Here is a 57,671-nt window from a genome sequence, read left to right on the forward strand (position 1 = left end):
TCGTCCTGGATGGCCAGGGAGGCCGACAACACATGCAGTCCATATCTGTGGACACATCCCGGCTGGGCGCACTGATGTGCGTGGTCAAGCCGGAACCGAAGATCGCGGACTTTGAGAAGCAGGAGGTGAAGAAGGACCGGGACGGCAACACGATCTACACCGTGGCCGTGACCGTGCGGCAGGACGGACGGCGGGTCTCCGTCATCGAGATCTCGGTGACCGGCGAGCCGAAGGGCGTCGAAGAGGGCATGCCCGTCCGGGTGACTGGCCTGGAGGCGTTCGCCTGGTCGATGGGTGACCGGCACGGAATCAGCTTCCGCGCCGCCGCTATCACCCCCGTCCCGGCCGCCCCGCCTTCCGGTGGGGGTAAGGCGGGTGGTGCCTGATGGGGCCCATCGCTCTCGCCTTCGCCCTGGCGGCGCTGGCCTGGCTCCTGGTGGCGGGAACCGCGCTGCGGCAGAAGCACCCGGCGTGGTTCTGGATCCTCACCGGCTACCCGGTCACCGCCCTGCGGGTGCTGGCCACCTGGCGCAAGGTCGCGCGGCTCAACGATCTGTCGGTGGCGCCGCAGCCCACCGGGGCCGTGCTCGGCGGCCTGGCAGTGAAGGGTGAGGCACTGCGGCTTCACGCGCCGCGCATCTCCTTCCCTCGAGTCACCCGTAACGGGCTGTCGCTGGTGGTGCGGTTGCATCCGGGGCAGACTCCGGCGCCGTTCATCGCGGCGGCTGATGCCCTTGCGCATGCCTGGCGGGTGCACGCGGTGCGCGTGACCTCGCCGGAACGCGGAGTGGTGCTGCTGGTCGCCACCGCCTGTGATCCGCTTCAGCGTCCGGGCCTGGCCTCGGCGCCGGCCGCGCTCCTGTCCGCGCTGGTGGGGGTGCAGGAGTCCGGCGGGGCTTGGGTGATGAACCTGCGTCAGGTTCCGCACTGGCTCATCGTCGGCGCGACCCAGTCGGGCAAGTCCACGCTGCTCGCCCGCTTGGTGGCCGAGTTGGCGCCGCAGCCGGTGGCGCTGGTGGGGATCGACTGCAAGGGCGGCATGGAACTCGGCCTGTTCGGGACACGCCTGTCGGCGCTGACCACCTCCCGTCGTGAGGCGGTGGCGGTGCTGGGCGCCCTGGTGGTCGAAGTGCAGCAACGCATGCACGCCTGCCGCGCCGCCGGGGCCCGCTCGATCTGGGAACTTCCCGAGAAGGCCCGGCCAGTTCCGGTCGTGGTCCTGGTCGACGAGCTGGCCGAGCTGTACCTCTCGGATGGCACCCGGGAGGGCCGGGTGGAGGCGGAGCGGTGCTCAACCTCCCTGCTGCGCCTGGCCCAGCTCGGGGCCGCGCTGGGGGTGCATCTGGTGGTCGCCGGGCAGCGGGTCGGCTCCGACTTGGGACCCGGGGTCACCGCGCTGCGCGCCCAGCTGTCGGGCCGGATCTGTCACCGCGTCAACGACCCCGGCACCGCAGAAATGGCCCTCGGAGACCTGTACAAGGACGCGGTGGTAGTGGCTCAGTCGATCAGCCCGGAGGAGCAGGGCGTGGCGGTGTGCACGGCTGCTGACGGCGGCTGGGGCCGTGCCCGCTCCCACCTGACCACCACCGAAGAGGCTCGGCAGGTCGCCGAGGAGTACCGGGAGATCACTCCCGAACTCCTCGGCGTGACCCGCGCCCTGGAGGCGCCGACGGGAGGTGAGGGGCCGTGAGTGCATCGGCCGCGATGCCGCTGGTCGTGGTCTTCGGGATCATCACCGTCCTCCTGGTCCGCTCCCGCGATGTGAAGGCGTGGGAAGCCGTGCTGATCGGCCTGTTCGGCTTCTACACCGCGCTCACGCCGATCGGCTGGGCCGTGGTCGGCGTCGTGAACTGGGTCCTCTCCGGCTTCACCCACACCTAAGCCACCGAAGGGAGGACCTGCACCTTCATGCCCATGCGCCGTGTGCGCTGCCCCATCTGCAAGGGCGAGCGCTACCGCATCACCCGCAACGGACACAAGCGACGCTGCCGCTGCTGCCGCGGCAAGGGAACCATCCGCTGACCAACCGCACGACCGACCCCGCAAGGAGTGATCCCCATGGACGCACACCACCCAACCCCATCCACCCGTGCCGCTACGGCGGCCCACCCTGGGAGGTCCCCACCATCACCCCCGACGCAACATCGGCGGACAGGCGCGCCGTGCTCGACCGCGCGGCGCGCCTGCGCCACCTCTCCGAAGTCGATCAGGACCTGATACGCCGGGCCAACGATCCGCAATTCGGCCGCTGGCTGGAGCAGATCACCGCCACCGGCGGCTGCGCCCACCCCATCCACCTCACCGGCTCCACGACCGTCTACGACGCGGCCACCGGCGCCGTGCTGCACCACTACGACACTGCGGCAGAACCCGGAGAACGGCTCCTGGTCCGCTGCCGCAACCGCCGCGCCACCGTGTGCCCGGCCTGCTCACGCCTCCACGCAGGCGACACCTACCACCTGGTGCGAGCCGGACTCGTCGGCGGCAAGAACGTCCCCGACCACGTCCGGGACCGACCCCGGCTGTTCGTCACCCTGACGGCACCCTCGTTCGGGCCCGTGCACCACGCTGCAGACGGCGAGCGCTGCCGCCCCCGCCGGGCGGCTGGCGTCTGCGAGCACGGGCGTCCCGTCGGCTGCCCGGCCGTCCACACCGAGGCTGATCCGCTCGTCGGTGAGCCGCTGTGCCCCGACTGCTACGACTACACCGGACACGTGCTCTGGCACGCGCACGCCGGGCGCCTGTGGAAAGCCTTCACCGACAACCTCTACAACCACCTCGCCGCACGCACCGGACGCACCCGAACCGGCCTGCGCCGCTCCGTGCGCATCTCCTACGCCAAGGTCGCCGAATACCAGAGCCGCGCAGCCGTCCACGTACATGCCGTGGTGCGCCTCGACGGTGCGCGCGGCACAGTCGACGAACCTCCGGCCTGGCTCGGTACCGAGCTGCTGGCCGAAACCGTGCGGACTGCTGCGGTGGCCGTGCGCCTGCGCACCCCCTACAGCCCGGCCCTGGGCGAACACGAACTGACCTGGGGCACCCAGCTCGACGTCCGACCGCTGCGGGCCTTCGGAGGTCCTGACGGAATGGCCGACGAGGCGGTAGCCACGTACGTCGCCAAGTACGTGACCAAGGGCGCGGGTGCTGCCGGATCCGCCGGCGGCACCGACCACCGCGTCACCGGCGCCGACGACATCGACCACGCACTCGTATCCCCGCACGTCCGAACCCTCATGCACACCTGTTGGTGCCTCGGCGCACTCCCCGACCTGGAGCCGTTCCGCCTGCGCGCCTGGGCCCACAGCCTCGGATACCGCGGCCACATCCTGACGAAGTCACGTCGCTACTCGACCACGTATGCCGCGCTGCGAGCCGAACGCGCGGCCCACGAACGTCCCGAGGCGGTTCCCGCTGATGACATCGACACCGTCACGGAAGCACAGTGGCGCTACGTCGGCTCCGGCCACACCCCCGGCGCCGCACTCATCGCCGCAGGCATCGCCGAAGACCTGGCGCTGAACCACGAGATCGCGCGAGCGGAAGGGGAGGATAAGGGGGCGTGCTCGTGAGGCACCGATCCCTCGCTGAAGTTGGCCGCTTCCGCTCTGGCCGTACGGTGGGATCTCTGCCTGAGGCTCTGTCCAGCTGGCGCGTAACCACAGTTTCCTTGGACATCGCGGTAGCCGTCGCCCAACTGCTTGGCGGTCAGCCGGAGGAATGGTCGGCTTCTGGGGAAGAATGCTATGAGGTTCTGACCGATTCTCCGACCGTTCCGATAGTCGTTGATGGTTCAGACGCCATTACCGCTAACTTGACGATACGAGACCAAGGTCCCCAACCGAACACGAGCATCGTGTTCCGACTGGCCGATAAGTATGGACTCGGCGTCTTTCGCTTTCAGTCTGCGTCATGGAAGTTTGCGGCAGATGCCCATTACATCGGTGAAAAGCTTGCCAACATCCGCGATGAATCGCTCTGTGAACTATCTCTAGAACATGTCAGGTTCACGGGTGGGAACCAGGTTAGGGCGTCATATCGTAAGCCGACGATCAAGGTTCTGAAACCCTGGAACGACGCCCATCGCTTGATTCCTCAGTGATGGACGTCGCGCTCCAAGGGCTACTCGAGTTCATCCTGCGCGATTGCATTGAGCTCGGCAGCCGCAGGGTCACCGAAGTGCCCTGCTTCGAAAGCCACTCGCTCGCTCACCGGCTGATGCCATGCCGTTGCTCTGCATGCGGTTACACGCACTCCGGCAGAGAGCAACATCTCTCGTCGTGCCTGTGCGTCCCCCTTGCGCCAATCCTCGCCCCATGTGTCGGGGAGCTCTATCACTTCCCGCCGCGGTGGTTGGTAGGGAGTTTCCTCAAGTGCGGCCAGGCGCTCGGACATGCCATTCAGCTGGCCGGTGACAATCTCTGCGGCTGCACCCCTCAAATTGGCAAGGCTGCTACCGAGGTTGGCAATGCCGCTCCTCAGTTCAGCGATGGCAGCTCGGTTGTCGACTCCGCCGACTGTCACCGTCATCGTCCTGCGCAAGTTTCCGAACCGCTTCAGAAACTCAGCCTCTACGTACTTCATGACCGGCTCGGCTAGCAGGGAGATACCCGGAACGCGCTTGCCGGTCGCCTCGTCCAACGCGTGGCCTTCGCCGGTGCAGCGGAACTGCTCGATGCGCTCGCCTTTCCTCTTGATGTTGCGGCGTTCCTTGTAGAAGTGCCGAGCCATGTTGTTGCCACAAAGGTCGCACACCAGTACACCCAGCAGGGGGTGTGCGTCCTTTCGTTTACTGACGCCCGACGCGCCGTTCCCGCGCTTCTTCATCTCCTCTTGCAGGTCGTACCACTGCTGATCGCTGATCAGCGATTCCCCCTGCCGTACAGGCTCACCCGTGGCAGTAAGTACCGGTGTTCCATCGGCTTTGACGAGGTGTCCGCGCATCATCGGGGAGCGCAGCATTTTTCGGACGGTCTCAACATGCCACCGGTCGTCCGGATCGAACTCACGCGCAGGACTGGCGAGCGCTGCTCGATAGTTCTTCGGAGTGATCGCATTCGTGTTGTTCAAGTGGTCCCGGATCTTGCTGTACGTTGCTCCCTTGATGGCCATGGTGACCATTTCCCGTCGGATCTGCGCAGTCCCAGATTCCCCAGGTTTCCCCTCGTCAGTTGCGAGCCACCATCCCTCATTTCCATCGGGGAACATCTTTCGAACGGGGCGGAAGCCATACGGCACGGAGCCTCCTCCCCATCGTCCGATCTGCTGGAGATAAGCCGCAGCGCCTTGATTGCGCTCCATGATGGTCTGGCCTTCGAGCTGAGCAGCGAAGGCAAGGAACATCATCATGAATTCGCTCATGATCGACGTGAAGTCGAGTTCCAGCACGTCTCCGCCTGGGCCGCTGGCGAAGATCAGCCGCTTCCGATGCTTCTTGGCATACCGGCCGAGGTCGGCCATGTCGGCCATGCTGCGGACAGCGCGGTCCATGCGCTGCCAGATCATCACGTCCCACTCGTCGGGGCGGTCCAGCCAGTAGCTCAGCTCCTCCCGTTCCCACGGGGTGGTCTTGATGGCCGACACGTCTGTGTCTCGCGCCCATCCGACGAAGCGCGCGCCGATGGATTGACCAGCTTGGGTGACTGTGTCTGTCTGGACTTCCGGTGAGGTGCTGGCGTCTGTGTACCGGCTCAGACGAACTGCGCCTACAGCGCGGGGCTGTCCCCCCTGTTGAACAAGCATGCATGCCATGCTAGTTGGCGGAATTGGCGTGCGCCCTTTCGCTGTGGTGCACGGGGTTCTTGCTGAGCCGCTGTTCCGCGAGCGCCTGCCGCGCGTCGGCGTACCGCGTGACCAGCCACGCCTCGACCCCGCTGGGCAGCGTGGTCCTGTGCACCGGGGAGTGCTCGCGCAGCCAGGCGTACGCGGGGTACGGGTCGGCAGCGAACTCCCACGTGAAGAGCGTGGGCGGGGCGGGGGCAGTGGAGTCGTCGTGCACCCCTCGACCGTAACCGGCCTGCTCCAGGGCAAGGGACCGTGCTTCATCTTTCCTGTTCTCCCATGGGAACCACAGCCGGGGCCGGGGTTGCCGTTGAAAGCGCTCGGCACGGCCATGACAAGTGGCAGGCCTATGGGAAGAGGGATGGTGCGGCGGCCTCGCAGCCATCGGCCACCAGCCAGTCCACGGCCGAGGGGGCGGTCGCCGAGTGGATCACCGCGATTATCGAAGGCGACAAGAAGCAGGCGTGCTTGGTGATGGGGAGCCCAGCCACCGGTTCTTCGCCCGCGAAACCCGACACGGCGTCGATATGTGAGAGCAACGCACCCGAGGTGCGGCAGATGCAAGACATGGTCGAGAGGCTCCGCACGTCGTCACGCCCAAGCAGCCCAAGAGTCACCCGGCGGTGGAAGTCGCCCAAGTCCCTGTGACGGGCGACAAGGCGGTCGTTCCCGCCGGCAAGGTCACCGTCGACGGACAGACCCTTGACAAGATCATCCTGTCCCACTCCACCGGAGTGGAGCCGGGGGAGCTGGACGTCAAGATCGACGCCACCGAGATCGACGACTCCTGGTACGTGACCAATCTCGAATTCAACATCGGCTCGACTTCCGGCTCTGGCGCCTAAGGCACCCGCACCGTGCCGTCGGCACCCTGGTACCCCTTGTCGGCCCAGCAGCGCAGACCAGCCTCGGCCGGGGCGTCCTCCAGGATGACGAACGCCTTTCCGTGCTGCTGCTCGGGCGGCGGCGCCAATTCACTCATGATCGGCGTCAAGTCGAGCGCCGGCATGCCTGCTCGCGCAGCCAGGGCGGTACGCGGCGCCGTGCTGATCCGATCGGCGTAAGAGTGCGTGACCTGTCGTGGCCCGCGGCGTTGTGGCGTATGCCATCGCGCCATTTGCGCGAAAGGTTCCTTTCTGCAGAGGAGACAGACATGTCACGCATGGCCAAGGCCATTGCCGTCACGGCCGCGGCGGGTGCCGTGGTCGCCGGTGTCGCCGGCACCGCGGTAGCCAGCTCGGATTCGAAGGGCGCGGCCGTTAACTCCGGGGGCGTCATCTCTGGCAATGTGATCCAGATTCCGCTCCACATCCCGATCAACATCTGCGGCAATAACTTCAATGAGGGTCCGCTCAGTATCGGCAATGCGACGATCGGCAATGTCTGCATCAACGCTGAGAGCGACCACCACGACAAGAAGTACGAGAAGAAGCACGACAAGAAGAGCTACAAGAAGGACCACGGCAAGAAGGACCACGGCAAGAAGAAGCACAGCTGGTAGCGATTCCGCGCGCCGGCGGTGCGCCGCGGCCCGGCCGGCCTCAGCCCACCCTGCACCGGAACGCACTCGGAATGCCGGAACGCGACGGTGGCCTCCCGCACCAGCGGGAGGCCACCGTCGCGTTTCACGGAGCGGGTTCCGGCTTCCCCGCGCCTCGGCGAACGGGGGCGGCGGGAGAGCCGCCCGATGGTGAGCGGCTCGCGGCCGTCGTCGTTCATGGTCCGGAGTCCCGGCCTTCCAGCGGCTGGAGATTCACTGGAGATTCAAACGGCGGCGGCCACCCTTGCGTCGGTGTGCTCGAGCCAGCCGGAGGCGATGAGGTACTGGCCGAGGAGGTAGCCCGCCATGATCAGGACCTCGTGGGCCTCGCGGGAGGGGAGCTCACGGCCCGCCGCCTGGAGCCCGATCAGGAGGTCCGAGCCAAGGAAGGCGGCGGCACCCGCGGCCACCTTGCCGCCGACGCCGAGGGCGGCGGCGCCCATCACGGTCAGCGCGAGGCTGTATCCGGCGACGGGCAGCCGGAGCCGCTCGTCGAGCGTCGGCCCGAGCAGCGCGTTGACGGCCGCCCAGCCCGCCAGGCAGCCGACCGCGGGCCACGGCTTCCTCGCGATGCCGCGGAGCGCGCCGAGCTTGCGGGTGTAGCCCGCGGTGTAGCTGACCTGGGTGCCGAGGAAGGCGGCCATGCCGAGGAGGAAGGCGGGCTCGTGCTCGTCGAAGAGGAGCGCGGTGTCGCCTGCGGCGGCGAAGGCGAGCCCGGCGACCAGTGCCTTGGGGAGGGGCTCGGAGGTGTCCTTGCGACGGCGCAGTACGTGTGCCGCGAGCGCGGGCATGAGCAGCGGCTTCGCCGCCCTGCGGAGGCCACGGGGGCTGCGGGCGACGGCGACCAGGTCGGCGGCGGCCAGCGCCCCGAACGCGGCGAGCGCACCCCGCCCGTGCCCGTCTGGCCGCCCCATCCGAGCCACGGCCTCGAGGACCCCGTTGCCGTACCGTCGACCGCGCTGTCGGGTGATCGCCATGCGCGGCAGTCTCCCGACGCCGGTGACGCGCCGTCAACGCCCCGGCCCTGTGACCTCGCCCGTTCCCGGCCAACAGGGCGCGCCCTTCGGGCACCATGGCGCGAATTCCCCGCCCGCCCGCCGCTGGAAGCCCCCTGCGCGCAGCGCCAAGTGGAGTCATGGACAGCCGCGGCGAGCCCGCCCCGGCCCAACGCCGGTCCCCGACCGGCATGGGCGCACGATTCGATCGGCAGGGACGCACGATTCGGGCACGGCCGCCCGCCAACCTTTCCTCCCCCCGAGGGCGTGGGTAGCCGAGGCCCCTGTCACCCAGCGCCGGACTGGGACCGGCAAGCACCCGCGCGGCCCGTCCGCTGAGGCCCCCGCGGCGGCCGGAGCGCCGCCTGTCCGGGCAGGGCCGGGGCCGCATGCCCCGGCCCCGCGACCATCGGGTCGGCTCGGGTGGGCCGTGTCTCCCCCAGTTGCGGGCGCGCGCGGAGCGCGCGGTCAGCCTGTGCCGTGGCCGCTGCCGCCGCGGTCCCACTTCCTCGACTCCGGCTCCCCCTCGTCCGCCGCAGATTCCGACCGCTGGTTGTCGAACTCGTACGGCATGTGCCGGATGCCGTTGTGCGGTACGTCGTGTGGCCTGCGGCGCTCGTGGAAGTCCGTGCGCGGGCGGGCGACGTCCTGGTGACCCGGCCCGTGATTGGGCGGTGCCTCGCCCGTCTCGTGCTCGTCGTGCGTCTCCCACGCGCCACCCCGCCGCTGCGGCTCCTTCGGCGGCTCCGGCTCGCGCGCCCGGACCCGGAGGCCGAGAACGACTGCTCCGAACAGCACGAGCACGACGAAGATCCCGATGACGAGGGGACCGATCCCGACCAGGTAGTCACGCCGCACGGCAATTTCCATGGTCAGCTGCAACATGCGCCACGAGTACCCCCGCCGGGGAGAGTCAGTCGGCGCCGGGAGTCAGTAAGCGCGGGGAGTGGCGGAGAGCCGGCGGAGAGTCATTCCGTCCCCTCGGCCGTACGGATCGCGTCCCGGTAGGCGCGGGCCGCAGCGCGCAGGGCCGACTCCGGGTCCGTGCCCTCCTTCTCCGCCCGTACGGCGAGGGCCAGCAGCCGCTCACCGACGCCTCCCCCGTCCCCCGCCGCAGGCAGCGGCACGTCAAGCCCTGCCGTCCGCACCCGCGCCGCGAGCTTGGCGGCGAGTGCCAGCGCAGGCTGGCCCAGCGGGATGCCGTCCGTGACCGACTCGCGCTGCTTCTCGGCGGCCTTCGTGCGCAGCCAGTGCGCCTTCACCTCTTCCGAGGTCTCGGCGGTCTCCGTACCGAAGACGTGCGGGTGCCGGTGGATGAGCTTCTCGACGATCGTGCCCGCGACGTCGTCGATGGAGAAGGGCTCGTCCGGGTCCTCCTCGGCGATCCGGGAGTGGAAGACGACCTGCAGCAGCACGTCCCCCAGCTCCTCCCGCAGCTCGTGCCGGTCGCCCGCCTCGATGGCCTCGACGAGTTCGTACGCCTCCTCGATCCCGTACTTCGCCAGGCCCTCGTGAGTCTGGGTGCTGCTCCACGGGCACTCGGTGCGGATGGTGTCCATGACCTGCACGAGGTCGAGGAGGCGCGCGCCCGGCAGGTCGTACGAGGCGGGCAGCAGCTCGAGGTCCGGCATCTGCACCCGGCCGGAACCGGCCATCCGGGCCAGCCCATCGGTCAGCTCCGGGTCGCCCTCGCCGGACGGGATGACGACGACGGTACGGCCTCCCGCGCAGTACTCCACCAGCTCGCGGGCGGACGGGGCGGCGTGCTCGACCTCGATGCCCGCCTCGTGCAGGTACGGCAGTTGAGGGTGGTCCGGGTCGGGGCACAGGACGCGGTCGGCGCCCCGCAGCGCCTGCCAGGCGGGCCAGGAGAGCAGGCCCGGGGCGACCCGGTGGCTGGTGGTGAGCAGGATGATGCGGCCGGGGGCCTCTGCTGATCCTGCTGCGTCGGCTTCTGCTGCGTCGTTCGCACGTGCTGCTGCGTTCACGGGTCGAACGTAACCCACCGCTCACTCCCCCTGGGCGGACCGGATGTCGTCGAGGTGGTCCTCCACCCAGGTGCGCAGCCCTCCCAGGGGCACGGCGAGCGCACGCGTGGGCTGCGCGCGAGTGCGTTTCTGGTGGAGCCGGACGGCGCGGCGCCGGCGCGGATCTCGGAGCTGATCGACGCGAGGGGCTGTCGCCGTCGAGGTCGAGGACGTCCTGCCGCTGGACCGGGCGGCCGCGCGGCGTTACGCCTGGGCGGGCTCCGTGGGCGTTGGGCGGAGCCAAGGGGTCTTGGCGTTGCCCAGCTGGACCTTCTTGGAGTCCCACGTCCCGTAGCGCGGGTTGACGTCGACACCCAGCTTGGTGGAGGCCTCGCTCAAGGCGTCCACCAGCTTCTGCACGCCCTGAGGGCTGCTGCGGTCCGCGCCGAGCGACTGCGCGAGCTTGTCCATGGCGACCTGGTTGCGGATCGCGGCCTCCACCTGGCCGGGCGCGATGGCGTACTGCTGGAGCCACTGCTCGCGCAGCCGGTCCGCGCCGCCCGCCTGCCGCTCGGCCGTGGCCTGCGCCTTCTGTACGTCGCTGCGGCTGACGCTCACACCGGCGTCCGCGGCGGCGCGGTCGAGAATCCGGTCGAAGATCATGCTGCTGAGGGTGGCCCGGCTGAGCTGGCCGCTGTCCTGGATCAGCTGCGCGGGCTGCGCGGAGCCGCGCTGCGCCTCCCGTACGGCCTCCACCTGCGACTGGAGCTCGGAGACGGTGATCCGGTCGCCGTCGACCACGGCCGCCGCACCGGGGTGCGAGGCGCTGCCACAGGCAGCCAGCAGCGGCGACGCGGCGAGCAGCGCGGCGGCGGAGACGGAGAGCGCGGTCCTGCGGCGGATCAGGCGGATCAAGTGGGCCTCCCGGCGGCAACGGTTGTGCGACGGTGCACCGACCTTGCGGTGATCGATGTTAGGCAGTCGGCGTGGTCTGGGCCACTGATTCGGGCAACGATTCGGGGCATGCTTCGGATACGCGGCCACCCGGCACGAGCCCGGCAAGCCGCCGCCCTACCGGGCCGTGAAGCGCGCCGGCGCCTCTGTGGGGTTGCCGCCGGTCGGCAGCTTCTCCCCCGGGCAGCGCGCCAGCACCCGCCGCATCGCGTCCCGCTCCGCCTGAGTCACCCACAGCCCGTACTTCTTCTTCACTCCCACCTGCCGGGCGACGTACGGGCAGCGGTACGTCCGGTTCGGCGGAAGCCAGGTCGCTGTATCGCCGTCGCTCTTGCCGCGGTTGGTGCTTGCGTCGACCGCGAGAAGGTTGAGCGGGTCGTTGGCGAACGCGATGCGCTTGCGCGGCGCCCACTGCCGGGCGCCCTTCTGCCAGGCGTCGGACAGCGCGACGAGATGGTCGATGTCCACCTCGCTGCGCCCGCCGCGCCGGAACTCCACGCGCCTGCCGGTGTACGGGTCCGCGGCCAGCGCCCCGGACTCCACCGCGCACTCCCCGTCCTTCCCGGCCTCCCCGTCCCCCTCTGCCCGGAAGGTCACCGCGTCCAGGTCCCGCTTGAGTATGTCGTCGCGCGTCGGGCAGCCGTTGCTGTCGGTGTCGGCCCACGGCGAGCCGAACCGCTCCCGCTCGTAACCGGTCCTGGGCGCCCGCCCCTTGACGGTCAGGCCGTCGACGGCCTTCAGCGCCGAGCCAGAGCCCGGGCCCGCATCCTCTGTGGCGGACGGCTCCGGCCGACCCCCGTCGCTCCCGTCGCCGTCGGGCACGCACCCGCCGGCGGCCAGGAGGGCGGTGAGAGCAGCGGCGGCGTACGCGGTGCGGGCGGGGAGCGAGGACCGTATCAAGGCGGTGTCCCGTCGGGAAGCGGAGGCGGAGGCCTAGGCGGAGGCGGAGGCCTAGGCGGAGGCGGAGGCCTGGGCGGAGGCGGCTGGGCGCGCGGCATTGCGCGCCCAGCGCGAAATCCTAGGGACGCGCCCCGCCTCTGTCTCCGTCCGCCCCCGCCCTCAGCCGCCGAGAATCGTCGTCAGGAACTCGCCCGTCCACGCCAGCAGTTCGCGCCCGACCAGCGGCTTCCCGCCGATACGGGCCGTCGCCGGGCGGGGCACCAGGACCTGCTTCGTGGCCGGCTTGATGACCGAACGCGGGTGGAGGCGCTTGAGGCGCAACTCCTGCGACTCCCGCAACTCGACCGGCGAGAAACGGACGTTGGAGCCCTGGAGGGTGATGTCCGAGACCCCGCACGCCCGCGCGAGCAGCCGCAGCCCGGCCACCAGCAGCAGGTTCTCGACGGGCTCCGGCAGCTTGCCGTACCGGTCGGTGAGCTCCTCCCGTACGGCCGCGATGTCGTCCTCGGAGTTCGCGGAGGCGATGGCCCGGTACGCCTGGAGGCGCAGCCGCTCGCCCGGCGCGTAGTCGTGCGGGACGTGCGCGTCGACCGGGAGCTCGATCTTGACCTCGAGCGGCGGCTCCTCCTCCACGCCGCCCTCGAGCGAGGCGCGGTAGTCGGCGACGGCCTCGCCCACCATCCGTACGTACAGGTCGAAGCCGACGCCTGCGATGTGCCCCGACTGCTCGCCGCCGAGCAGGTTTCCTGCGCCGCGGATCTCCAGGTCCTTCATCGCCACGTACATGCCCGCGCCCATCTCCGTGTGCTGCGCGATGGTGGCGAGCCGCTCGTGGGCGGTCTCGGTCAGCGGCTTCTCCGGCGGATAGAGGAAGTACGCGTAGCCGCGCTCGCGCCCCCGCCCCACGCGGCCGCGCAGCTGGTGGAGCTGCGAGAGGCCGAAGTTGTCGCCGCGCTCGACGATCAGGGTGTTGGCGTTGGAGATGTCGATGCCGGACTCGACGATCGTCGTCGAGACCAGCACGTCGTACTTCTTCTCCCAGAAGTCCACGACGACCTGTTCGAGGGAGGACTCCGACATCTGGCCGTGGGCGCTGGCGATACGGGCCTCCGGGACGATCTCACGGAGCCTCGCCGCCGCCCGGTCGATGGACTCGACGCGGTTGTGGATGTAGAAGACCTGGCCCTCGCGCAGCAGTTCGCGGCGGATGGCCGCGCCGATCTGCCTCTGCTCGTACGGGCCGACGAAGGTCAGCACCGGGTGCCGCTCCTCCGGCGGGGTGGTGATCGTCGACATCTCGCGGATGCCGGTGACCGCCATCTCGAGCGTGCGCGGAATCGGGGTCGCGGACATGGTCAGCACGTCGACGTTGGCGCGGAGCTTCTTCAGCTGCTCCTTGTGCTCGACGCCGAACCGCTGCTCCTCGTCGACGATGACCAGGCCCAGGTCCTTGAACTTCGTCTCGGAGGAGAAGAGGCGGTGGGTGCCGATGACGACGTCGACCGAGCCCTCCCGCAGGCCCTCGGTGACCGCCTTCGCCGCGCCGTCGGACTGGAACCGGGACAGCGCCTTGACCACGACAGGGAACTGCGAGTAGCGCTCCGAGAAGGTCGCGAAGTGCTGCTGCACGAGGAGCGTGGTCGGGACGAGGACGGCGACCTGCTTGCCGTCCTGGACCGCCTTGAAGGCCGCCCTGACCGCGATCTCCGTCTTGCCGTAGCCGACGTCGCCGCAGATCAGCCGGTCCATCGGGACCGACTTCTCCATGTCCTCCTTGACCTCGGCGATCGTGGTGAGCTGGTCCGGGGTCTCGGCGTACTGGAACGCGTCCTCCAGCTCCCGCTGCCAGGGCGTGTCGGCGCCGAAGGTGTGGCCGGGGGCCGCCATGCGGGCCGAGTAGAGCTTGATCAGGTCGGCGGCGATCTCCTTGACCGCCTTCTTCGCGCGCGCCTTGGTCTTCGTCCAGTCGGCGCCGCCGAGCCGGTGCAGGGTCGGGGCCTCGCCGCCGACGTACTTGGTGATCTGCTCCAGCTGGTCGGTCGGGATGTAGAGCCGGTCGCCGGGCTGGCCGCGCTTGGCAGGGGCGTACTCGACGACCAGGTACTCGCGGGTGGCGCCCTGCACGGTGCGCTGCACCATCTCGATGTAGCGGCCCACGCCGTGCTGCTCGTGCACGATGTAGTCGCCCGCGACCAGGGTCAGCGGGTCGATGGTCTTGCGGCGGCGGGCCGGCATCCGGGCCGCGTCCCGGCCCGCGGCCTTCTGGCCCGACAGGTCGGTCTCGGTGAGGACGGCGAGCTTCAGGCCCGGGTCGACGAAGCCGTACTCGATGGAGCCGCAGGCGACGTGGACGACGGACGGGGCGATCCCGGCGAGGTCGCCCCTCTTTTCACCGGACACAGCGAGGCGGGCGGCGATGCCCTCGCCGCCGAGCACCTCGACCGTACGGGCCGCCGGGCCGTGCCCCTCGGTGACGTACACCGTGCGCCAGCCGTCGGCCAGCCAGCCCTTGGTGTCGGCGAGGGCGCGGGCGGTGTCGCCGCGGTAGCTCTCGGGGGCGCGCATACCGAGCCGGAGGGTGTCGCCTTCGGTCCCGCCGGGCTCTTCGAGCTCCGTGTCGGTGACGAAGGGGCTGACCGTCCACCACATCATGCCGAGCTCGCGGGCCCGGTCCCGTACGTCCGCGATGCCCCACAGGGACGCGGCGCCCACGTCGATCGGCGCCTTGCCTCCCCCGGCCGAGGCGGCCCAGGAGGCCTGCAGGAACTCCCGGGAGGTCGCGACGAGGTCGGCGGCCCTGGTACGGACCCGCTCCGGGTCGCAGAGCACCGCCATGCTCCCGGCAGGGAGGACGTCCAGCAGCAGCTCCATGTCGTCGACGAGCACGGGGGCGAGGGACTCCATACCCTCGACGGCGATGCCCTCGGCGATCTTGCCGAGCAGCTCGCCGAGTTCGGGGTGGCGCTCGGCGAGGTCCGCGGCCCGCTGCCGTACGCCCGCGGTGAGCAGCAGCTCGCGGCACGGCGGGGCCCACAGACCGTGCTCGGCGACCTCGAGGGAGCGCTGGTCGGCGACCTTGAAGTAACGGATCTCCTCGATGTCGTCACCCCAGAACTCGATCCGCAGCGGGTGCTCCTCGGTGGGCGGGAAGACGTCGAGGATGCCGCCGCGCACCGCGAACTCGCCGCGCTTCTCGACCAGCTCGACGCGGGAGTACGCGGCGGCCGCGAGCGCGTCCACGACCTCCTCGAGGTCGGCGGTCCCGCCGGTGCGCAGCGCGACCGGCTCCAGGTCGCCCAGCCCCTTGACCTGCGGCTGCAGCACGGAGCGGATGGGAGCGACGACGACACTGACCGGCCCGGCGGCGGGATCGTCGGCAGCCGGATGCGCGAGGCGGCGCAGCACGGCGAGGCGGCGGCCGACGGTGTCGGAGCGGGGGGAGAGCCGCTCGTGGGGCAGAGTCTCCCAGGACGGGTACTCGACGACGCCTTCCGGGGGGAGGAGCGAGCGGAGGGCGGCGGCGAGGTCCTCGGCCTCGCGGCCGGTGGCGGTGACGGCCAGCACGGGGCGGCTCGCAATGGGGGCACCTCCCGTGCCCTTAAGGCTACGGGGGATGGCGAGGGCGGCGATGGCGAAGGGGCGCGCGGCGGGCGGGCCGACGAGGTCCACATACGGCCGGTTGCCGTCGGCGGCGGCCTTCACCGCTTCGGCGAGCGCGGGATCATTGACGACGACGTCGAGCAGACCGTGCAGGCTCATGAAGGCTTTCCCGTCCCGGGTGATCACTTGGCTACGCAGACTTACGAATCGCGGGCCTCAGGCGGACAACGCGAATCGCCCGACACGTCATACGGGCCGGGGTGCTCCAGCGTACGTCGCCCCGCCGACAAGCGGAGCCGAGTCCTGGGGAGGGGCGGGCTGGGGGTGGGTGTCCAGGCCACCGATCGGCCTTTCCCCCGCTTTCCCCCGCGGTGCCACCACAGTGCCCCTGCAGCGGGTTCCGCCCGCGGACGCCCGGCCCTAGAGCGGTTAGAGCGGGTTCCGCCCGCAGGCGCCCGGCGCCCCTTCCCGCGGCTTCGATCTGCGGCTCGGTCGCGTAGCAGGGAAGCAGCACGCCGCAAGTGCCATGAGCCGCCGGACACGTCCTAGCGTGGAAGTATGCGGGGCGACCTGGTGACGCTGTTTCTCTGCGGCGACGTGATGCTCGGCCGGGGCGTGGACGCGATCCTTCCGCACCCTGGCGACCCGGCGCTGAGGGAGACCTACATCCGGGACGCCGACGGCTACATCGAGCTGGCGGAGGCGGTGAACGGTCCGATCCCGCGCCCCGTCGAGTCCTCCTGGCCCTGGGGAGACGCCCTCGACGCGCTCGACGAGGCCGCGCCCGACGTCCGGGTGGTGAATCTGGAGACGAGCGTCACGCGGAGTGACGACTTCGAGCCGGGGAAGCCGGTGCACTACCGGATGACCCCGGACAATCTCCCCTGCCTGGCCGCGGCCCGGCCCGACGTCTGCGCCCTGGCCAACAACCACGTGCTGGACTTCGGCCGGAGCGGGCTCGAGGAGACGCTGGACTCCCTGGCCGCGGCGAAGCTGCGGGCGGTGGGAGCGGGGCGGTACGCGTACGAGGCGCGGCGCCCGGCCATCGTCCCGGTCGACGGTGGGGCACGCGTTCTGGTCTTCTCCTTCGGCATGGCGTCCAGCGGCATCCCGGCGAGCTGGGCCGCCACCGCAGACCGCTCCGGGGTCGACTTCGTCCCCGAGCCGTCGTACGCCGCGGCGGCCGAAGTCGCCGACCGCGTACGGCAGGTGAAGCGGTCGGGCGATGTCGCGGTCGCCTCGATCCACTGGGGGTCCAACTGGGGCTACGGGGTCCCCCGGGACCAGATCCGCTTCGCGCACGCGCTGATCGACGGCGGGGTCGACGTCGTGCACGGGCACTCGTCGCACCACCCGCGCCCGATCGAGGTGTACCGGGAGAAGCTCATCCTGTACGGCTGCGGGGACTTCATCGACGACTACGAGGGGATCTCCGGCTACGAGGAGTACCGGGACGACCTGCGGCTGCTGTACTTCGTGTCGGTGGACGCGGACACGGGTGAGCTGGCCGGCGCGCGGATCGTGCCCATGCAGGCCCGGCGGATGCGGCTCCGGCACGCTTCGCGCGGGGACGCCGAGTGGCTGCGCAGGGTTCTCGACCGGGTCAGCCAGGGGTTCGGCTCACACCCGGGACTCGGCCTCGAGCCGGATGGCACGCTCATGCTTGGGCGGGAGCGGCCGGTGGGCCCGGTCGGGCCGGTCGGGCCGGTCGGGCCGGTCGGGCCAGTCGGGCCAGTCGGGCCAGTCGGGCCAGTCGGGCCAGTCGGGCCAGTCGGGCCAGTCGGGCCAGTCGGGCGAGCGTGAGGACGGCGAGCCATGACGGAAGCGGATTCGCCCGAGGGTCCCGAGGGTCTCGAAGGTCTCGAAGGTCTCGAAGGTCTCGAAGGTTCCGAGGGTCCCGAAGGTCCCGAAGACCTGGTCCGGGCCATCCGGGCGGCCGGCATCCGCGACGAGCGCGTACTCGAGGCCGTACGGAGGACGCCGCGCGCCGGCTTCGTCCCCGCGGGCTACGAGGCGGACGCCTACGACGACTCGCCCCTCCCGATCGGACGCGGGCAGGTCACCACACAGCCCTCGCTGTCGGCGAGGATGATCGAGGGCCTCCAACTCGCCGGTGACGAACACGTACTCGAGGTCGGCACCGGCTTCGGCTTCCAGACCGCGCTGCTGGCCCGTCTGGCCGCCGACGTCGTGAGCATCGACAGATGGACGGAACTGGTCCGCCAGGCGCGGCAGAACCTCGCCGGTCAGGGCATTCGGAATGTGGAGCTGTGCGTGGGGGACGGCAGCCGCGGCGTACCGCAGCGCGCTCCGTACGACGCCGTCGTCGTCTCGGCGGCGTTCCCGGAGGTCCCCCCGCCCCTGATCGAGCAACTCCGCGCCGGCGGCCGCCTCGTGCAGCCCATCGGCTCGGGCGGGGACGAGGAGGTCGTGTCGTTCCGCCGCACCGCAGCGGGGCTGGCACGCGAACAGGTCCTCACCTGGGCCAGGTTCGTCCGCCTCCACGGGGAGCACGGCTTTCCGCCCTGAGAACACGCATCCACGTATGGCCGGGGGGCCGTAGGCTGCTCGAATGTGACGACCGAGCCGGACTTCCCCAGCACCGGGTTCGATCACGGCCCTGGACCTGCCGGACGGCGCCCTCGGCAGCATCGTGGCCTGGTACTCGATCATCCATGCCCGCAGGGACGATTGCCGGAGGTCTTCGACGAGTTCCACCGGGTGCTGGCGCCGGGCGGCCACCTGCTGCTCGCCTTTCAGGCCGGCGACGAGCCCCTGCACCTGACGCAGCCCTTCGGCCATCCGGTGTCGCTCGACTTCCATCGGCGGCAGCCGGACCACATCGCCGAACTGCTGCGGCAGGCGGGACTGGGGCCCTACGCGCTCAGCTGCTGCGCGAGCCCGACGACGGCGGCATGGAGAAGACGCAACAGGCCTTCCTACTGGCCCACAACCGTCATGACACACCTCAGGCGCGGCCCGGGCGAGCGGAGCATCTGGGCGGCGACAGGCTACGGCTCCTGCTGACGGCCGCGGAACAGCACCCAGCAGACAACAAGGCCCTTGCGGGCTCCAGTCCGCGGGAAACAGCGTCGGCTGACCCCTGTCAGCCCGTTAGCCGATAGGCCCCCAGTCGCGCCGCGGCCGCGGCGGCTCGGTCGCCTGCACAGAGGCAGCGGAGTCTTCCCCGCGCCCAGGAAGACGCGTCGACAGCACGAGCGCCAGCCCCATGACGGCGGGCAGCCCGAACAGCGCCGCGAATCCGATGGAGAACCACCCGCCGCTGTCGCCCCGGTTCAGGGCGCGCACACCCGTGACGGCAGCGGCCACAGCCACCACCATCGGAGGCAGCAACCAAGGCCAGGCGTCGGGTTGGGGTACCGGTTCGGGACGCCGCCCTTCGCAGAAGGCCGCGTACCAGTAACGGGCAGACCACCAGGCGAGCAGGTACCCCGATACCGCGCCCGCCCCGAGCCCGGCGGACGCCAGCAGATCACCGCCGGTACCGCGGACCCCGACGGCGGTCAGGACCGCCCCGACGCCGAGCGTGAAGAGGAAGAGCATGGTGCCAACAGCCAGGCGGTGGCGCCGACTGCCGTCGAGCGCGCGGGGAGAGATGTACACGGCCTCACCCTATGAGGGCCGTGGCTGTCGGCCCCTGCGGGTCACCGATCCGTGACGAAGGACCCCCATGCCAGGGTCGCGGCGGCTGCGCTGGGCGGAGTGACCGTCCGGCGCATGTAGGGCAGGCCGAGCCATCAGGCAGCGTCGGCACGATCGAACGCCGCCGCAGTGGGCCTGACGAGCCACACCAGATGTGAGGTGATGCCCGCCCCTCGCTCGAACCACTCCGCTGCCCGCTCGTCCGTCTGCTCACCGATCTGCTCGGCGCCGTACTTCCAGTCGTTCTGGAAGTCCTCGCACGCGGAGTCGAGGTTGTCGGTGCCGAGGCCGGTGACGGTCGCGTCGCTCAGAGCCTTGCGCAGACCTTTCAGCGAATCGGTCGATTTCTTCAGCAGTTTGATGAAGTGCCCGAGTTCATCGCCGTCGACGGCCAGCCGCTCCGCCACCCCCACCTCCAGAATCGTCTCTTGCCGCGTACGTAAACTGGGCGACGGTATCGGTATCGCCTGCCGTCCGGCCGCCCGCCCCTGCGCTGGACAGAGGCGCGTGTTCACTCAAGGGTCCACTGGTCAGCGGTTGATGGCCTGGACCTCCTGGACGGTGACGTCGGTCGTCGTGCCGAAAGTGCCGTCCGGGAGGTCACCGCCCGTGCCCCCCGAGCCCTGCCAAGAGATCTTCCAGGTCAAGGTCGCCTTGAGCCTGTGCGGCGGGGCGTTGTTGGTGGAACGCAAGTACGTGATGCCGCACGGCGGATCCTGCTTGGCCTTGCCCTTGGCGTACGGAGTTCCAATGCTTCCGTCGTCGTTGATCGGGCAGTCACCGGAGGCTGGGAAGACCTTCGCGTCCTCCGTACCAGGGTCGAGGTGGAGACTGACCGGCTCGGCTTTGGTCGCAGCCCACATTCCGGTGCCGGGCAGTTCGGCCCTGACTTCCACGGGCTCGAACTTAGCTTTGTCCAACCAGATCCAGGAGGGCAAATTGACCGTCTGCTTGCCGTCCGGGTTCATCTCAACTTCGGTGTCGGGGACCTTGGTTTGCTCGTATGCGAGTTGGGCAAGCGTCTTGGTGTTGATGGCTTGAGGTTCGGCCGGGGCCCTTCCGTTGTCAACCCAGAATGCCGGCTTGTTGCACGACCTCGATTTTGGATCATCCTTCATTTCCGGGTTCACGACACCTATCCACCACCTCCCCTTGCCCTGCTTGCTTACGTTGAAGTCCTTGTAGGGCTTTCCGTTCTTGTAGCGATCTTTTGTCTTGCTGTAGTCAGGGGCGTCAAGCCCTGCGATCTTTGCGTTCGACTCGGCTATCGACCATTGAGCTTCAGTGACCGACTTGAAGTCTTTCGCGGTCCAGTACGGTTCGTACCAGCAAGGCGGCGGAGTCCAATTGGTGTCTACTGGGGTGATGGGGCCACTGGAAGAGGGCTTGCCGCCTTTGGCCTTGAACGCCACTCGGGAGCTCAGCGTTGGGCCACTGGCGTCACCTGAGGGTTTGCCTGCTCCAGCATCAGCTGCCGGCTCCTCAAAGGCGACAGCTGCGTGCGCAGACACAAGAGTCGCGTATGCGGCAAGTGAGGCCACAAGGAAGGAACGGAACTTCACGCCCCGCACTCCTGGGCGCCGACCGTGACCGAGACGTCCGAGACTTTCCAGACGCCCTTCGGATCCTTGCGCAGCCCCAGGTTGTAGAGGACAAAATTACGCTCATCCTTGGGGTCGGTCTTCTCAACCTTGCCAGATTTCGTGTTCTTACTGTAAAGCTTGCTTTGGTCGCGGCAGGTCACAAGACCAGCCGAGCCCTTCTCAAAGACGGCCACTTTCCCATTGAAATAGCGATCGGTACCAGTCGGAGCCAGGCCACCTTCGATGTTCAATTTGATTTGCTTAATGGCGTACGACAGCCCCTCGTCACGGGAGTAGAACGAGTACGCGGGGTCCTTGAGGTCGTGGTTTACGCTGGCGCGCTTCAGCCCGCGAAAGTACTGCTCGGCGTCGGCGAAGACGGCATCCGCTGCAGGTTTTCCAGTTTTGTTCCACTCAAAGACCATCCGCAGGTCCTCGGGCAACTCCGTATTTGGTCGCGCGCCATCCGCAGTCGGAGATGCGCTCGGAGTGGATGTATCGGAGCTTTCGGCTCCAGCGATCTTGTCGTCCTTTGGCTTGTCCTCGCCACCGCTGCAGGCGGCCAGCATCATGGCGGCCGCAACGGCGCAAGCCGCAGCGGTGATGGGCAGGCTTCGGGCAGACACGGGGTTCCCCCTCCAGTACGCGAGACACGAAGCGCTCACGCTACTGCAGCGGCCTGTCAGTTCAGCAAAGAGGTCAGCACAGTCCGTAGTCATCTCTGGTCAGTTGGGCTCGCTGATCTGTCCAAATGGCACATAGCCGCGGACAACCTCGGCGGTTCGCAGGCATTATGGGCAAACAGGAGAGCCCCGGTGCGCTCGGGATGAGCGCACCGGGCTCCGGCGGGTTGGCGGGGCGGGCGGGCGGCGGCAGGCGCGGGCTGCCCCCCGCGCAGCCCGCGCCCCTGGTCTCCCGCCCCTCCCCCTACTCCGTCGCGATCGCGTTCAGGACGTTCATCCGGCCCGCCCTGAACGCCGGGATCAGGGCGGCGATCAGACCCACCAGTGCCGAGCCCACAAAGACCCCTGTGATCGTCGGCCACGGGATGTCCAGGACTCCCAGGCCCTCCAGTGCCAGCAGCTTCTGTGCGGCCGAGCCCCAGCCCATGCCCAGGCCGAGGCCCAGCAGAGCGCCGAACAGGGCGATGACCACGGACTCCAGGCGGATCATCCGCCGCAGCTGGCGGCGGGAGAGGCCGATGGCCCGCATCAGGCCGATCTCCCGGGTGCGCTCGACCACCGACAGGGCCAGGGTGTTCACGACGCCCAGCACCGCCACGATGATCGCCAGCGCCAGCAGCCCGTAGACCATGTTGAGCAGCTGCCCGACCTGGTCCTTCAGGTTCTGCTTGAAGTCCGTCTGGTCCCGCACCGTGTACTGCGGGTAGTCCTTCATGGAGTCCTTGAGGGCGGCGTAGGCGGCCTTCTCCTTGCCCTCCTCCGCCTTCGCGAACATGATCATGTTCAGCGGCATCCGGTCGGCCGGCACGTACCGCTCGGCGGTCGTGATGTTGGTGTACGTCGCGCCCTTGTCGACCGAGGTGTCGTCCGAGGTGATGGCCGCGACCTTCAGCCGGGCCGTGTCACCGTGCTTGAAGGCCACCGTCATCTCGTCGCCGACCTGGACGCCGTGGTCTTTGGCGAAGGCGTCGCCGACCGACATGGCGTCCTTGCCGTACGCGGCGGACAGCTCGCCCGAGGTCGTCTCCCGCCGCAGGTCCTGCGCGTACGTAGGGTCGGCCGCGGACAGTTCGGTGTCCAGGGACTTCCCGTCCGGTGCGGTCAGCTTCGCCTCGACGCCCTTGTAGTTGGTGATGTGCGCGATTCCCGGGGCCGACTCGAGGGCCTTGGCGGCCTGCGGCTGGATCAGCTGGCCGGTGTCGGACTGGACGATGAAGTCCGCGCCGACCGACTTGTCGAGCTGGTCGGTCGCGGAGGCCACCATCGAGGAGCCGACGACCGACAGGCACGCGACCAGCGCGAGGCCGATCATCAGGGCCGCGCCCGTGGCGCCCGTACGCCGCGGGTTGCGCAGCGCGTTGCGCTCGGCCATCCGCCCGACCGGGCCGAACACCCGCAGGACGACCGCGCTGAGCACGCGCACCACGAAGCCCGCGAGCACCGGGCCGATGACGACGAAGCCGATGAGGGTGAGGAGCACGCCGAGGCCGAGGAACGCCGATCCGTCGCCCGCCTTGTCGGCGTTCGCCGCGAGGTAGAGCCCCGCGCCGCCCGCGCCCGTGAGCACGAGGCCCAGGGCGGCCCGTATCCAGCCGGACTTGCCGTCCGCCGGGGTCCCGGCGTCGCGCAGCGCGGCCATCGGGGAGACCTTGCCGGCCCGTCGCGCGGGCAGGTACGCGGCGAGGACGGTGACGACGACGCCGAGCACCAGGCCCACGACCGGGGTCGTCCACCGCACCGTCAGGTCGGCGGTGGAGAGCTCCAAGCCCATGGTGCTCATGAGTTCCATCAGGCCGACGGCGAGGCCGACTCCGGCGCCGACACCGATCACCGAGCCGAAGAGCCCGAGCAGCAGCGCCTCGGTCAGCACCGAGCGGTTGACCTGCTTGCGGCCGGCCCCGATGGCGCGCATCAGGCCGATCTCGCGGGTGCGCTGGGCGACCAGCATCGAGAAGGTGTTGATGATGAGGAAGATGCCGACGAGGACGGCGATTCCGGCGAAGCCGAGCATCGCGTACTTCATGACGTCCAGGAAGTCGCCCACGTCCTCGCGGTTGGCGTCGGCGGCCTCCTTCTGCGTCTGCAGCTGGTACGTGCCGCCGCCGAGCCCGGCCGCGACGTTCTTCTTCAGCTGCTCGTCGCTGACGCCCTGGTCCGCGGTGACGGCGATGCTGGTGAACGCATCGCGGGCGCCGAGCAGTTGCTTCTGCGCGGTCGTGGTGTCGAAGTAGACCACCGCGGCACCGGGGTTGGTGACCTTGAAGGCGGCGATACCGGAGATCTTCGCCCTGAAGTCGCCGGTGACGGCGATGGTGCGCAGCTCGTCGCCGAGCTTCAGGCCGTGCTTCTCGGCGGTGTCGGCGTCGACCATGACCTCGGTGGGCCCGCGCGGGGCGTGGCCTTGGGCGATCTCCATCGAACGGAGCTCGTTGCTGGTCCAGTTGCCCGCGATCGTCGGGGCTCCGGTGGTGGAGCCCATGTTCTTGTTGTCCGCGTTGACGACGGTGACACTCATGCTGGTGACGGCGCCCTCGGCGGACTTCACGCCGTCGGCCTTCCGCACCTCGGCGACCGTCGAGGCCGACAGCGACTCGGGCCTGCCGTTCTGCGGCCTCTCGTCACCTCCCTTGGCGCTCTTCGGGCTGACGGTGACGTCGGCCGAGGTGGCGGCGAAGAGCTTGTCGAAGGTGGTGTTCATGGTGTCGGAGAAGACGAGCGTGCCGCACACGAACGCCACCGACAGCAGGACGGCGATGGCCGACAGCGCCATCCGCCCCTTGTGCGCGAAGAAGTTGCGCATCGAAGTCCTGAAGACGGTCACGACACCCTCCCGCGGGCGTCGAAGTCCTCGGGGGTCCGGCCCGCGGCGCCAGCCGCCGGTGTCGCAGTGCCCCCCGGCGAAGAAAGATGCAGCATGCGGTCGAGGACCTGCTCGGCCGTGGGGCTGTACATCTCGTCGACGATCCGGCCGTCGGCGAGGTACAGCACGCGGTCCGCGTACGAGGCGGCGACCGGGTCGTGGGTGACCATCACGATGGTCTGGCCGAGCTCGTCGACGGAGCGCCGCAGGAAGCCGAGGACCTCCGCGCCCGCGCGCGAGTCGAGGTTCCCGGTCGGCTCGTCGCCGAAGATGATCTCGGGGCGGGAGGCGAGCGCGCGGGCCACGGCCACGCGCTGCTGCTGACCGCCGGACAGCTCGGTCGGCCGGTGCTTGAGGCGGTCCGCCAGACCGACCGTCTCCACGACCCGGCCGAGCCAGGCGCGGTCGGGCTTGCGGCCCGCGATGTCCATCGGCAGCGTGATGTTCTCGATCGCGCTGAGCGTCGGCAGCAGGTTGAAGGCCTGGAAGATGAAGCCGATACGGTCCCGGCGCAGCTGAGTGAGCTTCTTGTCCCTGAGCCTGGTGACCTCGGTCTCGTCGACGAAGATCTGACCCGAGGTCACGGTGTCGAGACCGGCCAGGCAGTGCATCAGCGTCGACTTGCCGGAGCCCGAAGGGCCCATGATCGCGGTGAACTGGCCCCGGGCGATGTCCACATCGACGTGGTCGAGGGCGACGACGCGCGTCTCGCCGGACCCGTACGCCTTGACGACCTGTCGCGCCCGCGCGGCGACGGCCGTGCGCCCTCCACTGCCCCCGGCCCTGGGAATGGTCACAGCCGTAGTCACGGTAAGTCTCCTATGTCGTATACATGAAGGAAGTCGGATCCTGCTTCGGTACGGGTCCGAGTCTGCTGCTGGGATGCGGTACGGCGCGCTGGTGCCCAGCGCCGTATTCAGCGGGGGGTAAGCCCCACCCCCCGGTTCCCGCTGGCCCCTCCAAGGGCCGTACGAGAAGGCTAGGGTCCGCATGTCATCCCGCTCCTCCTCCAGCGGGACGAACCACGACTGCCCAGAAGTACGGAACTCCCCCTAAGGGAGTCCGTCCTGTGGCCGAGCTCGTGCCGGGGTCGAGACTGCGCCCTCCCCCGACGAGAGGATCAAGCGCAGCCGTCTCACCGGCCGGGACGCGTGGTTCCGTACCCTGAGGCCGGCATGGAAGGGTGCGTAGTACATGGACTTGTGGAGGGGGGGACGATGAGCGGCACCGCGAGACGTACCGGCCGGGACGCCGCCGTGTCCGGGACGGGCCGCGCGCCCGCCGCCCGCCGCGGCCCCGTGGCCGCGGCCCTCATGCTCGCCATGGCCCTGGCCGCCCTCGACGGCACCATCGTCTCGACCGCCGTTCCGCAGATCGTCGGTGACCTCGGCGGCTTCTCCGTCTTCTCCTGGCTCTTCTCCGGCTATCTGCTCGCCGTGACCGTCACCCTCCCCGTCTACGGCAAGCTCTCCGACACCTTCGGCCGCAAGCCCGTCCTCATCTGCGGGATCGCTCTCTTCCTGCTCGGCTCCCTGCTGTGCGCGGGGGCCTGGAGCATGGCGAGCCTGATCGCCTTCCGCGTCGTCCAGGGCCTGGGCGGCGGTGCGATCCAGGGCACGGTCCAGACGGTCGCCGCCGACCTCTATCCCCTGAAGGAACGGCCGAAGATCCAGTCCAAGCTCTCCACGGTCTGGGCGGTGTCGGCGGTGGCGGGTCCGGCGATCGGCGGGCTCCTCACCGCCTACGCCCACTGGCGCTGGATCTTCCTCATCAACCTGCCCGTCGGGGCGGTCGCCGTCTGGCTGATCGCCCGTAACCTCCGCGAGCCGGCGGCCCACAGCAGCCGCCTCCCCCGGGTCGACTGGGCCGGTGCCCTGGCCGTCTTCGTCTGCGGCGGGCTGCTGCTCACCGCCCTGGTCCAGGGCGGAGTGGCCTGGCCCTGGCTCTCCGCGCCCTCGCTCGGCCTGTTCGCCGCCAGCGCGCTGTGCGCCGCCGCGACCGTCGTCATCGAGCGCCGGGCGGCCGAGCCGGTCATCCCCGGCTGGGTCTGGAAGCGCCGTACGATCGCCGCCGTCAACCTCGCACTCGGTGCGCTCGGCCTGCTGATGGTCGCGCCGACCGTCTTCCTGCCCACCTACGCGCAGTCGGTCCTGGGCCTCGGCCCCACCGCCGCCGGTTTCGTCCTCTCCGTCATGACCCTCAGCTGGCCCGTCTCGGCAGCGCTGAGCAGCCACGTCTACAACCGGATCGGCTTCCGTCGGACCGCGCTCGCCGGCATCGGCCTCGCGACGCTGATCCTCCTCGCCTTCCCGCTGCTGCCCTTCCCCGGCGAACCCTGGCAGCCCGCCCTGATCATGCTGCTGCTCGGGGCGGCGCTCGGCCTCTTCCAACTGCCCCTGATCGTCGGCGTCCAGTCGACCGTGCCGTGGGCGGAGCGCGGTACGGCCACGGCCTCCGTCCTCTTCAACCGGCAGATCGGGCAGAGCGTGGGCGCGGCGCTCTTCGGGGCCGTCGCGAACGCGACCCTCGCCGGGCGCCTGGCGGACGCGCCCGCCGCGATACGGCCTGGCCTTCCGGGCGACCTCGACTCGGTCTCGCAGGCCCTGGAGCACCCCGGTGCGCTCACGGACGCGGCGGCGGACTATCTGCGGCGGGCGGTCGCCACGGCCGTGGACCACGTGTACATCGGCGCGGCCGCCGCGGCCGCACTCGCGTTCCTGGTCCTGTTGCTGCTGGCGCCGCGCCGCTTCCCGGTCCTGCCGGACGGAGAAACGGACTGAGCCGCGCCCCCTCCCCTTGAGGCGGGCGCGGCCCAAGTGCGGTGCGGATCCGGTCAGTCCTCCGCGCTCGGTGCCGGGCCCGGCACCGGCTGCACGTCCCCGAGGTCCGCGACGCCCTCCACGTTCCCCATATCCCCTGCATCCCCCGCGTCCGCTTCCCCGAGCCCGAGCCCGAGCCCGATCCCGGCCCCGGCCCCGGCCGACAGCGCCGTCAGGCTTCCGCGTACGTGCTCCAGGTGCCTGCGGACCTCTTCCCTCCGCTCCCCGTGCTCCCGCAGCACCCGCTCCGTCTCCCCCGCGACCCGCTCCTCCCACGCGTGCGCCCGCGCCAGCAGCTCCGCGGCCTGTGCGTCCGCGGCCTGCCTGCCGTAGCGCGCCGCCTGCTCCGTCTCCGCGTACTCCCGCTGCGCCTGCGCGAGACCGCTCTCCGCGCGCTCCACGAGCTCCTCGACCCGCGCGTCGAACCCGGCCTCCTGCTCGGCCTGCTCCCGCCCGGCCTCCTCCCAGCGGGCGGCGTGCTCCTTCTCTTGGTCGGTGAGGAGCTCCGCGGTCCGCTGCCGCATGTCCTTCAGCGCCGCCACCGCCTCGGTCCGCCATGCCTTGGCGTCCTGCCGGGCCGTCAGCCGTACGTCGTCGGCCACGCGCTGCGCCGCCACCCGGCGCTGCTCGGCCCACGCCTCCGCCTCGCCTCGCACCTCGGCCGCGTAGCCGCGCGCGGCGTCCCGTACGGCCCTGGCGAACTCGTCCGCCTGGCCCCGGAGATCGTGGGCCGCGGCCTCGGCGGCGTCCCGCAGGTCCACGGCCTCCGCCTCGGCCGTGGCCAGCAGCTCCTGCGCCCGCGGGCCCAGGGCCTCGTACGTCTGCGGGGGCAGCGCCGCGACCTGGTCGCGCAGTTGCCGCGCCTTCTCCTCCATCTCCTCGACGACGAGGGTGAGCCGCGCCGCGCGCTCCCACGTCTCGTCACGGGATGCCGCAAGCCCGCCGACGATGCGGTCGACCTGCTCGGGCCGGTAACCGCGGTCGCGGCCGCGTACCGCAGCGAAACCGTACGGTGACACAGACGCACTCATCCTGAAGCCCCTTATATCCGTCATGGTGGTCTTGCAACGCTCTGCGGCGCACATCTTTCTGGATCAGAGCGAATCCCCCATAACGCGACACTCCGCGCGGACCGGCGTGCAGAGGTCGTGCAGGGGTGCAAACCCGGCGGAAAATGCGCGGGCCACGCCCGTACGCTGGTCGGTATGACCACAACGGGGGCAACGGTGGCAAACACGGAAGCCGGGGCACGGGGCGCGCCGGCGGGGCCGTGGTGGTGGGCACGGCGGCGGAGCATGGTGCTCGACGTCCTTCTCGCCGCCGCATCCATGGCGGAGTGCGCGATCGAGGGCATCCCCTTCGCGCGCGAGGCGCAGGTCCCGGCGGCGGTCGGCGTGGTGCTGGGGATGGCGGCCGGAGGGACGCTGATCCTGCGGCGGCGCTGGCCGATAGCCGTCGTCCTCGTCTCGATCGCGGTCACCCCGGCCGAGATGGGCTTCCTCCTCGGCATCGTCGGCCTCTACTCGCTCGCCGCCTCCGACGTGCCGCGCCGGATCACGGTCGTGCTGGCCGGGATGGCCATGGCCGGGACGCTGCTGATCACCTTCATCAACTTCCACCAGGACATGGGGAGGAGCGGCTACTCCCCGCCGTTCTGGGTCACGCTGCTCGTCTCGGTGCTCATGGCCCTCGGCCTCACCGCGCCGTCCCTGCTGCTCGGCCTGTACGTCGGGGCGCGGCGGCGGTTGGTGGAGAGCCTGCGGGAGCGGGCGGACGGCCTCGAGCGCGAGCTGTCGCTGCTTGCCGAGCGGGCCGAGGAGCGGGCCGAGTGGGCGCGCAACGAGGAGCGGACGCGCATCGCGCGGGAGATGCACGACGTGGTCGCCCACCGGGTGTCGCTGATGGTGGTGCACGCCGCGGCCCTCCAGGCGGTGGCGCAGAAGGACCCGGAGCGGGCGGCCAGGAACGCCGCCCTGGTGGGTGACATGGGGCGGCAGGCGTTGACCGAACTGCGGGAGATGCTGGGGGTGCTGCGTACGGCGGAGGGTTCGGCGACCGTGGGCCGCTCCGGGCCCGGCGCCTCCGGGCCCGGCGGCCCCGGAGGGTCCCGCGGCTCCGTCTCCCGCTCCGGCTCCGGCTCCGCGGGCGGGGTGCGGGCCGACGGCCTCGCCGCCCAGGCCCGGCTCGCGGAATTCGCGGCGAGCGGCGGCCCGGGCGGCACCGGCAGCGCGGGCAGCACTGGCATCACCGGCAGCGGCACAACAGGCGATACGCGCCCCGCCGCGGCCTCGGCGCACGACGCTGCCTCGGCGCCCAACGGGGGCGACCCGGTGGACGGAGCAGTGGAGGGCCCCTCTCTGAGCGAGCTGGAGACGCTCATCGGGGAGTCGCGGGCAGCGGGCATGGCCGTCGAGCTGTCCGTAGAAGGCGAAGAGCGGTCGTACGCGCGGCAGGTCGAGCAGACCGCCTACCGCGTGGTGCAGGAGGCCCTCACCAACGTCCACAAGCACGCCGCGGGCGCCAAGGCGCAAGTGCGGCTGGCCCACAGGGACGCCGAGGTGGCGGTGCTCGTGGAGAACGGGCCCGCGGCCGAGGGCGTCTCGAGCGCGGGGCTGCCGAGCGGCGGCAACGGCCTGATCGGCATGCGGGAGCGGGTGACCGCCCTCGGCGGCGGGTTCGTGTCCGGGCCGACGGAGGCGGGCGGCTTCCGCGTCTCGGCCGTGCTCCCGGACCGCACCGCCGATACGAGCGGCGCCGCCTGACCGCACGGTACGAGCGGCGCCGCCTGACGGCACGGTACGAGCGGCGCCGCCTGACCGCACGGTACGAGCGGCGCCGCCTGACCGCACGGTACGAGCGGGGCCGCCTGACCGCACGGCGCGCGGCGGGGGCGGGCCCGGCCGCGTGAGGACCGTACGGTCCGGTCAGCTGCTCGTGCTGAGCCTTGCCGGGCGCGTCCCGGTGATCAGCCTGGCGAGGGCCTGGTCGATGTTCTGGCCCAGGTACCAGTCGCCCGTGTGGTCCAGGCTGTAGACCCGGCCCTCGGAGTCGATCGCGAGGACCGCGCCCGCGCCGCCGGTCTCGGCGCCCAGCGGGCAGATCTCCGTCTCCAGCGCACGCCCGAGGTCGGCCAACGTACGGGCCAGGTGCAGCCCGTGCATCGGGTCGACGAGGAGCGGCGTGGGCGCGATGTGGCGCCCGGGCCCCGGTCCTGTGATGTGCAGGCCGCCGAACTCCGCCCACGCCTCGACCGCCGCGGGGAAGACCGTGTGCCGGTGCCCGGCGGGCGAGGCGTAGGCGCGCAGCGCATCGGCCCATATCTCGGCCTGCTTTATGTCCCAGCGGCCGGGGAGCCATCCCGCCTCCCGCAGGGCCGCGTCGACGGCCACGGGGAAGCGGGTCGCCACGGTGCGTTCGAAGGCGCGCACGTCAGCCCCCGTCGGTCGCCGGGTCGACCGCGCGCACCCCGAAGTGGGCCAGCAGCGGCTCGCACGAGCGGCAGGGCGGGGCGTACGCACCGTGCCGCGGGTCGCCGTCCTCCCGGATGTGCCGGGCCGTGACCTTGGAGTGCTTCAGCGCCCGCCGTGCCTCGCCCTGGGTCAGCGGCTTGCGGGAGGCCCGCTTGCTGCGCGCCGCCTCCGCGCCGGTGAGGTAGCGGGAGAGGAGGACGGCCTCGGGGCAGCGGCCGGTGAAGCGTTCGCGCCGGTCGCTGGTGAGCGTGTCGAGAAAGTCCTGGACGAGCGGGTGGAGGGCGGGCGGCTGGTCGCCCTTGGTCGCCGTGGCGGTGAGGGTCTCGCCGCGTACGGAGAGCGCGGCGGCGACCGCGGGCAGGATGCCGTCGCGGCGGTGGCGGAGCACGGGCGGGGTGCCGGCGTCGTCGGCGCTCCAGCTGAGCCGGGGATCGCCCGGCGGTTTCGCTGTGCCGTCCGGCGCCCCGGCTGCGTCGGACGCTTCGATCTGTGGTGCGGCGCTCATGGTGGTGCTCTTTCCCTCCCGTGCAATCCCCCGAGTTGCGGGGACAGCCTGCCAAATGTGCAGGCAGATGGGGAAGTCGGCGACACGGAACGCGCGTCGCCCGGGTGGGGGGTTGCGGGCGGGGCGCGGAGGCGGAAGGGTGCCCGGCATGCGCACCCGGACCCGTACTCGTATGCACCGCGCCCTCGCGGGCCTCCTCGCCGCGCCCCTGCTCGCTCTGTCCGCGGTCGCCTGCACGGGGGACGGCGGGGACTCCGCGGAGGGGAAGAAGGAGGACGGCGGGAAGGGCGGCCAGGCGCGCGACGGCGGTACGGAACGGGGGTCGGGGCCGGGTTCTGGCGTACGGCCTTTGACGAAGGGGGAGTTGGGGTCCGCGCTGCTGAGGAAGGGCGACATCTCCGGGTACGACGTGCAGCGCGCGAAGGCCGACGACATCGCTTCCGAGGACCCGGCGGAGGTGGACCGGAAGGAGTGCCGGCCCATCGCCGAGGCGCTCGCGTCCAAGTCCTCCTACGCGCGCACGGCGACCGCGAACGGCACGCTCGCGAAGGGCGGCTTCGGCGACGGCGCCGTCTTCCAGGCGCTGCTGCTGTCCGCGTACGACGACGGCGACGCGCGCCGGTGGCTCGGGGAGCTGAAGAAGGCGGTCGGCGCCTGCGAGGCGTTCACCGGAACCGAAAGCGGCGGTGACGCGACGGACTTCACGGTCGGCCGCGCGCCGGGAGCGACGGCCGGAGACGAGTCCGTGACCTTCTCCCTGGCGCAGAAGGGGGACGAGGCGGCGGTCGTGGTGACGGTCGTCCGCACCGGCGCCAACACGGCGACATATCTGTCGATCCCGCTGTCAGGGAAGGCGACCGCGGTGGAGCGGAGCGTCGCGGCCAAACAGCACGAGAAGCTCGTCGCCGCGGCCGGGAGCTGAGCCGGAAACCGGGTCGGGAGCCGAGCCGGAAGCAGGGTCGGAGGCCGAGCCGGAGACCAAGTCCGAAGCAGGTCAGGAAGTTGAGCCCGAGTTGAGCCCGAGCTGAGTCCGCCCCCGCGTGAGGCGGCGCGGGACCGGGGAGACACCCCCTGTGGCGGCAACGCATAGGCTGTGCGGGAACAGTCGTACGCAGCAGGGGGCAACCGCCATGACGACAGGTCGGCTCGGGCAGGCCGCGCCACCGAACTCGGCCTACGCCGGGCAGGTCGTACATTTTCCGGACCCGGTCAGGGCCGCCCGCCACACCAGAGGCGTACGGGTGGACGAACGCGGATTTCCGGACTTCTCGCTCTATGCGCGGGCGGCGGCCGAGATCGCCGAGCCTCCCGAGGGGTTCGGCGTCGACGAGCTGCGGCTGACCGACTACGTGTCGGCGAACGCCGCGCTGCACGCCGAGGGACACGAGCTGTGGGCCAGCCTCCCGCCGGTCGCGACCCCGCACGGCTGGACCTGGCACCACGTCCCCGGCACCCGCCGTGTGGAGCTCGTCCCCGCCGAGGTCAAGGCGCTGCTGCGGCACCACGGCGGCCTCGCGACGGCCGCCGTCGACCACGACAAGCGCGGTACGCGGCCGCTCCAGGAGACCCGGCCCGTGCACTTCGGGCTGCCCAGCAAGGCGCTTTCGGTCAGCGAGGACCAGATTCTCGGCGTCGAGGAGGACCTCGGCTACCGGCTGCCGGGCGCGTACCGCTCCTTCCTCAAGGCTGCGGGCGGCTGCGCGCCCGTGGGCGTCGCGCTCGACCCGCAGCTGGGGCTCCTGGTCGACCAGCCGTTCTTCACGGTGCGCGACGAGGCGGCGGTCAACGACCTCGTCTACGTCAACAAGTGCCTGCGCGACCACTTCAGCAAGGACTACCTGGGCGTGGCCTTCGTCCAGGGCGGCGTGCTCGCGGTGAAGGTGAGGGGACAGGCGATCGGGTCGGTGTGGTTCTGCGCGTACGACGACGCGCGCGACCGCGACGGCTCCACGGTCCAGGAGCGGGTGGAGCGGCTGCTGCTGCCCTGCGGCGACGACTTCGACGACTTCCTGCAGCGGCTGGCGGGCAACCCGCCGGAGCTGGAGACCGTGGCGAACCTGATGGTGGACGGCGGCTTCGCGCACGCCGTCCCGGTGGAGGGGTGAGGCGCGATGGTGACATTCGCGCAGGCGCAGGAGCGCGCGGAGCGCTGGGTCAACGGCGACGTGCCCGCGTACCAGCACCGCGAGGTGCGGGTACGGGAGTTCGACCTGGGCTTCGTGGCCTGGGCCGAGGACCGCGAGGACGGACCGACCTCGGACGGCGGCCGCGCCCGGCTGGTGATCGCCCGGGACAGCGGCGAGGCCACGCTGTGGCCGGGGCTGCCGGTGGGCGAGATCATCCGGCGGTACGAGGAGGAGTACGGCGCTCCGTCCGACGACGGCGCCGCTCAGGCGGCCGACGCGCCGCCGCAGCGGATCGACCTCGAGGCGACGTCCTTCCTGCTGACGCCGCCGCAGTGGCTCCAGGAAGCAGCCGACCAACTCGGCATCCCGGACCACCGCTCGTCCGGCCACGGCCGCTCGGCGGCACCGGGCGCTGCCGGCGCGGCCGGGGAGCCTGGCGCGGGTGGGACGGCTGGCGCAGGCGGGACGCTTGGCGCGGGAACGCCCGGCGCCGGGCAGTCGGGTACGGCGAACGCCGGTGCGGGACCAGCCGGTCCCGAGGTGCCCGGCGTGGCAACGCCTGGCACAGGCGCGCCCGAGGCCGGGCGGCCGGGCACGGTGAGCGTCGGCGCAGGGCCGACCGGTGTCGGTGCACCTGGCGCAGGGGCACACGTCGGGACGGCTTCCCCCGGAACCCATGGCACGGCGATCCCCAACTCGGGGGCATATAGCGCGGGGACGCCCGGCGCGGCGACGCCTGACCCAGGCCTGCCCGGTGCCGGGACCCCTGGCGCGGGGACGCCCGGCGGGACGCCTGCGCCCGGGACATCCGGCGCTGCAACGCCGGGCACGGCGAACCCTGGCGCGGGAGCACACGGCGCAGGGACGCCCGCCGGAGCCCCCGGCGCTGCGACGCCTGGCGTGGGAGCGCACGGTGTCGGGGCCACCGGTGCTACGGATCCCAACTCCGGGGCGCACAGCGCCGGATCACCCGGCGCAGCGGCGTCCGGTGCCGGGGCAGTCGGGCCCGGGACGCCCGGTGGTGGATCCGGATCGCCTGCGGCAGGGGCGGCGTGGCCGGAGGCTGGGGCCGGGGCCGTGCCGTATGAGCCCACCACCGGTGCCCCCGCGTCGCAGCCGGGCGGCGGCCCATCCCAGCCCGGTGGTCCCACCGGTAGCGGCGGCAGTCCCGGCGCGCCCCTGGGGGGTACGCCGTGGGCCGACGCCAACACGCCCAGCGATGACGACGACCGGTCGGTCGACCTGCCCGCCACGGTCTTCGCGCCACCGCTCGTCGGCTCCGACGACGAAGACGCTCCGCCTCCGCCCGGCGTGAGCGCGGACGCCAAGACCGAGCTGATGTCGAGCGGCAGCCGGCTGCCCCGTACGACCGTCGCCCCTGCCCTCGACGACCCGGGCTTCCCGGGCCAGGCGGGACCCGGCGTGCCCGGTGCCCCGGGCACGCCCGGCGCCCGCGGCGGCAACCCGGGTACCCCGCCGCCTCCGGGCGCCCCCGGCACCCCGGGCGCCGGAGCGCCCCCGGCCTCGGGACCCGGCGCTCCCGGCGCACCGGCCGGTGGCTACATCCCGACCCAACTGGTCTCGGCCCTTCCCTCCGACGGCAGTCCGGGTACGCCTCCGCCCGCTCCCGGCCAGCCCGGTGCGCCCGGATCCGGCGGCCCTGGCGGTCCCGGCGGAGTGCACGCCGCAGCGACGATGCTCGCCGACTCCTCCGGCCCCGGACGCCCCGGCACCCCCGGCGCCCAAGGACCCGCCGGACCCCAACCCCCCGGCCAACCCGGCACGCATCCGCCCGCCCCCGGCCAGCCCGGCGCCCCCGCCGGACCCACCGGACCCGCCGGACCCGGTGGCGTACATGCGGCCGCCACCATGCTCGCCGGTGACCCCGGCACCCCACCGGCGCCCGGGCCGGGAGCCCCCGGGATGCCGCCCGGCGCACCAGGCACGCCCGGAATGCCAGGCCCGCCTGGAATGCCCGGTGCCCCCGGAATGCCAGGCGCACCTGGAATGCCCGGTGCCCCGGGCGCCCCCGGAATGCCCGGCACGCCCGGCGCCGCCGGCATGCCCCCCGGCACCCCCAACGCTTACGGCTACCCGCAGCCCCCCGCCGGCCAGCCGATGGTCGGCCCCGGCTACATGGCCGTACTGCGCTACCGCGCTCAGGACGGCTCCGAGCAGCAGCTGATCCGCCGCTCCGCGCCCGGCACCCCGCACCCCGAGTGGCAGATCCTGCACGAGCTGCGCGCCATGGGCGTCCCGCCCCAGCAGGTGCTGGAGCTGCACACCGAGCTGGAGTCCTGCGATCTGCCGGGCGGCTACTGCGCCCGCATGATCCGCGAGACGTGGCCGCAGGTACGGATCAGCAACACCGCCCCGTACGGCCGTGACCACGCCACGCGCCAGCAGGGCGTACGGCATCTGATCGAGCACCAGGGCGAGCTGCACCAGGTCGCGGACGGCCCGGCGCGGCCCGCGCCGAACCGGGTTCCGCTGCCGCACCCGAACCAGGTGCCGCCGGCCCCGCCGGTCCCGCCCCAGGCGCTGGCGCAGGAGCTGCTGCAGTCGTTCGGCCCGCAGGGCGTCTTCCGCTTCGACCAGCGGGCGGTGTCCCGGCAGGGCGTGCCCGAGGTGGTCGCGCAGACGCTGGTCTGGGCGGGTCTGCCGGTGGACTTCGGCCCGTTCTTCTGGGCGCAGGCCCAGCCGGGCCGCCCGGTGCCGACGCTGGCCGAGCTCGCCGCGGAGCGGGGCGTTCAGCCCGCGCCCGACGCGGGGTCGTACCTCGTCATGGGCAACGACTTCGGGCGCCAGCTCTGCGTCCAGTACGGCACGGCGCACATCGTCGCCGTACCGGTCGAGGCCGGGCCCGGCGGCCAGCCGGCACCGCCGCAGTTCGCCAACTCCGGGCTCCCGGAGTTCGTCCGCTGCCTGGCGCTGCTGGGCCGGATGTGGCGCCTGCGCTTCGGACTGACGCCCGAGCAGGCGGGCCGCTGGACCGTCGACTTCCAGGCCCAGCTGGCCTCCCTGGACCCGGCCGCCCTCGCCAACCCGGAGAACTGGTGGTCGGTCCTGCTCGAGCAGATGTGGGACGGCCTCCTGTAAGCCGCCAACCAACGCCCGCCCCAGGGCACCCGTGACCCCGTACGCCTACGGGACGGCACCGCCGTATACCGTCGCATCGAAGGCCGCTGGTACGGCATAGTGGTGGGGGCTCATTCGGCGATCTAGCTAGGCGTCCGATTGACCCAATTCGCTATCCGCTGTGGTGTAATTGGCAACACTGTGGGTTTTGGTCCCATCATTCCAGGTTCGAGTCCTGGCAGCGGAGCTCAAGGGGAGCTCACAGCTCTTCGCACAGCTCATCGTTCACTTCAACGGGTCCTGACTCCTAGGTCAGGACCCGCTGCATTTCCGGTGCAAAACGCCCCGGTATCCTGCGAGTGTCCACCACCCGAAGCCGAAGGGCACACCCGTGAGCGCCAACCGCCCGGCAGCCGTCGTCGTCCTCGCAGCGGGTGAGGGCACCCGTATGAAGTCGGCGACACCCAAGGTCCTGCACAGCATCTGCGGCCGGTCCCTCGTCGGCCATGTCGTGGCCGCCGCGCGCGAGCTCGGCCCCGAGGAGCTCGTCGTGGTCGTCGGGCACGCCCGTGAGCAGGTCACCGCGCACCTCTCCGAGATCGATCCGGGCGTCCGCACCGCCGTGCAGCACGAACAGAACGGCACAGGTCACGCCGTACGGATGGCTCTCGAGGAGCTCGCGAAGAAGGCGGGCGGCGAGCCCGTCGACGGGACCGTGGTCGTCGTCTGCGGCGACACCCCGCTCCTCACCGGCGGCACCCTCCGCGGCCTCGCGGACGCGCACACCGCCGACGGCAACGCCGTCACCGTTCTGACCGCCGTCGTCCCCGACTCCACCGGCTACGGCCGCATCGTGCGCGACCCGGCGGACGGCGCCGTCACCGCGATCGTCGAGCACAAGGACGCCACCGACGCACAGCGCGCGATCAACGAGATCAACTCGGGGGTCTTCGCGTTCGACGGGCGGCTGCTCGCGGACGCGCTCGGCAAGGTGCGTACGGACAACAGCCAGGGCGAGGAGTACCTCACCGATGTGCTCGGCATCCTGCGCGAGGCGGGCCACCGGGTGGGCGCGGCCGTGGCGGACGATCACCGGGAGATCCTGGGGATCAACAATCGCGTGCAGCTCGCCGAGGCGCGCAGGCTGCTGAACGAGCGGCTGCTGCGCGCGGCGATGCTGAGCGGTGTGACGGTCGTCGACCCGGCGACTACGTGGGTGGACGTGACGGTGACGTTCGAGCCCGACGCGCTGATCCACCCCGGCACCCAGCTGCACGGCGCCACGCACCTCGCGGCGAACGCGGAGGTCGGCCCGAACTGCACGCTGACCGACACCGCGGTGGGCGAGGGTGCGCGGGTCACCAACGCGGTCGCGGACGGCGCACAGGTCGGCGCGGGCGCGAGCGTCGGCCCGTTCGCGTATCTGCGGCCCGGAACGAAGCTCGGCCGGAAGGCGAAGGCCGGGACGTACGTGGAGATGAAGAACGCCGACATCGGCGAGGGCACGAAGGTGCCGCACCTCTCCTACGTAGGTGACGCGACGATCGGCGACCAGACCAACATCGGCGCGGCCAGCGTGTTCGTGAACTACGACGGGGTGGCCAAGCACCACACCACGATCGGCTCCCACTGCCGGACCGGTTCCGACAACATGTTCGTGGCTCCCGTCACGGTCGGGGACGGCGCGTACACCGCCGCCGGCTCGGTCATCACCAAGGACGTGCCCCCGGGTTCGCTCGCGGTCGCCCGCGGCCAGCAGCGCAACATCGAGGGCTGGGTCGCCCGTAAGCGCCCGGGGAGCGCGGCCGCCCGGGCCGCGCAGGCTGCTCGCGAAGCACCGGAGGACGAGCTGTGAGGCGAGCGTCGGCCGAGCGCGGGCGCATGCGCCCGGGGCGTACCGTGAGAACAGGTGCCCCCACCAACCCCACACCCATTTCTGCTGGCAAGGAGATTGTTCTGTGACCGGGATCAAGACGACCGGCGAGAAGAAGCTGATGCTATTCTCCGGCCGCGCTCACCCCGAGCTGGCGGAGGAGGTCGCGCATCAGCTGGGCGTGGGCCTGGTCCCGACCAAGGTGTTCGACTTCGCCAACGGCGAGATCTACGTCCGCTACCAGGAGTCGGCGAGAGGCGCGGACTGTTTCGTCATCCAGAGCCACACGGCTCCGATCAACAAATGGATCATGGAGCAACTGATCATGATCGATGCTCTGAAGCGGGCCTCCGCGCGGAGCATCACCGTGATCCTCCCCTTCTTCGGCTACGCCCGGCAGGACAAGAAGCACCGAGGCCGCGAGCCGATCTCGGCCCGGTTGATCGCGGACCTGCTGAAGACGGCGGGCGCCGACCGGATCCTCACGGTCGATCTGCACACCGACCAGATCCAGGGCTTCTTCGACGGCCCGGTGGACCACCTGTTCGCGCTGCCGGTGCTGGCGGACTACGTGGGCGCGCAGGTCGACAACGAGAAGCTGACGGTCGTGTCGCCGGACGCCGGCCGGGTACGGGTGGCCGACCGCTGGTGCGACCGGCTGGGCGCGCCGCTGGCGATCGTGCACAAGCGGCGTGACAAGGAAGTCGCGAACCAGGTGACCGTGCACGAGGTCGTCGGTGATGTGAAGGGCCGGGTGTGCGTCCTGGTCGACGACATGATCGACACGGGTGGCACGATCTGCGCTGCGGCGGACGCGCTGTTCGCCAACGGCGCGGAGGACGTGATCGTGGCGGCGACCCACGGCGTGCTGTCGGGCCCGGCCGGGGACCGGCTGAAGAACTCGAAGGTGAGCGAGTTCATCTTCACGAACACGCTGCCGACGCCCGGCGAGCAGGAGCTCGACAAGATCACGGTGCTGTCGATGGCACCAACGATCGCGCGCGCGGTGCGCGAGGTGTTCGAGGACGGCTCGGTGACCAGCCTCTTCGACGAGCAGGCCTGATCACAGACGCCGAAGGGGCATCTGCTGATCGATCGATTTCTGAGGCGGCCTCCCCGCCGGGTAGACTCATGGAGTTGCTCGGCGAGGGAGGCCGTACGCGTGTCGTACGGCGGTCCGTAATCGACGCGCTCTTCGTAGCAGGTCTGTCGTGGGCCGGGTGACGGCCGTCGAATCGAAGTCTTCTACGAGGAGTGCAGCATGGCTGAGGTCAAGATCTCCGGTGAGATCCGCAAGGAGTTCGGCAAGGGCGCTGCCCGCCGGATCCGTCGTGACAGCAAGGTTCCCGCCGTCGTCTACGGGCACGGGGGCGACCCGGTCCACGTGACCCTGCCGGGCCACGACCTGTTCCTCGCGCTCAAGACCCCGAACGTTCTCATCTCCCTGAACGCGGACGGCTTCAAGGAGCTCGTGATCCCGAAGGCCGTGCAGCGCGACCCGCTGAAGGGCTTCATCGAGCACGTCGACCTGCTGCTGGTGAAGCGCGGCGAGAAGGTCAACGTCGAGGTGCCGATCCAGACCGAGGGCGAGCTGGCCCCGGGCGGCAACCTGCTGGAGCACGTGCTGAACGCGCTGCCGGTCGAGGCCGAGGCGACGCACATCCCGGAGTCCGTCTCCGTCTCCATCGAGGGCCTGGAGTCCGGCGCCTCCGTCCTGGCGAAGGACATCCAGCTGCCGAAGGGCACCACGCTGGCCGTCGAGGAGGACGCGGTGGTGCTGCAGGTCCTGGCCGCGCAGGCCGAGGAGCCGACGGCCGAGGAGGAGGCCGAGGAGGCCGAGGCCGCCGCCGAGGCCGCCGAGTCCTGACCGCCCTCCGGCAAGGGCGCCGAGTCCTGACCGCCCTGCCGGGCACGATGGCCGGGACCGCCCCGTCGGAGGCACACCCCAGGCGTGGCGATCCGCCGGGCACGCGACCGGACTGCCCCGGCCAGGGGCCCGAGCCGGGGCAACCGAACCGGACCCGCCCCGCCGGGCACCCGAACCGGACCGCCCCGCTGAGGCGCACCCGAGACGTGGCGACTGCCCGGCTCGTCGGCTGCTGAGGCTCTGCCTCAGCGTCGGTGGGGGCCGGGGCCTCGCCCCGGGGAACCCTCTCCAACCGCTGTCTCGCGCCTGCGGCGCGAGACAGCGGTTGAGCCGTTGTTCCGCGCCGGAGGCGCCGGGCCGCTGAGCCGTCAAGGAGACAGGCAGATGAGCGATGTGGACAGCCCCTGGCTGATCGTGGGTCTGGGCAACCCCGGCCCCGAGCACGCAGCCAACCGCCACAACGTGGGGTTCATGGTGGCCGACCTGCTCGCAGAGCGGATCGGCGGCCGGTTCAAGGCGCACAAGGCCCGCGCACAGGTCGTCGAAGGGCGGCTGGGCTCCCCGGGCCCGACGAGCCGCCGGGTGGTGATCGCCAAGCCCATGTCGTACATGAACCTGTCCGGCGGCCCGGTGAACGCCCTGCGCGACTTCTACAAGGTGCCGGTCGGCAACATCGTCGCCATCCACGACGAACTGGACATCGACTACGGGGCGCTGCGCCTGAAGAAGGGCGGCGGGGACAACGGGCACAACGGCCTGAAGTCGATCACGAAGGCGATGGGCCCGGACTACCACCGGGTGCGCTTCGGCATCGGCCGTCCGCCGGGCCGGATGGATGTGGCCGCGTTCGTGCTGAAGGACTTCTCCTCGACAGAGCGCAAGGAGCTGGACTACTTCGTGGACCGGGCGGCGGACGCCGTGGAGACGCTGATCGTGGACGGCCTGGAGCGGGCGCAAGGCACGTATAACTCCTAACGGGCCAACGGAACGCCTAACGGGACAGCCCCTCCCAAGGCGCGGTCCGACGGTTGACCGAGTGCTTCCGGATGGCCAAGGATCGCCGCCATGGCCAAAACCACCAGCACCCGACGCAACCCTGTCCGCCGTGCCGGCGAGAGCGCCTACGGCCTGCTGCTGGTCGGCAAGAACGTGGCGATGGCGAGCGTGGCGCTGCTGCTGCTCGCCGCCGGGGTGTGGACCTCGTGGGGGACGGCGCAGCACTCGATGCTGACCAAGGGCCGGGAGCGGGGAACCGTCACGATCACCCGGTGCGGTTCCGACACGTGCACGGGGCCGTTCGTCCCGGCGGACGCGGCGGGGACGGACCGGCCGAAGGTGTCGATCGACAAGTCGGTCACGCACAAGACGGGCGAGCGGCTGCTGGTCGCGGTGAAGCCGGGTACGAACGAGGTCGTACGAACGGGGTGGGGCGGAGCCCTGTACGCGTGGGTGCCGTTCGGGGGCGCGCTGCTGCTTGCGGCGCTCGTGGTCGCGGGCGGCCTGCGGATGCGCCGTACGGCATGGGCCATCGGCCTTCTGGGCCTGGCCCTCCTGGGAGCGTCCTTCGCGACGCTATGAGACGCGCCTCATGACTGCACCGTGCGCGGCTGGGGGCCCCGCTGTCCGCAGGTGACGGGCGAGGAGTCGGCCCGCAATTCTCCTTCAACAACGGCTGCCCCGCGCCGGAAGGCGCGGGGCAGCCGTTGTGTGGTGGGTGCGGGTGCGGACCGCTGGGTCCCCCATGCCGAGGGCCAGGGGCGTCAGCCCGTGTTGCGCAGGCCCGCGGCCACACCGTTGACCGTGAGCAGCAGGGCACGCCCCAGCAGCGGGTCCGGCGCCTCGCCGCGCGCGGCGGCCTTCCGCTGCCGGTCCAGCAGCGTGACCTGCAGGTACGAGATCGGGTCGAGGTAGGCGTCGCGGACCCGGAAGGTCTGCTGGAGCACCGGGTTGTGGTCCAGCAGCGCGCGCTCACCGGTGATCCGCAGCACCTCCTGGACCGTGAGCTCGTGCTCGGCCTCGATCGCCGCGAAGACGTGCTTCAGCTCGTCGGGCACGAGTGTGTCCACGTAGTGGCGCGCGATCCGCAGATCCGTCTTCGTGAGCGTCATCTCGACGTTCGACAGGAAGTTGCGGAAGAAGTGCCACTCCCGGTGCATCTCGCCGATGACCCCGTCGAGCCCGGCCTCGCGCGCGGCCTTGAGTCCGGAGCCGACCCCGAACCAGCCGGGCACGATCTGCCGCGACTGCGTCCAGCCGAAGACCCACGGGATGGCCCGGAGCCCGTCGAGCCCGGCGCCGGAGTCGGGCCGCCGGGAGGGCCGGGAGCCCAGGTGCAGCTCGGCGAGCTGGTCCACGGGCGTGGACGCGAAGAAGTACGCGGGCAGGTCCGGGTCCTCGACCAGCCTGCGGTACGCGGTGTGCGCAGCCTCCGAGACCGTGTCCATGGCCGCGTCCCAGCGGGCGAGGGCCTCGTCGGACTGGCGGGGCGCGGTGTGCAGGGCCGAGGCCTGGAGGGTCGCGGCGACGGTCAGCTCGAGGTTCTCCCGGGCCAGGGACGGCACGAGGTACTTGTCGGAGATGACCTCGCCCTGCTCTGTGACCTTGATCTCGCCTTCGAGGGTGCCGTAGGGCTGGGCGAGGATCGCGTCGTGGGTGGGGCCGCCGCCGCGGCCCACGGTGCCGCCGCGGCCGTGGAAGAGCCGCAGGCGTACGCCGTAGCGGTGGGCGACGTCACGCAGCCGCCGCTGCGCCCGGTGGATCTCCCACTGGCTCGTGGTGATGCCACCGAACTTGGAGGAGTCGGAGTAGCCGAGCATGACCTCCTGGACGTCGCCGCGGAGGGCGACCAGGCGCCGGTAGGAGGGGTCGGCGAGCATGTCGTCGAGGATGACGTCGGCGGCGCGCAGCTCGTCCGTGGTCTCCAGCAGCGGGACGATGCCGATCTTGGCCCAGCCGGCGTGCAGGTCGATGAGGCCCGCTTCGCGCGCCAGCACGGCGGCGGCGAAGACGTCGTCGGCGCCCTGGCACATCGAGATGATGTAGGACTCGATGACCTCGGGGCCGAAGCGCCGCAGGGCCTTGCCGATGGTCTCGAAGACGCCGAGCGTCTTCTCGCCGGCGGCGTCCAGAGGCGCCGGGGTGGGGGCGAGCGGGCGGCGGGAGCGGAGCTCCTTGGCGAGGAGCTTGGTCCGGTAGTCCCGGGGCATGTCGGCGTACCGCCAGGACTCCTCGCCGAGCCGGTCGAAGAGCTGCCCCAGGGCGTGGTGGTGGGCGTCGGCGTGCTCCCGTACGTCCATGGTCGCCAGCTGGAGGCCGAAGGCGGCGAGCGTGCGGATCGTACGGTCCAGGCGGCCGTCGGCGAAGAGGCCGCCGCGGTGGGCGCGCAGGGAATCCTGGATCAGTGAGAGGTCCTGGATCAGCTCGGCGGTGCCGAGGTAGTCGCGTCCGGGCTCGTGCGCGATGCCCCGGGCGAGCCGCTCGCGGGTGTTGACCAGCTTCTGCCGGATGCAGGTGGCCTTGAGGCGGTAGGGCTCCTCGGCATTCAGGCGCTTGTAGCGCGGGCTGATCTCGGGCAGCAGCTCCAGGTCGGTCTGGAGGGAGGAGAGGAGCTCCTCGGTGGCGCCGGTGTAGCGGATGGAGTTCGAGAGCAGGCCGCGGAGGCTGTCGACGGCCTCGAGGGCGTCGGTGATGCCGTGCTCGTGCTGGAGGATCAGCACCTCCCAGGTGACCTCGGGGGTCACGTTGGGGTTGCCGTCGCGGTCGCCGCCGATCCAGGTGCCGAAGGTGAGGGGCCGGGTGCCGCCGGGGAGCTCGACGCCGACCCGCTCGAGCTCGGCGGCGAGGTCCTCGAGGACGTCGCCGACGGCGCCCTGGTGGAGCTCGTCGAGGTAGTAGATGGCGTTACGGGCCTCGTCGGCGGGCTCGGGACGGGCCACGCGCAGCTCGTCGGTCTGCCAGATGAGATCGATGTTCTCGGCGAGGCGCAGGTCGGCGCGGCGCCGGTCGCCGCCGTCGACGGGCGTGTCGAGCAGGGCGGCGATACGGCGGAGCTTGTTGAGAACGCTGCGACGGGCGGCCTCGGTGGGGTGGGCCGTGAAGACGGGCCGGACGCCGAGGTGCTCGACCGTGCGGCGCAGGTGCTCCGGGTCGGCGTCCTTCAGCCGGTCCGCGGTACGGGCCAGGAGTCCGCCCTCGGCGGCGCGCCGGGTGCGCAGCTCCTTCCCGCGGTGCACCTGCTCGGTGATGTTCGCCAGGTGGAAGTACGTGGAGAAGGCGCGGACGAGCTTGGCCGCGGTCTCCAGATCGGTGTCGCGGAGCAGGTTGGCCGCAGCCTCGCCGTCCGTACGGGTGAGGGCGCGGACACGCTCGACGAGGTCGAGGAGATCGGGCCCTTCCTGACGGACGAGGGTCTCTCCCAGCAGGTCGCCGAGCCTGCGGATGTCGGCACGCAGCGCTGCGTTGTCCGAGGTCTCAGGGGTGATGTCGGCACTGCTCACAGGTGCGGCTCCTTGCAGTGGATTGCACGATGGGCGGGGTGCGGACCGCGCTGTCCGACGCCACCAGGATAGGTCGCGGTCACCACGCCGTTATCCACAGCCTCTTGCCCGGACATCTCGCCCTGCCATACTTACGATGCCGTAGGTTACGGAACCGTAGCCGTGTCCAGTCCGATGAGGGACGCCCCCATGACCACAAGCCCCGATGTGATCGAAGACGCCCCGAAGGCGACCGACACCACTCCCATGCCGTCCGCCACGCTGAGCGGGGACAGCAAGGGGTCGCTCGAGCAGATCACTCTGCTGCTGTTCATCACCGTTCCGTTCGTCGCGCTGGTCGCGGCGGTGCCTTTGGCGTGGGGCTGGGGGGTGAGCTGGCTGGACCTGGGGCTGATGACCGTCATGTACTTCCTGGGCTGCCATGGCGTCACCGTCGGTTACCACCGCTATTTCACGCACGGCTCCTTCAAGGCGAAGCGCCCGCTGCGGATCGCGCTCGCGCTGGCCGGTTCGCTGGCGGTCGAGGGGCCGCTGGTGCGCTGGGTGGCCGATCACCGCAAGCACCACAAGTTCTCGGACGCCGAGGGCGACCCGCACTCGCCGTGGCGGTACGGCGAAACCGTACCGGCCCTGATCAAGGGCCTCTGGTGGGCCCACGTCGGCTGGATGTTCGACGAGGAGCGGACGCCGCAGCACAAGTACGCGCCCGACCTGATCAAGGACGCGACGATCCGCGCGATCTCCCGGCAGTTCGTCGTGTGGACGGTCATCTCGATGGCCTTCCCGGCGCTGGTGGGCGGTCTGGTGACGTGGTCCTGGACGGGTGCCGCGACGGCGTTCTTCTGGGGTTCGCTCGTCCGGGTCGCCCTGCTGCACCACGTCACGTGGTCGATCAACTCGATCTGCCACGCGGTCGGCAAGCGCCCCTTCAAGTCGCGTGACCGCTCGGGGAACGTGTGGTGGCTGGCGGTGCTGTCGTGCGGCGAGTCCTGGCACAACCTGCACCACGCCGACCCCACCTGCGCGCGGCACGGCGTGATGAGGGGCCAGGTGGACTCCAGCGCCCGGATCATCCGCTGGTTCGAGCGGCTCGGCTGGGCGTACGACGTGCGGTGGCCGGACGCCTCGCGGCTCGAGGCCCGGCGCAAGGGCGGTATCTCGGATGAGAGCGACGCCGCAAAGGCGGCATGATTGACGGCGTGGCGATCGACAGCAGCAGCGACAAGACCCGGCCCTCCTCGCCGGGAGCCCGGCGCGCCCGCCGGGTGCGGATGACCGGCAAGGAGCGCCGGGAGCAGCTGCTGGACATCGGTCGCACGCTGTTCGCCGAGAAGGGTTTCGAGGGCACGTCGGTGGAGGAGATCGCGGCGAAGGCCGGGGTCTCGAAGCCGGTGGTCTACGAGCACTTCGGCGGCAAGGAGGGGCTCTACGCGGTCGTGGTGGACCGCGAGATGCGGCAGCTGCTGGAGATGGTGACGGGCGCGCTGACCGCGGGGCATCCGCGGGAGCTGCTGGAGCAGGCGGCGTTCGCGCTGCTGGACTACATCGAGTCGTACACGGACGGGTTCCGCATCCTCGTACGGGACTCCCCCGTCGCCCAGTCGACGGGCACCTTCGCCTCGCTGATCAGCGATATCGCCACGCAGGTGGAGGACATTCTGGGCCTGGAGTTCAAGGCCAGGGGCTTCGATCCGAAGCTGGCGCCGCTGTACGCGCAGGCGCTGGTGGGGATGGTGGCGCTGACCGGCCAGTGGTGGCTGGACGTGCGGAAGCCGAAGAAGGCGGAAGTGGCGGCGCACCTGGTGAATCTGGCCTGGCACGGGCTCGACGGCCTGGAGCCGAAGCCCCGGCTGATAGGCCACCGCCGGAGCTAGGGCCCCAGGCCCTGTGCCTGTCCGGCGGCCGGCCCTTCCGGGGTTCTGCCCCGCGCCGCCGCGAGCCGGACGTGGCCGGTGGCACCGGCGATTCAGGCGACCCTTCGCGCCACGGCGAAGATCCGCCGGAACGGGAAGACCGTGCCGTGCGGGCCCGGCGGGTAGGCCTTGCGCAGCAGGTCGCGGTACTGGGCGAGGAACTCCTCGCAGGCCGGCTCGTCGTCCGCCAGGGCGGTCAGGACGGGCCGCAGGGCGGTGCCCTTGACCCAGTCGAGGACCGGGTCCTCGCCCTGGAGGAGCTGGATGTAGGTGGTCTCCCAGGCGTCGGCCTCGCAGCCGAGGTCGGTGAGCCGGGTCAGGTACTCCCACGGTTCGAGGACGTGGACGAAGCGCCGCCCGTGGCTGCCGAGGCGCTCCCGCCACTGCGGGCTGTCGCACAGCTCGCCGAGCAGGGCATGGCTGGGGGAGATGAAGTTGCCCGGGACCTGGAAGGCGAGGATGCCGCCGGGGGCGAGCGCCTCGGTCCAGGCCGGGAAGGACTCGGCGTGGCCGGGCACCCACTGGAGCGCGGCGTTGGAGACGATCAGGTCGTACGGCTCGTCGGGGATCCAGCCGGCGGCGTCCGCGGAGCGGAAGTCGAGGCTGCCGCCGCCCTCGGTGGGCCCGGCGTGCTCGGCGGCCTTGGCGAGCATCTCCGGCGAGTTGTCGAAGCCGGTGATACGGGCTCGGGGCCAGCGGTCGGCGAGGAGCGCGGTGACGTTGCCGGGGCCGCAGCCGATGTCGGCGATGCGGGCCGGATGGCCTCCCGTGGGGAGGTCGGGTATTCGGGCGAGCAGGTCGTGGAAGGGGCGCGACCGGTGGCTCGAATGGCGAAGGTACTGTTGCGGGTCCCATGTGGGAGCTGGCATGTCTGTCCCCCTTGTTCTGGCGCGCGAACGGAAGTGGAAATTCACTTCCTCGCGCCGACATTGCCCATCCGTTGACCAGACTATCTCTCGACGTCAAGAGACTTCATGTCGACAGACCTACTACACTGATCGCCATGGAGGACGAGGTCGATCGGCTGGTCGCAGCGTGGCGGAGGGAGCGCCCTGACCTCGACGTGGAGCCGCTCGAAGTGCTCAGCCGCGTGAGCCGTCTGGCGCGCCATCTCGACCGGGCCCGCCGGCTCGCCTTCTCCGAGCACGGGCTGGAGTCCTGGGAGTTCGACGTCCTGACGTCACTGCGCCGCGCCGGGGCCCCGTACCAGCTCTCGCCCGGGCAGCTGCTGACTCAGACTCTGGTGACCTCGGGGACCATGACCAACCGCATCGACAGGCTCGCCAAGAAGGGCCTGGTCGAGCGGCTGCCGGACCCCAGCGACCGGCGTGGTGTGCTGGTCCGGCTCACCGCCGAGGGCCGCGACCGGGCCGACCAGGCGCTGGCCGGGCTGCTCGAGCAGGAGCGGGCCATCCTTGGCGAGCTGTCGCGCGCCCAGCGCGCCGAACTCGCGGGCCTGCTACGCCAGCTGACCGCCCCGTTCGACAACGTCCCCGGCTAAGCCGCCGGGGGACGTAGGCACAACGCCCCACGCCGCCGCAGTGACATCAGCCGACTCCGTCGGCGGGCGGCACCTCGCTGCGTTGTCGGAGTCGTCCGAGTAGACCCTCCCCTGGCCTTCGGCATGGGGAACCCCAGAGGACGATCTCCCCCGGACTCCGTCCGGGGGTACCCCCACCGCCTTGCGATGCTCCCTCTGGGGGCACGCCCCCAGCTACCGCTGGGGGGACCCCCACCCGGGCTGCCAGGCCCAGGGGGACTACCGCTGGGGAGTGTCCCCTTGCCTCAGACGACGCGGGACGTCGCACCCACTTCCCCAGGACCGCTTAGGTCCACCGGTCCGACGCCCGCCCTGCGGGCCAGGGCGACCGCGGCGAGGGTGGAGTGGACGCCGAGCTTGCCCAGCACGTTCTGCATGTGCGTACGGACCGTGTGCGGGGAGAGGTAGAGCCGTTCCGCAACCGCCTTGCGGCCGAGGCCCGCCACCATGCAGCACAGCACCTCGCGCTCCCGCGGGGTCAGCGACTCCACGAGCCGCTCGCTCTCGGTGCGGTGCTTACGGGCCGCGGTCAGCTCCCGGAGCACGCCGGTGAGCAGCGCGGGCGGCAGGTGCGTCTCGTCGCGCAGCACTCCGCGGATCACCACCAGCAGCCGGGACAGCGAACAGTCCTTGGCGACCCAGCCGGAGGCGCCGGCCTGGAGGGCCGCGGCGGCGCGGCGCGGATCATCGCGCTCGGCGAGGACGACCGCACGCGCGCCCTGATGGGCGGAACGGACCGTGGTCACCAGGGAGATGCCGTCGGCCCTGCCGTTCGGGGAAGGCTGCCCGGGCATTCCCGGCAGCGGGCCGGGCACGCCTGCCACACCGCGGACGGCGGCGGGGCCGTGGTTGCCGACGGTCCCTGCGGAGCCGGGCACGCCCGCGGTGCCGGTGTCATGCCCGCCCAGGTCGGCGTCGACCAGCAGGACGTCGAAGCGGCGACCGTCGGCGGCTGCGCGCTCCATGGAGCGCAGGGCCGCGGGCGCGCTCCCGGCGGCCGCCACGTCCACGTCCGGCTCGGCCGCGAGGGCGGCTGCCAGCGATTCGGCGAAGATACGGTGGTCATCCACCACCAGGACCCGGATACGACTCACGAACGACCCCCCAAGTCTCGGGGAACGGGCAGTTGGGGTACGGCGCCGGGAGGGGCACCACGCAGTCGCGCGGCCGCCGCCACGCCGTGACTGCTACCCCACCCAGAGCGCCGTACCCGACTGTCTCGCCCCCTGATCAGCACCGGCCCCCACCGGTGCTGTGCATCAGCGTACGGCCGCCCTCTGACATCGGAAGAGGATTGGGAAAAGTGTTCGTCCTGGTCGCTCACGCCGGTCCCCACGCTCCATAAAAGGACACAAGTCGACAAGGAGGGCCAGAACTTGATCACCTGCCAAGCGCAGGACGGGGCGGGGAGTTGCCCGCAGTCCGCAACGCGGGGATGCGGAGCCCTCCGTCAGGCCAGGCGCCGGGCGCCGGCCGACGGCACCGCCGTGAAGACCCGCGGCGCGCGGTGACCGGCCTCCGCGAAAGCCTCCGTCACCGACTTCGCGACACCCTCCGCCCGGGCCTCCTCGACCAGCACGATCGCCGAGCCGCCGAAGCCGCCGCCCGTCATCCGGGCGCCGAGCGCCCCGGACGCGTTCGCCGACTCGACCACCAGGTCGAGCTCCGCACAGGACACCTCGAAGTCGTCGCGCAGCGAGGCGTGTCCGGCGGTGAGGACGGGTCCGATGGCGCGCGTCTCCCCGCGGTCCAGAAGGCCGATGACCTGCTCCACGCGCGCGTTCTCCGTCACCACATGGCGGACGTAGCGGCGTACGGCCGGGTCTTCGAGGGCGGCCAGTGCCTCGTCCAGCTGCTCCAACGCGACGTCCCGCAGGGCCTGTACGCCCAGCGCACGCGCGCCCTCTTCGCATCCCGCGCGCCGGCGCGCGTAAGCCCCTTCACCGAGCTCGTGCTTGACGCGGGTGTCGACGACCAGCAGCCGCAGCCCTTCGGCCGCGAGGTCGAAGGGGACCTGGCGCTGCGCGAGGTCCCGGGTGTCCAGGTGCAGGGCGTGGCCCGCGGTGCAGCAGGCCGCGGCGGTCTGGTCCATGATCCCGCAGGGAACGCCGACGAAGACGTTCTCCGCGCGCTGGCTCAGCCTCGCCAGCTGCCAGGGCCGCAGGTCGAGGCCGAACAGGTCGTTGCAGGCGAGCGCGGTGACGACCTCCAGGGCCGCGGACGACGACAGGCCCGCGCCGGTCGGCACGGTGGACCGGATGTGGACGTCCGCGCCCGTCACCGTATGCCCGGCGTCGCGCAGCGCCCACACCACACCCGCCGGGTACGCGGCCCAGCCCCCGCCCCCGCCCGGCTCCAGCCGCTCGGCGCGCAGCTCGACGACCCCGCCCTCCACGTCCCCCGAGTGCAGCCGCAGGATGCCGTCGTCGCGGCGGGCGACGGCGGCGAGCGCGGTGTGCGGCAGGGCCAGCGGCATCACGAAGCCGTCGTTGTAGTCGGTGTGTTCGCCGATCAGGTTGACCCGGCCGGGGGCGGCCCACACGCCGTCGGGCCCGGAGCCGTACAGCTCCCGGAACGCGGCGGTGACCTCCGCGACCCGCCGTTCGCTCACGCTCGCTTCTCCGGACTCGCCAGCCGCTGCGCGAAGTCCCAGGCGTCGGCGACGATTCCGGCGAGGTCGGCGCGGCTCGGCCGCCAGCCAAGACGCGTACGGGCCTGCTCGGCGGAGGCGACGAGCACGGCCGGGTCGCCGCCGCGGCGCGGGGCCGCGACCTCGGGGACCGGATGCCCCGTGACCTGGCGGACGGTCTCGATGACCTCGCGGACGGAGAAGCCGTTGCCGTTGCCGAGGTTGCAGATCAGGTGCTCGCCACTCTGCGCAGCGTCCAGCGCCAGCAGGTGGGCCTGGGCCAGGTCGGCGACGTGGATGTAGTCGCGGATGCAGGTGCCGTCGGGGGTCGGGTAGTCGTCGCCGAAGACGGAGATGGCCTCGCGCCTGCCCTGCGCGACCTGGAGGACCAGCGGGATGAGGTGAGACTCGGGGTCGTGCCGCTCGCCGTACGCGACGCCGCCGGTCCCCTGGTACGCCCCCGCGACGTTGAAGTAGCGCAGGGAGACGGCGGCCAGGCCGTGGGCCGCGCACTCGCCGCTGATCATGTGGTCGACGGCGAGCTTGGAGGCGCCGTACGGGTTGGTGGGTGCGGTGGCGGCGTCCTCGGTGATGGGGACCTCGGACGGCTCTCCGTAGGTGGCGGCGGTGGAGGAGAAGACGAGGGTGCGCACGCCCGCGTCGCGCATGGCGGCCAGCAGCTCGGTGGTGCCGCCGACGTTGTTCCGCCAGTACTTCTCCGGGTTCACCACCGACTCGCCGACCTGTGAGAAGGCCGCGAAGTGCAGCACGCCGTCGTAGCTGCGGTCCAGCCACTTGGCCGCGTCCTGGATACGTCCCTCGATGAAGTCGGCGCCCCCGGGGGCCCCTTCGCGGTGACCCGTGGAGAGGTCGTCGAGCACGGTCACGGCGTGCCCGGCCTCGAGCAGATGCGCGGCGACCACGCTGCCGACATAGCCCGCCCCGCCGGTGACCAGGTACTTCTTCTGCCCGTTGCTCACTTGCTCGCTACCTCTCGCAGTCGCTCGGCCGCGGCCTCCGGCGGCACATCATTGATGAACACGTTCATGCCGGATTCGGAACCCGCGAGAAACTTCAGCTTGCCGGAAGTGCGGCGAATGGTGAAAAGCTCGAGGTGAAGCGCGAAGTCACCGCGGTCCTGCGCGCTCAGGGGCGCCTGGTGCCAGGCCGAAATGTACGGCGTCGGCGGCTCCCCCTCCCCGAAGATCCGGTCGAAGCGCCGCAAGAGTTCCAGATAGAGCTGTGGGAACTCTGTGCGCGCCGCGTCGTCCAGCGCCGGCAGGTCCGGAACCCGCCGGTTCGGGTAGAGATGCACCTCGTACGGCCAGTGGGCGGCGTACGGCACGAAGGCCGTCCAGTGGTCACCCGCCAGGACGATCCGCCGCCCGTCGGCGAGTTCGCCGTCGACGACGTCATCGAAGAGGTTGCGGCCGCCCGTGCGTTCGCGGTGCGCGGCGAGCGAGCGGAACATCGCGGCCGTACGCGGGGTGGCGAAGGGATACGCGTAGATCTGGCCGTGCGGGTGGCCGAGCGTGACCCCGATCTCCCTGCCGCGGTTCTCGAAACAGAACACCTGCTCAACGCCGGGGTGCTGGGCGAGTTCAGCGGAGCGGTCGGTCCAGGCGTCGAGGACGAGCGCGGCCTGCCCCTCGGTGAGGTCGGCGAAGGAGGCGTCGTGGTCGGAGGTGAAGCAGACGACCTCGCAGCGGCCGGCGTCGCCGGTGAGCGAGGGGAAGCGGTTCTCGAAGACCACCACGTCGTAGTCGTCGGCCGGGATCTCGGTGTGCCGGCCGTCGCGGGACGGGCAGAGGGGGCACTCGTCGGGGGGCGGGTGGTATGTGCGGTCCTGGCGGTGGGAGGCGACGATCACGGAGTCGCCGAGCAGCCGGTCGGGGCGGATCTCGGACGCGGTCGAGACGGTGGGCAGGGGGCGCTTGTCCGCCGCGTCGCGCACGGTGTCGTCGCGGCGGTCGTAGTAGAGGAGCTCGCGCCCGTCCGCGAGCCGGGTCGATGTCTTCTTCACCCTGGCGCTCCTCGCCACTACCATCATCCCCCGAACAGAAGCAAACACAACAAACCACAAGCCAACAGGGCCAGTCAATAGTGGCCGCCATAGAGGCCCGCCTCCTGGACAACTGCGCACAAAAGGCAGAGGTTCTTGGGCAATCGGATCGAAAGAAATGCGGCGATTCCGGGGAAACCGCCCCCAGACCCTCGAAGAGAGTGATCCATGTATTTGGCACAAGAAGGGCTGCGACTCCCCACCAACGCGCTCGACTACACCATCCTGTGCATCTATTTCGCCGTCGTCCTCGGGGTCGGCTGGGCCGCGAAAAGAAGCGTGAAGACGAGCCTCGACTTCTTCCTCTCCGGCCGGTCGCTCCCCGCCTGGGTCACCGGTCTCGCCTTCATCGCAGCCAACCTCGGCGCCCTGGAGATCCTGGGCATGGCGGCCAACGGCGCCCAGTACGGCGTCTACACCGTGCACTGGTACTGGGTCGGTGCCATCCCGGCCATGGTCTTCCTCGGCCTCGTGATGATGCCCTTCTACTACGGGTCGAAGGTCCGGTCCGTCCCCGAGTTCCTGCTGCACCGCTACGGGCCCCCCTCGCACCTCCTCAGCTCGATCATCTTCTCCGTGGCATCCATCCTGATCGCGGGCGTCAACCTCTACGCCATGGCGATCGTGGTCGAGGCGCTACTCGGCTGGCCGCAGTGGGTCGCGATCGTCGTCGCCGGCTTCTTCGTCCTCGCCTACATCACGCTGGGCGGCCTCTCCTCGGCGATCTACAACGAAGTCCTGCAGTTCTTCGTCATCCTCGCCGCGCTCATCCCGCTCACGGTCGTCGGCATCGAGCGGGTCGGTGGCTTCAGCGGACTCAAGGACTCCCTCACCGGGGAGTACGGCGACAACTTCGTCTCCGCGTGGGGCGGCACGGGCATCGGCTCGAGCAACCCGCTGGGCGCCAACTGGCTGACCATCGTGCTCGGCCTCGGCTTCTGCCTGAGCTTCGGCTACTGGACGACCAACTTCGCCGAGGTGCAGCGCGCGCTGTCCGCCAAAAACCTCTCCGCCGCCCAGCGCACCCCGCTGATCGCCGCCTTCCCCAAGATCTTCATCCCGCTGATCGTGGTCACGCCCGGTCTCATCGCCCTGGTGCTGGAGCCGCAGCTGGGCCAGGAGGGCAGTGGCCTGGAGTACAACGACGCAGTCCCGGTGCTCATGCGCGACCTTCTGCCGAACGGGGTTCTCGGCGTCGCCGTGACCGGGCTGCTCGCCGCATTCATGGCCGGTATGGCCGCGAACATCTCGGCCTTCAACACGGTCTTCACGAACGACATCTGGGGCGCATACATTCGTAGGGGCCGCCCGGACGAGCACTACCTGCTCGTCGGGCGCATCGTGACGGCGATCGGCGTGCTGGGCGGCATGGGGACCGCGTTCATCGCCTCCACGTTCAGCAACATCATGAACTACCTTCAAACGCTGTTCTCGTTTTTCAACGTGCCGCTGTTCTGCGTCTTCATCATCGGCATGTTCTGGAAGCGGGCCACGTCGCCGGCCGGTTTCTGGGGGCTGCTCTCCGGCACCGTGGCCGCGATGATCAACTACTTCTGGTTCTACAAGGAGGGCGTCATCGGCATCCCGAGCGACCAGGGGGCCAACTTCGTCTCAGCCATCGTGGCGTTCGTGGTGGGCGGTCTGGTGATGGTCGCGATCACGCCGTTCACCAAGCCGAAGTCGGCCGAGTCGCTCGCAGGGCTGGTGTACGGCACCACATCCCCGGGCGTGGCCGAGCCGCCGGCGGCGGGCGACGAGGCGTGGTACCGCAGTCCCGCCCTGCTGGGCTGGAGCGCGATCATCCTCGCGGCCCTCTGCTACATCCCGTTCTCGTTCTGACCGGAAAGAAGCCGCACTATGAGCAACAACGAGTACGAGTACATCCACGAGGTCGAGGAGCTCGAGGGGAAATCCGCAACGGCGGCGCGGCTCTTCGACGTACGGCGCATCATCGGCGGCCTGTTCGTGCTCTACGGCGTCATCATCACCATCGCAGGATTCACCGTCTCCGACGAGAACCTCGAAAAGGCCGAGGACATCAACATCAACCTCTGGACGGGCCTGGCGATGCTCGTCCTCGGACTGTTCTTCCTCATCTGGCTGAAACTCCGGCCGACGGCCGCGCCGCGCACGGTGCCGCCGGAGCTGAGGCCGAGGCTGGGTCAGGAGCCTGGGCCCGGCGAGGGACCCGGCCAGGAGCCGGGGCAGGGGCCGGGCCAGGGACCAGGGCAGGGTGGGCCGGGCGGCCGGCCCCCGAGCTGATCCTCACAACCCCCGCGCCGAACTCACGGCCCCGCGGCCGCCCGGTCCAGCAGCCCCGTCCGGGCGGCCAGCGCCGCCGCCTCGAGCCGCGACCCGACGCCCAGCTTCATCAGCACGCGCTGCACATGCGTACGGGCCGTGCTCGACGCTATGCCCATCCCGGCCGCGATCAGCCGGGTGTCCTCGCCCTCCGCGACCCGTACGAGCACCTCGGCCTCGCGCGGGGTGAGCATCTGCAGCAGCCGGGCGGCCTCGTCGTCCGGCTGGGCGGCCGGGTTGAGCAGCTCGGCGAACGCACCCTGCAGCAGCTGCGGCGCCACCGCCGCCTCCCCTGCCCTCGCCTTGACCATCGCCCGCTCGACGCCTTCGATGCGCTCGTCGTGCCGTACGTACCCGGACGCCCCGGCCGCGAAGGCCGCGGCGATGCCGCGCGGGCTGGGCACGGGGCCGAGTACCACGACCGCGACCTGTGGCCGGTCCCGCTTGATCCGCACGACCGGGTCGAAGGCGCCCGGCTCGGCGGGCGCGGCCGTGCCCAGCAGGCACACCTCCGGCGCCCTGCTGACCACCAGCTCGGCGGCCCCGGCGCTGGGGGCGGCCGCGGCGAGCACCCGGTGGCCGCGCAGTTTGAGCGCGGAGGCGAGCGCCTCGGCGAGCAGACGGTGGTCGTCGACCACCATGAGCCGGACGCCCATGAGCTTCCCCCCAATCCCCCGACGCCCCGGGCCTCGTGTTCCCCGGAAGCTACACGCTCGATCGACATCGCGCGCCCCTTACCGGGAAGAAGCCTCACGGAAGGCAGAAATCCCCGCCATTCGGGGCCAGTTCCGGCGTGAGACCCGGCACGCGGGTGCGTGCCGGGCCTCACGAGCCGGGTCTCGAGGTGCTATTCGGCGCCGAAGACGACCGCCAGGTACTCCTCCTCACCGGCGATCGGCTCGCGGTCCGTGACGTAGTGCTGCCCCATGTAGAGGCGACTGTTCTCGAAGACGACGTCCGTGTTGAACTCAGGCCGGAAGTTGCTCTCCGTACGGGCCGAGGAGTCGTCGTTCCTCAGCAGCACCGACTGCTTGAGGGTCTTGGGATCGATACTGACGATCTCGCCGCCCTTGTCGTACGTCGGGTACTTGTACGCGATGATGTCGCCGCCCTCCAGCCGTAGCGGCACCATCGTGCGCTTCTCCCCCGCGTCGGCCTTGCCCTTGGACTTGCCGCCGTCGAGGCCGAACGCCATGATCTCGTTCGTCCGCGCGTACTCCGCCTTGCTCTGGTGCTCCTTGGTGGGCAGGTAGAGGGTGTCCTGGGTGACCGCGAGCAGCTTGCAGCCCTCGACCTCGGTCGAGCCGCACTCCGGCGTGTACTGGCCCTGCTGCGTCGCGATCCTGCCGCGCAGCCGGCCCGACTTACCGCTGTCGTCGACCGCCAGGAAGTCCGAGACGCCGCTGCCGGTGTCGTCGCTGGCGTCGATGGCGACGACGAGCGGGTCGGTGGAGGCGACGTGTGCGTACTCGACGCCGCTGGGCACCTTGAAGACCGACTTCGGGGCGCCGGTGGCCGGGTTCAGCGTCTGGACTTCGAGCGACGGCTTGTCATAGGCGCCGCAGCGCCGCACGGCCACCAGTTTCGTGCCGCCCGCGTAACCGTCGTCCTGGCACTCGTCGTTGGCCTGCGGCTTCCACAGTTCCTTGCCGCCGACGAGCTTCCAGGCCGCGCCGCCGCTCGTGCCGCCCGCGGCCACGGTGCCGCCGCCGAGGGTCACCTCGTCGAAGCGGACCTTCTCGTCCCCGTCGGTGACGTTCTTCTGCCAGAGCTTCTTGCCCGTGTTGATGTCGATCACCGCGACCTCGGTGCAGCCCTGGTGCTGCTTCTCCGCGGTGGCCTTGGCGCCCTGGAAGAGCACCGCGGTCTTGCCGTCCTCGGTGACGTGGCGGGAGGACCAGCAGATCGAACCGTCCAGCGGGAGCGTCCACTTCTGCTGCTTGCCGGTCACGTCATAGCCGACGATCTTGTCGACGCCGGCCTTGGCGAAGACGGTGTCGGTCACCCACAGGCCTTCGGCCGTCACCTGCTCGGTGACCTTGGGCCGCGGGATCTTCGCGATCAGCCGCCCGTCGACGGTCTCGGTCCTGCCGCCCGTGCCGCCGCCGTTGTCACCGCCCTCGCTGCTGCCGCCCGAGGAGTTCCCGGCCTCGTCCCTCTTGTCGTCGTCACCGCTCGTGGCGAACCAGATGCCACCGCCGACGATCAGCAGCACGGCGACGACCGCGCTGATGATGACCAGCATGCGCCGACGGGACTGGCCGCTTCCGGGCGGCGGCGTGGCGCCGGGGTACTGGGCGGGCGGCGGGTACATGCCGTACTGCTGCTGGCCGTACTGCGGCTGGCCGTACCCCTGCTGGCCGTACTGCGGCTGACCGAACTGCGGCTGCTGAGGCGGCTGCTGGCCCGGGTAGCCGTACGAGGGCTGCGAGGTCTGCGGCGGAGGCGGCGTCTGGGGCGGCCCCT

49 protein-coding genes, 1 tRNA gene and 2 pseudogenes (1 of these 52 only partly in view) are annotated in these 57,671 nt (G+C 71.0%); 26 read left to right on the top strand and 26 right to left on the bottom strand.

Features of this window, described 5'->3' with window-relative positions; translation table 11 throughout:
• Positions 1-32 precede the first annotated feature (32 nt).
• The 5 genes from ACTWQC_RS03655 to ACTWQC_RS03675 all read left to right on the top strand — a co-directional run bounded on the left by ACTWQC_RS03655 (position 33) and on the right by ACTWQC_RS03675 (position 4,102).
• On the top strand, positions 33-386 hold the full coding sequence (locus ACTWQC_RS03655; RefSeq protein WP_443314034.1) for an SCO3933 family regulatory protein: 354 nt from the start codon (positions 33-35) through the stop codon (positions 384-386).
• Positions 386-1,690 carry an FtsK/SpoIIIE domain-containing protein gene (locus ACTWQC_RS03660; protein ID WP_443314035.1) on the top strand — a complete coding sequence of 435 codons (1,305 nt, stop codon included), beginning with the start codon at positions 386-388 and terminating at the stop codon, positions 1,688-1,690. Before ACTWQC_RS03655 ends, ACTWQC_RS03660 begins: the two co-directional genes overlap by 1 nt.
• Positions 1,687-1,881: a hypothetical protein gene (locus ACTWQC_RS03665; RefSeq protein WP_443314036.1), complete on the top strand. Its 195-nt coding sequence runs from the start codon at positions 1,687-1,689 to the stop codon at positions 1,879-1,881. The genes ACTWQC_RS03660 and ACTWQC_RS03665 overlap by 4 nt, the downstream gene beginning before the upstream one ends.
• 281 nt (positions 1,882-2,162) lie before the next feature.
• A complete protein-coding gene (locus ACTWQC_RS03670; RefSeq protein WP_443314037.1) occupies positions 2,163-3,572 on the top strand; it encodes a replication initiator in 1,410 nt (469 codons plus the stop codon).
• A 98-nt stretch (positions 3,573-3,670) separates the two neighbouring features.
• Complete coding sequence (locus tag ACTWQC_RS03675) at positions 3,671-4,102, top strand: hypothetical protein (protein ID WP_443314038.1); 432 nt, start codon at positions 3,671-3,673, stop codon at positions 4,100-4,102.
• Positions 4,103-4,122: 20 nt separating this feature from the next.
• On the opposite strand, the gene ACTWQC_RS03680 is transcribed toward ACTWQC_RS03675, so the two are convergent.
• Together ACTWQC_RS03680 and ACTWQC_RS03685 are read right to left on the bottom strand one after the other, a co-directional pair.
• On the bottom strand, positions 4,123-5,751 hold the full coding sequence (locus ACTWQC_RS03680; protein WP_443314039.1) for a recombinase family protein: 1,629 nt from the start codon (positions 5,749-5,751) through the stop codon (positions 4,123-4,125).
• A 16-nt stretch (positions 5,752-5,767) separates the two neighbouring features.
• Positions 5,768-5,998, bottom strand: a pseudogene (locus ACTWQC_RS03685) (cytochrome P450); the annotation flags it as partial.
• Positions 5,999-6,425: 427 nt separating this feature from the next.
• Between ACTWQC_RS03685 and ACTWQC_RS03690 the strand changes: the two are divergent.
• Positions 6,426-6,626: a hypothetical protein gene (locus ACTWQC_RS03690; protein WP_443314040.1), complete on the top strand. Its 201-nt coding sequence runs from the start codon at positions 6,426-6,428 to the stop codon at positions 6,624-6,626.
• On the opposite strand, the pseudogene ACTWQC_RS03695 reads toward ACTWQC_RS03690, so the two are convergent.
• A pseudogene (locus ACTWQC_RS03695) lies at positions 6,626-6,703 on the bottom strand (IS5/IS1182 family transposase); the annotation flags it as partial. The gene ACTWQC_RS03690 and the pseudogene ACTWQC_RS03695 overlap by 1 nt on opposite strands.
• Before the next feature lie 231 nt (positions 6,704-6,934).
• Between ACTWQC_RS03695 and ACTWQC_RS03700 the strand changes: the two are divergent.
• Entirely contained in the window at positions 6,935-7,282 is a 348-nt protein-coding gene (locus ACTWQC_RS03700; RefSeq protein WP_443314041.1) for a chaplin, read from the top strand.
• A gap of 263 nt (positions 7,283-7,545) precedes the next feature.
• Here ACTWQC_RS03700 and ACTWQC_RS03705 read toward each other — a convergent pair whose 3' ends face one another.
• From ACTWQC_RS03705 to mfd, 6 genes are all read right to left on the bottom strand, one after another.
• Positions 7,546-8,298, bottom strand: coding sequence for a lysoplasmalogenase (locus ACTWQC_RS03705; protein ID WP_443314042.1), 753 nt, complete (start codon positions 8,296-8,298; stop codon positions 7,546-7,548).
• 486 nt (positions 8,299-8,784) lie between these two features.
• Positions 8,785-9,201 (bottom strand): DUF6479 family protein, encoded by a 417-nt coding sequence (locus ACTWQC_RS03710; RefSeq protein WP_443314043.1) that lies wholly within the window; start codon positions 9,199-9,201, stop codon positions 8,785-8,787.
• 83 nt (positions 9,202-9,284) lie between these two features.
• On the bottom strand, positions 9,285-10,304 hold the full coding sequence (locus tag ACTWQC_RS03715) for a nucleoside triphosphate pyrophosphohydrolase (RefSeq protein WP_443314044.1): 1,020 nt from the start codon (positions 10,302-10,304) through the stop codon (positions 9,285-9,287).
• A gap of 243 nt (positions 10,305-10,547) precedes the next feature.
• Complete coding sequence (locus tag ACTWQC_RS03720) at positions 10,548-11,189, bottom strand: SurA N-terminal domain-containing protein (RefSeq protein WP_443314199.1); 642 nt, start codon at positions 11,187-11,189, stop codon at positions 10,548-10,550.
• Between the two features lie 165 nt (positions 11,190-11,354).
• On the bottom strand, positions 11,355-12,137 hold the full coding sequence (locus tag ACTWQC_RS03725; protein ID WP_443314045.1) for an HNH endonuclease family protein: 783 nt from the start codon (positions 12,135-12,137) through the stop codon (positions 11,355-11,357).
• Positions 12,138-12,296: 159 nt separating this feature from the next.
• A complete protein-coding gene (gene mfd / locus ACTWQC_RS03730) occupies positions 12,297-15,896 on the bottom strand; it encodes a transcription-repair coupling factor (RefSeq protein ID WP_443314046.1) in 3,600 nt (1,199 codons plus the stop codon).
• Between the two features lie 399 nt (positions 15,897-16,295).
• Between mfd and ACTWQC_RS03735 the strand changes: the two genes are divergently transcribed.
• From ACTWQC_RS03735 to ACTWQC_RS03745, 3 genes are all read left to right on the top strand, one after another.
• Positions 16,296-17,540: a CapA family protein gene (locus tag ACTWQC_RS03735; protein ID WP_443314047.1), complete on the top strand. Its 1,245-nt coding sequence runs from the start codon at positions 16,296-16,298 to the stop codon at positions 17,538-17,540.
• A 12-nt stretch (positions 17,541-17,552) separates the two neighbouring features.
• Positions 17,553-18,266 (top strand): protein-L-isoaspartate(D-aspartate) O-methyltransferase, encoded by a 714-nt coding sequence (locus tag ACTWQC_RS03740; RefSeq protein WP_443314048.1) that lies wholly within the window; start codon positions 17,553-17,555, stop codon positions 18,264-18,266.
• 162 nt (positions 18,267-18,428) lie between these two features.
• Positions 18,429-18,764 (top strand): hypothetical protein, encoded by a 336-nt coding sequence (locus ACTWQC_RS03745; RefSeq protein WP_443314049.1) that lies wholly within the window; start codon positions 18,429-18,431, stop codon positions 18,762-18,764.
• An 87-nt stretch (positions 18,765-18,851) separates the two neighbouring features.
• On the opposite strand, the gene ACTWQC_RS03750 is transcribed toward ACTWQC_RS03745, so the two are convergent.
• The 6 genes from ACTWQC_RS03750 to ACTWQC_RS03775 form a co-directional block, all read right to left on the bottom strand.
• Complete coding sequence (locus ACTWQC_RS03750) at positions 18,852-19,361, bottom strand: hypothetical protein (RefSeq protein ID WP_443314050.1); 510 nt, start codon at positions 19,359-19,361, stop codon at positions 18,852-18,854.
• Positions 19,362-19,495: 134 nt separating this feature from the next.
• On the bottom strand, positions 19,496-19,807 hold the full coding sequence (locus ACTWQC_RS03755; protein ID WP_443314051.1) for a hypothetical protein: 312 nt from the start codon (positions 19,805-19,807) through the stop codon (positions 19,496-19,498).
• Positions 19,808-19,930: 123 nt separating this feature from the next.
• On the bottom strand, positions 19,931-20,962 hold the full coding sequence (locus tag ACTWQC_RS03760) for a hypothetical protein (RefSeq protein WP_443314052.1): 1,032 nt from the start codon (positions 20,960-20,962) through the stop codon (positions 19,931-19,933).
• Positions 20,959-21,609 (bottom strand): hypothetical protein, encoded by a 651-nt coding sequence (locus ACTWQC_RS03765; RefSeq protein ID WP_443314053.1) that lies wholly within the window; start codon positions 21,607-21,609, stop codon positions 20,959-20,961. Before ACTWQC_RS03765 ends, ACTWQC_RS03760 begins: the two co-directional genes overlap by 4 nt.
• A 301-nt stretch (positions 21,610-21,910) precedes the next feature.
• Complete coding sequence (locus ACTWQC_RS03770; RefSeq protein WP_443314054.1) at positions 21,911-24,487, bottom strand: ABC transporter permease; 2,577 nt, start codon at positions 24,485-24,487, stop codon at positions 21,911-21,913.
• A complete protein-coding gene (locus tag ACTWQC_RS03775; protein WP_443314055.1) occupies positions 24,484-25,335 on the bottom strand; it encodes an ABC transporter ATP-binding protein in 852 nt (283 codons plus the stop codon). The genes ACTWQC_RS03770 and ACTWQC_RS03775 overlap by 4 nt, the downstream gene beginning before the upstream one ends.
• A 408-nt stretch (positions 25,336-25,743) precedes the next feature.
• On the opposite strand from ACTWQC_RS03775, the gene ACTWQC_RS03780 reads away from it, so the two are divergent.
• Positions 25,744-27,306, top strand: a complete 1,563-nt coding sequence (locus ACTWQC_RS03780; RefSeq protein WP_443314056.1) for an MFS transporter — start codon at positions 25,744-25,746, stop codon at positions 27,304-27,306.
• Positions 27,307-27,359: 53 nt separating this feature from the next.
• Here ACTWQC_RS03780 and ACTWQC_RS03785 read toward each other — a convergent pair whose 3' ends face one another.
• Positions 27,360-28,376, bottom strand: a complete 1,017-nt coding sequence (locus ACTWQC_RS03785; protein ID WP_443314057.1) for a cellulose-binding protein — start codon at positions 28,374-28,376, stop codon at positions 27,360-27,362.
• Between the two features lie 174 nt (positions 28,377-28,550).
• On the opposite strand from ACTWQC_RS03785, the gene ACTWQC_RS03790 reads away from it, so the two are divergent.
• A complete protein-coding gene (locus ACTWQC_RS03790) occupies positions 28,551-30,107 on the top strand; it encodes a sensor histidine kinase (RefSeq protein WP_443314058.1) in 1,557 nt (518 codons plus the stop codon).
• A 162-nt stretch (positions 30,108-30,269) separates the two neighbouring features.
• Here the strand turns inward: ACTWQC_RS03790 and ACTWQC_RS03795 are convergent, their stop codons facing one another.
• Both ACTWQC_RS03795 and ACTWQC_RS03800 read right to left on the bottom strand, forming a co-directional pair.
• Entirely contained in the window at positions 30,270-30,773 is a 504-nt protein-coding gene (locus ACTWQC_RS03795; protein WP_443314059.1) for an SUKH-3 domain-containing protein, read from the bottom strand.
• Position 30,774: 1 nt separating this feature from the next.
• On the bottom strand, positions 30,775-31,320 hold the full coding sequence (locus ACTWQC_RS03800; RefSeq protein WP_443314060.1) for a YwqJ-related putative deaminase: 546 nt from the start codon (positions 31,318-31,320) through the stop codon (positions 30,775-30,777).
• Positions 31,321-31,468: 148 nt separating this feature from the next.
• Between ACTWQC_RS03800 and ACTWQC_RS03805 the strand changes: the two genes are divergently transcribed.
• From ACTWQC_RS03805 to ACTWQC_RS03845, 9 genes are all read left to right on the top strand, one after another.
• A complete protein-coding gene (locus tag ACTWQC_RS03805; RefSeq protein ID WP_443314061.1) occupies positions 31,469-32,242 on the top strand; it encodes a hypothetical protein in 774 nt (257 codons plus the stop codon).
• Between the two features lie 208 nt (positions 32,243-32,450).
• Entirely contained in the window at positions 32,451-33,425 is a 975-nt protein-coding gene (locus ACTWQC_RS03810; protein WP_443314062.1) for an SMI1/KNR4 family protein, read from the top strand.
• A 6-nt stretch (positions 33,426-33,431) separates the two neighbouring features.
• Positions 33,432-36,545 carry an SUKH-4 family immunity protein gene (locus tag ACTWQC_RS03815; RefSeq protein WP_443314063.1) on the top strand — a complete coding sequence of 1,038 codons (3,114 nt, stop codon included), beginning with the start codon at positions 33,432-33,434 and terminating at the stop codon, positions 36,543-36,545.
• Between the two features lie 154 nt (positions 36,546-36,699).
• Positions 36,700-36,771: transfer RNA gene (locus ACTWQC_RS03820), tRNA-Gln, on the top strand.
• A gap of 144 nt (positions 36,772-36,915) precedes the next feature.
• Entirely contained in the window at positions 36,916-38,379 is a 1,464-nt protein-coding gene (glmU, locus tag ACTWQC_RS03825) for a bifunctional UDP-N-acetylglucosamine diphosphorylase/glucosamine-1-phosphate N-acetyltransferase GlmU (RefSeq protein ID WP_443314064.1), read from the top strand.
• 103 nt (positions 38,380-38,482) lie between these two features.
• Positions 38,483-39,460 (top strand): ribose-phosphate diphosphokinase, encoded by a 978-nt coding sequence (locus ACTWQC_RS03830; RefSeq protein WP_443314065.1) that lies wholly within the window; start codon positions 38,483-38,485, stop codon positions 39,458-39,460.
• A 198-nt stretch (positions 39,461-39,658) separates the two neighbouring features.
• A complete protein-coding gene (locus ACTWQC_RS03835) occupies positions 39,659-40,264 on the top strand; it encodes a 50S ribosomal protein L25/general stress protein Ctc (RefSeq protein WP_443314066.1) in 606 nt (201 codons plus the stop codon).
• Positions 40,265-40,648: 384 nt separating this feature from the next.
• Positions 40,649-41,239: an aminoacyl-tRNA hydrolase gene (gene pth, locus ACTWQC_RS03840; RefSeq protein WP_443314067.1), complete on the top strand. Its 591-nt coding sequence runs from the start codon at positions 40,649-40,651 to the stop codon at positions 41,237-41,239.
• A gap of 90 nt (positions 41,240-41,329) precedes the next feature.
• Positions 41,330-41,842, top strand: coding sequence for a hypothetical protein (locus ACTWQC_RS03845; protein WP_443314068.1), 513 nt, complete (start codon positions 41,330-41,332; stop codon positions 41,840-41,842).
• 182 nt (positions 41,843-42,024) lie between these two features.
• Here ACTWQC_RS03845 and ppc read toward each other — a convergent pair whose 3' ends face one another.
• A complete protein-coding gene (gene ppc, locus ACTWQC_RS03850; RefSeq protein WP_443314069.1) occupies positions 42,025-44,760 on the bottom strand; it encodes a phosphoenolpyruvate carboxylase in 2,736 nt (911 codons plus the stop codon).
• A gap of 189 nt (positions 44,761-44,949) precedes the next feature.
• Here ppc and ACTWQC_RS03855 point away from each other — a divergent pair, with 189 nt between their 5' ends.
• A complete protein-coding gene (locus ACTWQC_RS03855; protein ID WP_443314070.1) occupies positions 44,950-45,951 on the top strand; it encodes an acyl-CoA desaturase in 1,002 nt (333 codons plus the stop codon).
• On the top strand, positions 45,948-46,634 hold the full coding sequence (locus ACTWQC_RS03860) for a TetR family transcriptional regulator (protein WP_443314071.1): 687 nt from the start codon (positions 45,948-45,950) through the stop codon (positions 46,632-46,634). The genes ACTWQC_RS03855 and ACTWQC_RS03860 overlap by 4 nt, the downstream gene beginning before the upstream one ends.
• A gap of 92 nt (positions 46,635-46,726) precedes the next feature.
• Here the strand turns inward: ACTWQC_RS03860 and ACTWQC_RS03865 are convergent, their stop codons facing one another.
• Positions 46,727-47,542 (bottom strand): trans-aconitate 2-methyltransferase, encoded by an 816-nt coding sequence (locus ACTWQC_RS03865; RefSeq protein WP_443314072.1) that lies wholly within the window; start codon positions 47,540-47,542, stop codon positions 46,727-46,729.
• A 134-nt stretch (positions 47,543-47,676) separates the two neighbouring features.
• Here ACTWQC_RS03865 and ACTWQC_RS03870 point away from each other — a divergent pair, with 134 nt between their 5' ends.
• Positions 47,677-48,174, top strand: coding sequence for a MarR family winged helix-turn-helix transcriptional regulator (locus ACTWQC_RS03870; RefSeq protein ID WP_443314073.1), 498 nt, complete (start codon positions 47,677-47,679; stop codon positions 48,172-48,174).
• Between the two features lie 284 nt (positions 48,175-48,458).
• Here the strand turns inward: ACTWQC_RS03870 and ACTWQC_RS03875 are convergent, their stop codons facing one another.
• The 4 genes from ACTWQC_RS03875 to galT form a co-directional block, all read right to left on the bottom strand.
• Entirely contained in the window at positions 48,459-49,307 is an 849-nt protein-coding gene (locus ACTWQC_RS03875; protein WP_443314074.1) for a LuxR C-terminal-related transcriptional regulator, read from the bottom strand.
• A 356-nt stretch (positions 49,308-49,663) separates the two neighbouring features.
• Complete coding sequence (galK, locus tag ACTWQC_RS03880; RefSeq protein ID WP_443314075.1) at positions 49,664-50,824, bottom strand: galactokinase; 1,161 nt, start codon at positions 50,822-50,824, stop codon at positions 49,664-49,666.
• A complete protein-coding gene (galE, locus tag ACTWQC_RS03885; RefSeq protein WP_443314076.1) occupies positions 50,821-51,822 on the bottom strand; it encodes a UDP-glucose 4-epimerase GalE in 1,002 nt (333 codons plus the stop codon). Before galE ends, galK begins: the two co-directional genes overlap by 4 nt.
• On the bottom strand, positions 51,819-52,865 hold the full coding sequence (gene galT / locus ACTWQC_RS03890) for a galactose-1-phosphate uridylyltransferase (RefSeq protein WP_443314077.1): 1,047 nt from the start codon (positions 52,863-52,865) through the stop codon (positions 51,819-51,821). The genes galE and galT overlap by 4 nt, the downstream gene beginning before the upstream one ends.
• 207 nt (positions 52,866-53,072) lie before the next feature.
• On the opposite strand from galT, the gene ACTWQC_RS03895 reads away from it, so the two are divergent.
• On the top strand, positions 53,073-54,743 hold the full coding sequence (locus ACTWQC_RS03895; RefSeq protein ID WP_443314078.1) for a sodium:solute symporter family protein: 1,671 nt from the start codon (positions 53,073-53,075) through the stop codon (positions 54,741-54,743).
• An 18-nt stretch (positions 54,744-54,761) separates the two neighbouring features.
• Positions 54,762-55,166 carry a hypothetical protein gene (locus ACTWQC_RS03900; protein ID WP_443314079.1) on the top strand — a complete coding sequence of 135 codons (405 nt, stop codon included), beginning with the start codon at positions 54,762-54,764 and terminating at the stop codon, positions 55,164-55,166.
• 23 nt (positions 55,167-55,189) lie between these two features.
• Here ACTWQC_RS03900 and ACTWQC_RS03905 read toward each other — a convergent pair whose 3' ends face one another.
• The gene (locus tag ACTWQC_RS03905) at positions 55,190-55,861 is read right to left on the bottom strand and encodes a helix-turn-helix transcriptional regulator (protein ID WP_443314080.1); all 672 of its coding nucleotides are present in this window, start codon (positions 55,859-55,861) and stop codon (positions 55,190-55,192) included.
• A 191-nt stretch (positions 55,862-56,052) separates the two neighbouring features.
• Positions 56,053-57,671 carry the 3' portion of an outer membrane protein assembly factor BamB family protein gene (locus tag ACTWQC_RS03910; RefSeq protein WP_443314081.1) on the bottom strand. 178 nt of this gene lie beyond the right edge of the window, so 1,619 of the gene's 1,797 nt are visible here — the last part of the coding sequence; the start codon falls outside the window, past its right edge; its stop codon occupies positions 56,053-56,055.

This window comes from Streptomyces sp. 8N616 (genome assembly GCF_052246385.1).
Lineage (GTDB): Bacteria > Actinomycetota > Actinomycetes > Streptomycetales > Streptomycetaceae > Streptomyces.

Coding starts and splice junctions, on each gene's coding strand:
- ACTWQC_RS03860 (WP_443314071.1), top strand. CDS start 45,948: ATGATTGACGGCGTGGCGATCGACAGCAGCAGCGACAAGACCCGGCCC.
- ACTWQC_RS03710 (WP_443314043.1), bottom strand. CDS start 9,201: ATGTTGCAGCTGACCATGGAAATTGCCGTGCGGCGTGACTACCTGGTC.
- ACTWQC_RS03780 (WP_443314056.1), top strand. CDS start 25,744: ATGAGCGGCACCGCGAGACGTACCGGCCGGGACGCCGCCGTGTCCGGG.
- ACTWQC_RS03835 (WP_443314066.1), top strand. CDS start 39,659: ATGGCTGAGGTCAAGATCTCCGGTGAGATCCGCAAGGAGTTCGGCAAG.
- ACTWQC_RS03790 (WP_443314058.1), top strand. CDS start 28,551: ATGACCACAACGGGGGCAACGGTGGCAAACACGGAAGCCGGGGCACGG.
- ACTWQC_RS03660 (WP_443314035.1), top strand. CDS start 386: ATGGGGCCCATCGCTCTCGCCTTCGCCCTGGCGGCGCTGGCCTGGCTC.
- ACTWQC_RS03855 (WP_443314070.1), top strand. CDS start 44,950: ATGACCACAAGCCCCGATGTGATCGAAGACGCCCCGAAGGCGACCGAC.
- ACTWQC_RS03740 (WP_443314048.1), top strand. CDS start 17,553: ATGACGGAAGCGGATTCGCCCGAGGGTCCCGAGGGTCTCGAAGGTCTC.
- ACTWQC_RS03800 (WP_443314060.1), bottom strand. CDS start 31,320: ATGAGCGCCGCACCACAGATCGAAGCGTCCGACGCAGCCGGGGCGCCG.
- ACTWQC_RS03845 (WP_443314068.1), top strand. CDS start 41,330: ATGGCCAAAACCACCAGCACCCGACGCAACCCTGTCCGCCGTGCCGGC.
- ACTWQC_RS03870 (WP_443314073.1), top strand. CDS start 47,677: ATGGAGGACGAGGTCGATCGGCTGGTCGCAGCGTGGCGGAGGGAGCGC.
- ACTWQC_RS03680 (WP_443314039.1), bottom strand. CDS start 5,751: ATGGCATGCATGCTTGTTCAACAGGGGGGACAGCCCCGCGCTGTAGGC.
- ACTWQC_RS03700 (WP_443314041.1), top strand. CDS start 6,935: ATGTCACGCATGGCCAAGGCCATTGCCGTCACGGCCGCGGCGGGTGCC.
- ACTWQC_RS03900 (WP_443314079.1), top strand. CDS start 54,762: ATGAGCAACAACGAGTACGAGTACATCCACGAGGTCGAGGAGCTCGAG.
- ACTWQC_RS03865 (WP_443314072.1), bottom strand. CDS start 47,542: ATGCCAGCTCCCACATGGGACCCGCAACAGTACCTTCGCCATTCGAGC.
- ACTWQC_RS03815 (WP_443314063.1), top strand. CDS start 33,432: ATGGTGACATTCGCGCAGGCGCAGGAGCGCGCGGAGCGCTGGGTCAAC.
- ACTWQC_RS03810 (WP_443314062.1), top strand. CDS start 32,451: ATGACGACAGGTCGGCTCGGGCAGGCCGCGCCACCGAACTCGGCCTAC.
- ACTWQC_RS03655 (WP_443314034.1), top strand. CDS start 33: ATGCAGTCCATATCTGTGGACACATCCCGGCTGGGCGCACTGATGTGC.
- ACTWQC_RS03905 (WP_443314080.1), bottom strand. CDS start 55,861: ATGGGCGTCCGGCTCATGGTGGTCGACGACCACCGTCTGCTCGCCGAG.
- ACTWQC_RS03785 (WP_443314057.1), bottom strand. CDS start 28,376: ATGAGTGCGTCTGTGTCACCGTACGGTTTCGCTGCGGTACGCGGCCGC.
- ACTWQC_RS03705 (WP_443314042.1), bottom strand. CDS start 8,298: ATGGCGATCACCCGACAGCGCGGTCGACGGTACGGCAACGGGGTCCTC.
- ACTWQC_RS03805 (WP_443314061.1), top strand. CDS start 31,469: ATGCGCACCCGGACCCGTACTCGTATGCACCGCGCCCTCGCGGGCCTC.
- ACTWQC_RS03895 (WP_443314078.1), top strand. CDS start 53,073: ATGTATTTGGCACAAGAAGGGCTGCGACTCCCCACCAACGCGCTCGAC.
- pth (WP_443314067.1), top strand. CDS start 40,649: ATGAGCGATGTGGACAGCCCCTGGCTGATCGTGGGTCTGGGCAACCCC.
- mfd (WP_443314046.1), bottom strand. CDS start 15,896: ATGAGCCTGCACGGTCTGCTCGACGTCGTCGTCAATGATCCCGCGCTC.
- ACTWQC_RS03735 (WP_443314047.1), top strand. CDS start 16,296: ATGCGGGGCGACCTGGTGACGCTGTTTCTCTGCGGCGACGTGATGCTC.